This window comes from Rhodococcus sp. NPDC079359 (assembly GCF_040702585.1).
Taxonomy (GTDB): Bacteria; Actinomycetota; Actinomycetes; order Mycobacteriales; family Mycobacteriaceae; genus Rhodococcoides.
Genome location: NZ_JBFBLH010000002.1, coordinates 570,905 through 628,575, shown reverse-complemented (window position 1 = coordinate 628,575; position 57,671 = coordinate 570,905). Strand labels below are relative to the sequence as shown.

At 65.3% G+C, this 57,671-nt stretch carries 48 protein-coding genes, 1 tRNA gene and 1 pseudogene (2 of these 50 running past the window's edge); 17 read left to right on the top strand and 33 right to left on the bottom strand.

The features are described 5' to 3' along the window. The 4 genes from AB0362_RS07590 to AB0362_RS07575 all read left to right on the top strand — a co-directional run. A protein-coding gene (locus AB0362_RS07590) for a hypothetical protein (protein ID WP_366235365.1) crosses the window boundary here: on the top strand, positions 1-28 show its final stretch. Its footprint begins 992 nt before the window's first position; only the last 28 of its 1,020 coding nucleotides appear in the window; the start codon falls outside the window, past its left edge; the stop codon is at positions 26-28. After that, on the top strand, positions 25-1,530 hold the full coding sequence (locus tag AB0362_RS07585) for a hypothetical protein (RefSeq protein ID WP_366235364.1): 1,506 nt from the start codon (positions 25-27) through the stop codon (positions 1,528-1,530). Before AB0362_RS07590 ends, AB0362_RS07585 begins: the two co-directional genes overlap by 4 nt. Before the next feature lie 31 nt (positions 1,531-1,561). Then, positions 1,562-1,867 carry a DUF6802 family protein gene (locus AB0362_RS07580; RefSeq protein WP_366235363.1) on the top strand — a complete coding sequence of 102 codons (306 nt, stop codon included), beginning with the start codon at positions 1,562-1,564 and terminating at the stop codon, positions 1,865-1,867. Between the two features lie 309 nt (positions 1,868-2,176). After that, positions 2,177-4,006, top strand: coding sequence for a phosphoenolpyruvate carboxykinase (GTP) (locus AB0362_RS07575; protein WP_269594485.1), 1,830 nt, complete (start codon positions 2,177-2,179; stop codon positions 4,004-4,006). 67 nt (positions 4,007-4,073) lie between these two features. On the opposite strand, the gene AB0362_RS07570 is transcribed toward AB0362_RS07575, so the two are convergent. Together AB0362_RS07570 and AB0362_RS07565 are read right to left on the bottom strand one after the other, a co-directional pair. Next, positions 4,074-4,952, bottom strand: coding sequence for an ROK family protein (locus AB0362_RS07570; protein WP_366235362.1), 879 nt, complete (start codon positions 4,950-4,952; stop codon positions 4,074-4,076). A 9-nt stretch (positions 4,953-4,961) separates the two neighbouring features. Next, positions 4,962-5,732, bottom strand: coding sequence for a class I SAM-dependent methyltransferase (locus tag AB0362_RS07565; protein WP_231893765.1), 771 nt, complete (start codon positions 5,730-5,732; stop codon positions 4,962-4,964). 84 nt (positions 5,733-5,816) lie between these two features. Between AB0362_RS07565 and AB0362_RS07560 the strand changes: the two genes are divergently transcribed. Continuing rightward, positions 5,817-7,037 carry a glycosyltransferase family 4 protein gene (locus tag AB0362_RS07560; RefSeq protein ID WP_366235438.1) on the top strand — a complete coding sequence of 407 codons (1,221 nt, stop codon included), beginning with the start codon at positions 5,817-5,819 and terminating at the stop codon, positions 7,035-7,037. On the opposite strand, the gene AB0362_RS07555 is transcribed toward AB0362_RS07560, so the two are convergent. Beyond that, positions 6,984-8,747 carry a hypothetical protein gene (locus AB0362_RS07555; RefSeq protein ID WP_366235361.1) on the bottom strand — a complete coding sequence of 588 codons (1,764 nt, stop codon included), beginning with the start codon at positions 8,745-8,747 and terminating at the stop codon, positions 6,984-6,986. The genes AB0362_RS07560 and AB0362_RS07555 overlap by 54 nt on opposite strands. On the opposite strand from AB0362_RS07555, the gene AB0362_RS07550 reads away from it, so the two are divergent. Next, on the top strand, positions 8,746-9,960 hold the full coding sequence (locus AB0362_RS07550) for a polysaccharide biosynthesis protein (RefSeq protein ID WP_366235360.1): 1,215 nt from the start codon (positions 8,746-8,748) through the stop codon (positions 9,958-9,960). The two genes, AB0362_RS07555 and AB0362_RS07550, sit on opposite strands and share 2 nt — an antisense overlap. Positions 9,961-10,208: 248 nt before the next feature. On the opposite strand, the gene AB0362_RS07545 is transcribed toward AB0362_RS07550, so the two are convergent. Continuing rightward, positions 10,209-11,345 carry a DUF3068 domain-containing protein gene (locus tag AB0362_RS07545; protein ID WP_149406979.1) on the bottom strand — a complete coding sequence of 379 codons (1,137 nt, stop codon included), beginning with the start codon at positions 11,343-11,345 and terminating at the stop codon, positions 10,209-10,211. Between the two features lie 166 nt (positions 11,346-11,511). Here AB0362_RS07545 and AB0362_RS07540 point away from each other — a divergent pair, with 166 nt between their 5' ends. Continuing rightward, positions 11,512-12,660, top strand: coding sequence for an acyltransferase (locus tag AB0362_RS07540; protein ID WP_283347246.1), 1,149 nt, complete (start codon positions 11,512-11,514; stop codon positions 12,658-12,660). Positions 12,661-12,667: 7 nt separating this feature from the next. Here the strand turns inward: AB0362_RS07540 and AB0362_RS07535 are convergent. The 3 genes and pseudogenes from AB0362_RS07535 to AB0362_RS07525 form a co-directional block, all read right to left on the bottom strand. Continuing rightward, positions 12,668-16,885 (bottom strand): annotated as a pseudogene (locus tag AB0362_RS07535) (alpha-(1->3)-arabinofuranosyltransferase); the annotation flags it as partial. Between the two features lie 22 nt (positions 16,886-16,907). Next, complete coding sequence (locus tag AB0362_RS07530; RefSeq protein ID WP_082073827.1) at positions 16,908-17,078, bottom strand: DUF2613 domain-containing protein; 171 nt, start codon at positions 17,076-17,078, stop codon at positions 16,908-16,910. A 103-nt stretch (positions 17,079-17,181) separates the two neighbouring features. Beyond that, positions 17,182-17,649: a universal stress protein gene (locus AB0362_RS07525; RefSeq protein ID WP_027495380.1), complete on the bottom strand. Its 468-nt coding sequence runs from the start codon at positions 17,647-17,649 to the stop codon at positions 17,182-17,184. Positions 17,650-17,804: 155 nt separating this feature from the next. Here AB0362_RS07525 and AB0362_RS07520 point away from each other — a divergent pair, with 155 nt between their 5' ends. After that, positions 17,805-18,980, top strand: coding sequence for a glycoside hydrolase family 3 N-terminal domain-containing protein (locus tag AB0362_RS07520; protein WP_366235359.1), 1,176 nt, complete (start codon positions 17,805-17,807; stop codon positions 18,978-18,980). A gap of 62 nt (positions 18,981-19,042) precedes the next feature. Then, positions 19,043-19,645: a TetR/AcrR family transcriptional regulator gene (locus tag AB0362_RS07515; protein ID WP_032377568.1), complete on the top strand. Its 603-nt coding sequence runs from the start codon at positions 19,043-19,045 to the stop codon at positions 19,643-19,645. 101 nt (positions 19,646-19,746) lie between these two features. Here AB0362_RS07515 and AB0362_RS07510 read toward each other — a convergent pair whose 3' ends face one another. Both AB0362_RS07510 and AB0362_RS07505 read right to left on the bottom strand, forming a co-directional pair. After that, positions 19,747-20,604 carry a MaoC/PaaZ C-terminal domain-containing protein gene (locus AB0362_RS07510; protein ID WP_094639226.1) on the bottom strand — a complete coding sequence of 286 codons (858 nt, stop codon included), beginning with the start codon at positions 20,602-20,604 and terminating at the stop codon, positions 19,747-19,749. Beyond that, complete coding sequence (locus AB0362_RS07505; protein WP_366235358.1) at positions 20,601-21,947, bottom strand: 3-oxoacyl-ACP reductase; 1,347 nt, start codon at positions 21,945-21,947, stop codon at positions 20,601-20,603. Before AB0362_RS07505 ends, AB0362_RS07510 begins: the two co-directional genes overlap by 4 nt. 128 nt (positions 21,948-22,075) lie before the next feature. Between AB0362_RS07505 and AB0362_RS07500 the strand changes: the two genes are divergently transcribed. Next, complete coding sequence (locus AB0362_RS07500) at positions 22,076-23,374, top strand: acetyl-CoA C-acetyltransferase (protein WP_206489675.1); 1,299 nt, start codon at positions 22,076-22,078, stop codon at positions 23,372-23,374. Between the two features lie 130 nt (positions 23,375-23,504). Here AB0362_RS07500 and AB0362_RS07495 read toward each other — a convergent pair whose 3' ends face one another. Genes AB0362_RS07495 through AB0362_RS07475 form a run of 5 tightly spaced genes read right to left on the bottom strand, consistent with a single transcriptional unit; the run spans position 23,505 to position 28,300 of the window. Further along, positions 23,505-24,824, bottom strand: coding sequence for an ABC transporter substrate-binding protein (locus AB0362_RS07495; protein WP_094639204.1), 1,320 nt, complete (start codon positions 24,822-24,824; stop codon positions 23,505-23,507). Then, positions 24,821-25,864 carry a branched-chain amino acid ABC transporter permease gene (locus AB0362_RS07490; RefSeq protein WP_366235357.1) on the bottom strand — a complete coding sequence of 348 codons (1,044 nt, stop codon included), beginning with the start codon at positions 25,862-25,864 and terminating at the stop codon, positions 24,821-24,823. The genes AB0362_RS07495 and AB0362_RS07490 overlap by 4 nt, the downstream gene beginning before the upstream one ends. Before the next feature lies 1 nt (position 25,865). After that, complete coding sequence (locus AB0362_RS07485; protein WP_094639203.1) at positions 25,866-26,744, bottom strand: branched-chain amino acid ABC transporter permease; 879 nt, start codon at positions 26,742-26,744, stop codon at positions 25,866-25,868. A 22-nt stretch (positions 26,745-26,766) separates the two neighbouring features. Beyond that, complete coding sequence (locus AB0362_RS07480) at positions 26,767-27,489, bottom strand: ABC transporter ATP-binding protein (protein ID WP_068049166.1); 723 nt, start codon at positions 27,487-27,489, stop codon at positions 26,767-26,769. Beyond that, positions 27,479-28,300 carry an ABC transporter ATP-binding protein gene (locus tag AB0362_RS07475; RefSeq protein WP_300524356.1) on the bottom strand — a complete coding sequence of 274 codons (822 nt, stop codon included), beginning with the start codon at positions 28,298-28,300 and terminating at the stop codon, positions 27,479-27,481. The genes AB0362_RS07480 and AB0362_RS07475 overlap by 11 nt, the downstream gene beginning before the upstream one ends. A 148-nt stretch (positions 28,301-28,448) precedes the next feature. On the opposite strand from AB0362_RS07475, the gene AB0362_RS07470 reads away from it, so the two are divergent. The 4 genes from AB0362_RS07470 (at position 28,449) to AB0362_RS07455 (ending at position 34,349) form a co-directional block, all read left to right on the top strand. Then, the gene (locus AB0362_RS07470; RefSeq protein WP_366235356.1) at positions 28,449-29,753 is read left to right on the top strand and encodes a helix-turn-helix domain-containing protein; all 1,305 of its coding nucleotides are present in this window, start codon (positions 28,449-28,451) and stop codon (positions 29,751-29,753) included. A gap of 229 nt (positions 29,754-29,982) precedes the next feature. After that, positions 29,983-32,196 carry a VanW family protein gene (locus AB0362_RS07465; RefSeq protein ID WP_366235355.1) on the top strand — a complete coding sequence of 738 codons (2,214 nt, stop codon included), beginning with the start codon at positions 29,983-29,985 and terminating at the stop codon, positions 32,194-32,196. A gap of 148 nt (positions 32,197-32,344) precedes the next feature. Next, entirely contained in the window at positions 32,345-32,836 is a 492-nt protein-coding gene (locus AB0362_RS07460; RefSeq protein WP_068049175.1) for a flavin reductase family protein, read from the top strand. A 901-nt stretch (positions 32,837-33,737) separates the two neighbouring features. Next, positions 33,738-34,349, top strand: coding sequence for a hypothetical protein (locus AB0362_RS07455; RefSeq protein WP_366235354.1), 612 nt, complete (start codon positions 33,738-33,740; stop codon positions 34,347-34,349). A 247-nt stretch (positions 34,350-34,596) separates the two neighbouring features. Here the strand turns inward: AB0362_RS07455 and AB0362_RS07450 are convergent, their stop codons facing one another. The 3 genes from AB0362_RS07450 to AB0362_RS07440 form a co-directional block, all read right to left on the bottom strand. Next, on the bottom strand, positions 34,597-36,432 hold the full coding sequence (locus tag AB0362_RS07450) for an acyl-CoA dehydrogenase (protein ID WP_366235353.1): 1,836 nt from the start codon (positions 36,430-36,432) through the stop codon (positions 34,597-34,599). Positions 36,433-36,511: 79 nt separating this feature from the next. Continuing rightward, positions 36,512-37,135 (bottom strand): class I SAM-dependent methyltransferase, encoded by a 624-nt coding sequence (locus AB0362_RS07445; protein ID WP_366235352.1) that lies wholly within the window; start codon positions 37,133-37,135, stop codon positions 36,512-36,514. A 23-nt stretch (positions 37,136-37,158) separates the two neighbouring features. Continuing rightward, positions 37,159-38,244, bottom strand: coding sequence for a DUF4185 domain-containing protein (locus AB0362_RS07440; RefSeq protein WP_366235351.1), 1,086 nt, complete (start codon positions 38,242-38,244; stop codon positions 37,159-37,161). Between the two features lie 164 nt (positions 38,245-38,408). Here AB0362_RS07440 and AB0362_RS07435 point away from each other — a divergent pair, with 164 nt between their 5' ends. Then, positions 38,409-38,843: a MarR family transcriptional regulator gene (locus AB0362_RS07435; RefSeq protein WP_269594504.1), complete on the top strand. Its 435-nt coding sequence runs from the start codon at positions 38,409-38,411 to the stop codon at positions 38,841-38,843. 6 nt (positions 38,844-38,849) lie between these two features. On the opposite strand, the gene AB0362_RS07430 is transcribed toward AB0362_RS07435, so the two are convergent. From AB0362_RS07430 to AB0362_RS07410, 5 genes are all read right to left on the bottom strand, one after another. Beyond that, complete coding sequence (locus AB0362_RS07430; protein WP_317549543.1) at positions 38,850-39,011, bottom strand: hypothetical protein; 162 nt, start codon at positions 39,009-39,011, stop codon at positions 38,850-38,852. Between the two features lie 196 nt (positions 39,012-39,207). Further along, on the bottom strand, positions 39,208-39,858 hold the full coding sequence (locus AB0362_RS07425; RefSeq protein WP_366235350.1) for a DUF2064 domain-containing protein: 651 nt from the start codon (positions 39,856-39,858) through the stop codon (positions 39,208-39,210). Further along, the gene (locus tag AB0362_RS07420; RefSeq protein WP_366235349.1) at positions 39,855-40,508 is read right to left on the bottom strand and encodes a glycosyltransferase; all 654 of its coding nucleotides are present in this window, start codon (positions 40,506-40,508) and stop codon (positions 39,855-39,857) included. The genes AB0362_RS07425 and AB0362_RS07420 overlap by 4 nt, the downstream gene beginning before the upstream one ends. Next, positions 40,501-41,559, bottom strand: a complete 1,059-nt coding sequence (locus AB0362_RS07415) for an NAD-dependent epimerase/dehydratase family protein (protein WP_149406991.1) — start codon at positions 41,557-41,559, stop codon at positions 40,501-40,503. Before AB0362_RS07415 ends, AB0362_RS07420 begins: the two co-directional genes overlap by 8 nt. After that, on the bottom strand, positions 41,556-42,353 hold the full coding sequence (locus tag AB0362_RS07410) for an S-methyl-5'-thioadenosine phosphorylase (protein WP_094640604.1): 798 nt from the start codon (positions 42,351-42,353) through the stop codon (positions 41,556-41,558). Before AB0362_RS07410 ends, AB0362_RS07415 begins: the two co-directional genes overlap by 4 nt. A gap of 78 nt (positions 42,354-42,431) precedes the next feature. On the opposite strand from AB0362_RS07410, the gene AB0362_RS07405 reads away from it, so the two are divergent. Beyond that, entirely contained in the window at positions 42,432-43,748 is a 1,317-nt protein-coding gene (locus AB0362_RS07405; protein WP_366235437.1) for a hypothetical protein, read from the top strand. Here AB0362_RS07405 and AB0362_RS07400 read toward each other — a convergent pair. From AB0362_RS07400 to AB0362_RS07380, 5 genes are all read right to left on the bottom strand, one after another. Then, positions 43,735-44,400 (bottom strand): methyltransferase domain-containing protein, encoded by a 666-nt coding sequence (locus AB0362_RS07400; protein WP_188078743.1) that lies wholly within the window; start codon positions 44,398-44,400, stop codon positions 43,735-43,737. The two genes, AB0362_RS07405 and AB0362_RS07400, sit on opposite strands and share 14 nt — an antisense overlap. Continuing rightward, the gene (locus AB0362_RS07395; protein WP_366235348.1) at positions 44,397-44,867 is read right to left on the bottom strand and encodes a hypothetical protein; all 471 of its coding nucleotides are present in this window, start codon (positions 44,865-44,867) and stop codon (positions 44,397-44,399) included. Before AB0362_RS07395 ends, AB0362_RS07400 begins: the two co-directional genes overlap by 4 nt. Positions 44,868-44,959: 92 nt before the next feature. Beyond that, the gene (locus tag AB0362_RS07390) at positions 44,960-45,655 is read right to left on the bottom strand and encodes a hypothetical protein (RefSeq protein WP_366235347.1); all 696 of its coding nucleotides are present in this window, start codon (positions 45,653-45,655) and stop codon (positions 44,960-44,962) included. A gap of 164 nt (positions 45,656-45,819) precedes the next feature. Continuing rightward, positions 45,820-47,406, bottom strand: a complete 1,587-nt coding sequence (locus tag AB0362_RS07385) for a GMC family oxidoreductase N-terminal domain-containing protein (RefSeq protein WP_366235346.1) — start codon at positions 47,404-47,406, stop codon at positions 45,820-45,822. 34 nt (positions 47,407-47,440) lie between these two features. Beyond that, on the bottom strand, positions 47,441-49,183 hold the full coding sequence (locus AB0362_RS07380; protein WP_366235345.1) for an aldehyde dehydrogenase family protein: 1,743 nt from the start codon (positions 49,181-49,183) through the stop codon (positions 47,441-47,443). A 163-nt stretch (positions 49,184-49,346) separates the two neighbouring features. Between AB0362_RS07380 and AB0362_RS07375 the strand changes: the two genes are divergently transcribed. Further along, positions 49,347-50,534 carry a helix-turn-helix domain-containing protein gene (locus AB0362_RS07375; protein ID WP_366235344.1) on the top strand — a complete coding sequence of 396 codons (1,188 nt, stop codon included), beginning with the start codon at positions 49,347-49,349 and terminating at the stop codon, positions 50,532-50,534. A 3-nt stretch (positions 50,535-50,537) separates the two neighbouring features. Here AB0362_RS07375 and AB0362_RS07370 read toward each other — a convergent pair whose 3' ends face one another. The 6 genes from AB0362_RS07370 to AB0362_RS07345 all read right to left on the bottom strand — a co-directional run. After that, positions 50,538-51,494, bottom strand: a complete 957-nt coding sequence (locus tag AB0362_RS07370) for an alpha/beta fold hydrolase (protein WP_366235343.1) — start codon at positions 51,492-51,494, stop codon at positions 50,538-50,540. A 165-nt stretch (positions 51,495-51,659) separates the two neighbouring features. Beyond that, the gene (locus AB0362_RS07365) at positions 51,660-52,511 is read right to left on the bottom strand and encodes a glycoside hydrolase family 16 protein (protein ID WP_082898707.1); all 852 of its coding nucleotides are present in this window, start codon (positions 52,509-52,511) and stop codon (positions 51,660-51,662) included. Positions 52,512-52,851: 340 nt separating this feature from the next. Beyond that, positions 52,852-52,925: transfer RNA gene (locus tag AB0362_RS07360), tRNA-Gly, on the bottom strand. A gap of 32 nt (positions 52,926-52,957) precedes the next feature. Further along, positions 52,958-54,739 carry a bifunctional diguanylate cyclase/phosphodiesterase gene (locus tag AB0362_RS07355; protein ID WP_366235342.1) on the bottom strand — a complete coding sequence of 594 codons (1,782 nt, stop codon included), beginning with the start codon at positions 54,737-54,739 and terminating at the stop codon, positions 52,958-52,960. Between the two features lie 116 nt (positions 54,740-54,855). Further along, positions 54,856-56,985, bottom strand: coding sequence for an Rv1355c family protein (locus AB0362_RS07350; protein ID WP_366235341.1), 2,130 nt, complete (start codon positions 56,983-56,985; stop codon positions 54,856-54,858). Further along, a protein-coding gene (locus AB0362_RS07345; protein ID WP_300522796.1) for a hypothetical protein crosses the window boundary here: on the bottom strand, positions 56,982-57,671 show its 3' portion. 24 nt of this gene lie beyond the right edge of the window; the window shows 690 of its 714 coding nt (coding positions 25-714); its start codon lies beyond the right edge, outside the window — the gene reads right to left on this strand; it ends in the stop codon at positions 56,982-56,984. Before AB0362_RS07345 ends, AB0362_RS07350 begins: the two co-directional genes overlap by 4 nt.

Genomic DNA, 57,671 nt, shown 5'->3' with positions numbered 1-57,671 from the left:
AGGCCACGTACGAATGCTGCGCCGATGACCCCGCTGTCGGAGGACATGAAAAGCGTTCTGCGACGCTGGAATTCCGGTGCCCTGGACGAGATCGAGCGCGCCAGGGTCAGTCGACCTGCCGGGGTTCACCTCACCGGTACTGCAGGGTCGGGCAAGTCCGAACTGCGCCGTGAGCTGTCCCGGCTCGTCGGTTCCGCCATCGAATTCACGGATTCGGTGGCCGATGCGGCGGTCGTGATGATCGTCGTCGACGCGTCGGCTCCGGTGGGTCGCGTCGAGGTCGAGCAGTGGCGAGCAGCCCTCGAATCCACACCGGTCGTGTTCGTGGTGAACAAGATCGACGTGCATCGGCACTGGCGTGAGGTGGTTTCTGCTGACACCGATGTCGTTGCCGAGTGCGTCCCACGGGCGGTGGAGTGCACGTTCCATCCGATCTCGATTCGGTTGGCGCGGATGGGCAGGGAGAGTGGTGACACTGCGATGTCCGCGGAGTCGGGTCTCGAAGCGGTGGCGGACCGGCTCGGCGCGTTACTGCTGCAGACCGCGGCTCTCGGAACCGAGCGTAAATATGCTGCGGCAGTGCAGGACTGCGCATCCGGAGCCAGAGCGTCGATCGTGGCGAGAGCGCGCGCGGTGACCGGCGGTAGTGATACGGCCGAACTCCGTGCGCGGCGAGCCGAGCTCGTCCGCGAACGGGACAATCTCGGAGGCGACCGGCGGGCGCTGCTGCACAACCGAATTCAACGAGTACGCGTGGAGTCCGTCCATACCGCCGCCGAAGACTTTCGAGCTCTGATTGCAGAGGTCAAGCGCACGATCGACGGAGCCGGGCGTGCCGAACTCACTCACCTTCCAGCGCACGTCGCCGAGTCCGCGCGCGGTGCTCGGAATCGAGCCGACGCGGCGCTCACGGCCCGATTGCGGGCGGTGGAGACCGAGCTCGGGCTCACGCCGCTGCAGACGGAGTCGAGGGTCGCGGACGCCCCGCTCGACATCGGGGAGCCGTCCCGGCGTCGGGGCGTCGAGGATGTCGTCATGATCGTGGTCGGCGCGTCGGCGGGGGTGGGACTCGGGCGGCTCGTGGTGTCGCCGATGGCGCTGGTGCCGGCCTGGGCGGTTGCCAACACCGTGATCACTCTCGTTCTCGGTGGTGCGCTCGCCTGGTGGATCACGCGCTCGCGGTCGTTGGTGGCCGACCGCGCCCACCTGCGCGGCTGGACGCAGGAAACCGTGGCTCGGGTGAAATCGTCGGTGGAGCAGCGATTGCTCTCGCGGATTCTCGACGCCGAGTCGATGCTCGCGGCCGCTGTCGCGAGTGCGGACCGGGACGCAGTGGCCCGCATCGATGTCGCACTCGCCGAGGTGGACGCCGAGTTGCGCCGGCTCGCCGACAATCGATCGGCGCTGCTGTCTGCCTGCGATCGCGATCTGTCTGCGCTGGAGCGGGGGCTCGAGAGATTCCGCGGATCCGTCCCTTTCTCTCCCGAGCACGTGGAACCGTTCGACGAGCCGGTGCGTCGGAGTCAGTAGGTGCAGTGTCGGTTCGTAGTGAGGGGCGTCGATGATCGCGGTGGATGGCTTCGCAGCAGGGGATTTCCTCACCGAGGAGGTCGAGCCCCACGATGTCGACGATCCGGGCGCGCCCACGGTCTCGACGGACCTGTTCGATCTCGACGGCGACGGCCACTACGAGACCACCGTGCGGCATACCGACGCCGGGATGACGGTGGCGACGGACATCGACGGAGACGGTGTGACAGACAAGTTCACCGCCTTCGCACGTGACGGGCAATACCGAACTTGGGAGATTTTTCGAGAAGCGAACGGTATCGGCCGGGGTGAAATGACCGAATCGGGCGAGCTGTAGCTCGTGTGCACGGGCCTGGCATCGTTGCTGGTAGAGGCCTTCTTGCACGGAACTTTCCCTATCTGAATCGGTCTTGTGACCAATCGGACAACACCCTGTTTCTGGATTCACGTCGCTCGGCGTTAACCTGATGAACAGGACATCCGGCGCTCGGTCCTCGGCTTGCTGTACGCGGTAACATGGTGTACTGCAGCTCGAACGGCCGAGCAGCGCCCCGCCGAGAGGGGAAAACCGAGATTCATTCGCGCGTAGTCGCCCACAGCGATCGTGCGGATTCTTCCCGGTTCCGGCTAACCCCAGGAGAGTTAGATGACCTCAGCGACCATTCCCGGTTTGAGCGGCACCGACAATGTGCCGACTCGACACAAAGAACTGCTTGCCTGGGTTGCTCAGGTAGCCGAACTGACCGAACCGGACTCCGTGGTGTTCGCTGACGGATCCGACGCCGAATGGGAGCGCCTGACCGGCAAGCTGGTCGAGGCAGGCACCTTCACTCGTCTCAACGACGAGAAGAAGCCCAACTCGTTCCTCGGCAACTCCGATCCGTCGGACGTCGCTCGCGTCGAGTCACGTACCTACATCTGTTCCAAGGAAGAGATCGACGCCGGTCCCACCAACAACTGGATGGACCCGGCCGAGATGCGGTCGCTCATGACAGAGCTCTACCGCGGCTGCATGCGCGGACGCACCATGTACGTCGTCCCGTTCTGCATGGGCCCACTCGGCGCAGCCGACCCGAAGCTGGGCGTCGAGCTCACCGATTCGGAGTACGTCGTCGTGTCCATGCGCGTGATGACCCGCATGGGCAAAGCTGCGCTCGACAAGATCGGCGACGACGGATTCTTCGTCAAGGCACTGCACTCGCTCGGCGCTCCGCTCGCCGAGGGCCAGGCCGATGTGCCGTGGCCGTGCAACGACACCAAGTACATCACTCAGTTCCCCGAGGACCGCGAGATCTGGAGCTACGGATCCGGTTACGGCGGCAACGCGCTGCTCGGCAAGAAGTGCTACTCACTGCGTATCGCGTCGGCGATGGCCCGCGACGAGGGCTGGCTCGCCGAGCACATGCTGATCCTCAAGCTGATCTCCCCGGAGGACAAGGCGTACTACATCGCCGCGGCGTTCCCGTCCGCGTGCGGCAAGACCAACCTCGCAATGATTCAGCCGACCATCCCGGGCTGGCGCGCCGAGACCATCGGTGACGACATCGCATGGATGCGCTTCGGCGAGGACGGCCGTCTCTACGCCGTCAACCCCGAGTTCGGCTTCTTCGGCGTCGCACCCGGCACCAACTGGGACTCGAACCCCAACGCGATGAAGACCATCGACCAGGGCAACTCTGTGTTCACCAACGTCGGCATGACCGACGACGGCGACGTGTGGTGGGAGGGCCTCGAAGGCAAGCCCGATCACCTGATCGACTGGAAGGGCAACGACTGGACCCCCGAGTCCGGAACCGATGCCGCGCACCCGAACTCGCGCTACTGCGTGCCGATGGCCCAGTGCCCGTCGATGGCTCCCGAGTGGGACGACCCGCAGGGCGTGCCGATCTCGGCGATCCTGTTCGGTGGACGTCGCAAGACCACCGTTCCGCTGGTGACCGAGGCTCGCGACTGGCAGCACGGCGTGTTCATGGGAGCCACCGTCGGCTCCGAGCAGACCGCTGCCGCCGAGGGCACCGTCGGAACCGTCCGACGCGACCCGATGGCGATGTTGCCGTTCCTCGGCTACAACGTGGGCGACTACTTCCAGCACTGGATCGACCTGGGCAAGAACGCCGACGAGTCGAAGCTGCCGAAGGTGTTCTACGTCAACTGGTTCCGCCGCGGCGACGACAAGCGCTTCCTGTGGCCCGGATTCGGTGAGAACTCGCGCGTGCTCAAGTGGATCGTCGAGCGCATCGAGCACAAGGCCGCAGGCGTCGAGACACCGATCGGCGTGGTCCCCACCGCCGAGGCACTCGACATCGACGGACTCGACACCACCGTCGAGGACGTGGCCGAGGCACTCGCGGTGAACTCCGACGAGTGGAAGGCCGAAATCCCGCTGATCCAGGAGTGGTTCGACTTCGTGGGCGAGAAACTGCCCACCGGAATTCAGGACGAATTCGACGCCCTCAAGCAGCGCCTGGGCGCGTAGTATTCACGACACAGAACGGGGCTCACCGAGGGGTGGGCCCCGTTCTGGCTGTGTGGGTATGCCCCGGTCAGACGGTGAGCGCGGCTGCCCCGGCCAGCGTTCCGAGTCCACCCAGCGCGGCCGGGACCACCTGCAGGCCATCGAGGAATTTCAGACGCGCATGTAGCGCGATCGACTCCTGAATCGGATTCCACAGCGGCGGGCCGGCCTGGGCGAAGCCACCACCGATCACCACCATGCGTACGTCCACCAGGGCGACGGCCGACGCGATCGCCTGACCCAGTGCCACTCCGGCGCGCTGCAACGAGGTGATGGCGACCGGCTCCCCGGCGGCCGCATCGGCGGCCAGTTCGGTTCCGGTGCTGCCGGTCCACCCCAGCTCGCGCGCCCACCGCACCGCCGATGGTCCACTCGACACGGTTTCCACGCATCCGATTCCGCCGCACGCGCAGGGCGTCGTAGAACCGGGAACGACGATGTGTCCGATGTGCCCGGCGTTGCCGCTGGCACCGGCGACGATCTTCCCGCCCAGTACCAACCCACCGCCGATGCCGGTCGACACCACCAGACTCAGCATGTCCGGAACTCCTACGGCGGCACCGAAGCGGTGCTCACCGAGTGCCGCTGCGCTGCCGTCCATCGCGAGGCGGATGTCGGCCTCGGGGAAGACCTCGGCGAGGTGATCGCGAAGCCCGAAGCCGTTCTTCCATTCGTCGACGTTGATCGGTGCAACCGACCCGGTCTCGAGATCCACCGGACCGGAGCAGGCGACGCCGATCCGGGTGACAGCGGCGGGTTCGGCCGTGTTCCGAAGCAGCTCGGCACAGGCGTCCCAGACATCGGACTCGGGAGTCGGCACCGTGACCGGATTCTTCGGCCGCCCGTCATCGCCGACGAGTGCCGCCGTCATCTTGGTGCCGCCGATGTCGAGTGCGAGTGCCGTCATCGTTCCAGGCTAGGTGTTCGGTTTCAGAACGAGGACGAGGTTGCTGCCGAGGAATTCTCGTAGTACTGGAACGCGCATCATCCACCATGCCCAGCGGGGATGGTAGCGCGGGAATGCAGCCAGCAGTGTCGCGTTGGGAGTGCTTCGTGCCCAACGTAATCCGTCTGCGGCGCTGATGTCGAACAGGGATTCGCCGAATCGATTCTTCGGTTCGTGACCGGTGGTACGGGCGTAGCGGCGAGCTGCGTATTCGCCGCCGAGGTAATGCCAGGGCCGGGTTTCGTGGCCGCCGAAAGGGCCGAACCAGATGGTGTACGAGAGCACGGTCAACCCGCCGGGCCTGGTGACCCGCAGCATCTCCTCGGCCATGGTCCACGGCTCGCGGACGTGCTCGGCGACGTTCGACGAGAAGCAGATGTCGACACTGTTGTCGCGGAACGGCAGTGCCATCCCGGAGCCTCGCACCGAACCGGGTATCTGCAGTCCCGCCGCATGCATCTCGGACGCGTCGGGCTCGACGGGCAGGTAGCGCGCGCAGCTCGCACCGAAGACCTCGGCGAAGTATCCAGGTCCGCCGCCCACGTCCAACACGGTCGCGGCGGACATGTCGGTGCCGGTCAGGCCCCGATACAGATCGCCGATCAGCTCCACGGAATCGCGGGCCAGTGCGCCGTAGAAGATGTCGGGAGCGCTCTGCTCATGTCCGAAGTCCTTCAGCAGACTCACCGAGCGACGCAGTGTCGCGCGAGAGGCGAACAAACGTGTCACGGCGGAAGTCACGAAGACGAACCCTAGCGGTTAGTGTGGCAACGGTAATCGACGGCGGTCGTGAAACGAACATGCGGAAATTGGGTGAAGCGGGCTGTGCGCGAGGTTCTGTTGCTGTGCTGGCGCGATACCGGGCACCCGCAGGGCGGCGGCAGCGAGCGATACCTCGAGCAGGTGGGCGCAGGTCTGGCTCGACGCGGCGTCCGCGTCACGCTGAGGACGGCGTCGTACCCCGGGGCTCCCGCCGAGGAGATCGTCGACGGCATTCGCATCAGTCGCGGTGGTGGACGCCTGTCGGTGTATCCCCGAGCACTGGCCGCCATCGCGGCCGGGCGGCTGGGTTTCGGTCCGCTCAAGGGCATCGCACCCGACGCGGTGATCGACACCCAGAACGGCATTCCCTTCTTCTCCCGTGCTGCTTTCGGAGTTCCGGTGACGCTGCTGGTGCACCACTGCCATCGCGAGCAGTGGCCGGTCGCGGGGCCGATGATGGCCAAGCTCGGCTGGTGGCTCGAATCGACTGTGTCTCCGCGGGTACACCGTCGCAATCAGTACCTGACGGTGTCGTTGCCGTCCGCGGACGAGTTGGTCGCACTGGGCGTCGACCGCGAGCGCATCGCCGTGGTGCGCAACGGAGCCGACGAGATTCCCACGTCTGTGCCCGAGGGTGACGAGAGCACCCGCACCGCGCACCCGTCGCTGACCGTGCTGTCCCGGTTGGTTCCGCACAAGCAGATCGAGGACGCGCTCGACGCCGTTGCTGCGCTGCGCGGACGGATCCCCGATATCCACCTCGACGTCATCGGCGGAGGCTGGTGGGAGCAGAACCTCCGCGATTACGTGAGCGAACTGGGCATCGAGCAGTACGTCACCTTCCACGGGCACGTGGACGAGGCCCGCAAGCACGCGCTGCTCGGTCGCTCATGGGTGCACGTGATGCCTTCGCGTAAAGAAGGCTGGGGCCTCGCGGTCGTCGAGGCAGCGCAGCACGGCGTGCCGACCGTCGGCTACCGAAGTTCCAAGGGCCTCACCGATTCCATCATCGACGGCGTCACCGGTGTTCTGGTGGGCGGGCTTTCGGATGGTGAAGAGGACCGGGACGTCTCCGGTCTGACCGCTGCCGTCTCGGAGCTGCTGCAGGACGCCGAAGCCCGAACTCGCCTGGGCGAGAAGGCGCGAGTGCGCGCGGGGGAGTTCTCCTGGGAGCAGTGCGCCGACGGTGTGTACTCGGTGCTCGCCGCCACGACGCGTGGCACGTGGTCGTCAGGTCTGGTGGGTGCGCAGCACTCGGACTCGGCTCAGCAGTCCTATCGCTAGTCCGCCGAGAAGTAGCAGTGCCCATGCGAGGTGGGCAACGACGACGGCTGCCGCTGGACTGCTTTCGGTGAGCACGGGATCGGGTACTCGGTAGAGCGTGAGTTGGTCGTCGGAGTACGCAATGTCCAGTCGATTCAATGTTTGCTCGGATCTGCCGAGTTCGCCGGGGGTGGTGTTCTCCACCAGTACCCAGCCGACACCCAGCTCTGCGACGACGTCCACGGGTTCGCCTGCGAGCAGCGCATTCTGGACCTCCGTCGCGCGCACCCCCTCACCCCGCACCGTGCCGCCGGCGACGATGAGCTCGCCGGTCTGCAACACGTCCAGTGGCAGCATGCGCGGCGCGGGATCGAGAACGGGAGCACTGCCGCTGTAGGGAAAGAGGCGGAACATCCCGGCCGGTAGCACCGCGACATCGCCGTCGCCGCCCTGCAATTCGGCTGCCACCGCCTGCCAGGACTCCGGGTACACCACGGGCCGCATCGAGTTCCCGACGCCCCAGCCCAGGTCGGGTAGTGCGATCAGCAGGGCCGCTATTGCCACGGCACTGCCGAATCGGGTGCGTTGGACCGCGCTCAGCGCGGCTGGCTGCACCCGATTCGGTCGACGCCGGGGAGAAAACGCGGCCGCCGCGGCCAGCGCATAGATCGGCATCGCCAGCGCGACCCACTTCTGTGAGTCCCTGAGCAGACCGGCGCCGGGCACCGTCTCGCCCAGCGCCCGGGCGACTGCCAGCCCCGGTCCCGTCGCTGCCAGCGCAGGGGCTGCGATGGCAAGCAACGCGACTACAGCGAGTCCCAGGATCACCGGATTTCTTCGACGCCTGATCAGCGGGCGCACTCCGAACGCGACCACGGTCAGCAGCAGCGCCGTGCCTAGGAAGGCGAAAGCCCCTGTGCGAGAGGCGGGTACCGCATTGGAGTTCCAGATTCCGCCCAGACCGGCGAGGCTGCCGAGGGTACCCAGGCCCGGCTCGGCGCGCGCCGCGAACGCCGCCCAACCCGCCGGATCTGCCTGCTCGACGCCACCGCCGGACACCGCCGTCGCCACCAGCCACGGCGCCGACGCCACCGCCGCCAGTCCGAGGGCCCCGACCACGCGCAGGCCGCGTCGTGCACCCCCGGGGACGGCGAGGACGACCAGCGCAATGGTCGCGGCGAGCAACGCGCCGGTGGGGGTGAGCCCGGCGGCGGCGAGACAGACTGCGAGTGCCCACCAGGAACGCCCCTCTCTGACTGCGAGTGCCGCGACCACGGTCCACGGCAGAGCGGCGTAGCCGACGAGCAGGCTCCAGTGGCCCTGCAGCAGTCGCTCGGCGACGTACGGGTTCCACACGGCCACCGTCGATGCGACGAGCAGCGCGGGCAGTGGGGCTGTCGGCAGTACCGTTCGTGCCATGACCGCCGCACCCCACCCGGTGAGCCACAGGGCGAGCAGCAGAATGGTCTTGACCACGAGTCCGCCGTCGAACACCGTCGACAGCGCGGCGATTGCGGCGTCCTGCGGGACGGCCCGCGCGGCCGCGTCGGCGATTCCCCAGGCGGAGTCGGTGAAGTAGGAACGGGGAGTGCTGACGGCGTCGCGCAGCAGGAGGTAGCCGGGGCCGAGCAGCGGGCCGACAATCACCACGGCGAGCAGCAGGCTGTAGAGCGGCGGTGTCCACCTCGACCTCGACCACGCCATGATCGGCACCCTATACCGTGGGCTCATGTCTTTCCGCGCCTCGTCCGAGGCAGACCACACGGCGGGTGCGTCGGTCGCCGGGATGGGGATGGTGACGGCCGGTTCGATGTTCGCGAACGTTGCGGCGTACCTGCTGCAGGTGCTCGCGAGCCGGATGCTCGGCGTCGAGGGCTACGGGGAATTCGCGAGTCTGCTTGCTGCGCAATTGGTTCTCGCGGTTCCGGCGTTGGCGTTGCAGTCCGTCGTTGCGCGTGAAGTGGTGCGCGGGCGCAGTTCTCGCGAATTGCGAACGGTGGGGTATCGGTGTTCGGCGGTGGTGGGGGTGCTCGCTCTGGCACTGGCACCCGCACTGTCCGCGGCCATGGACGTCTCGATGGCGGCGACCGTGTCAGCGGTCATCGCTGCGCCGGTGTTGGTGCTGCTGGCTGCCGAGCAGGGGTTGCTGCAGGGGCGTGGGCGATTCGGAGCCCTGAGTATCGTGCTGGCCGCAGCAGGATTCGGCAAGGTGGCACCGGCGGTGCTGGTGTTGTTGCTCGGCGGTGGTTCTGGTTCGGTTCTGTTGGCGACGGCTGCGGGTATCGGTGTGGTGGCACTCGGTGCGCGATGGACGGCCGGGGTGCCGGTGAACTCGGTGTCGGAAACCAAGGTCACCGTTCTGGCCGTGCTGCAGGCGTCGCAGGTGCAGTTGGTGTTGATCGCGATGTCCGCGTTGGATCTGGTGCTGGCACGCACGCTGCTCAGCTCCAACGAAGCCGGGCTGTACGCCGTCGGGGCCGTTGCGTCCAAGGCGGCGTTCTGGTTACCGCAGGCCGTCGGCGTGGTGCTGTATCCGCGGATGGCGAACCCGCTGCATTCTGCGTCCGCGGTGCGATCGGCGCTGGCCGTCGTCGCGGGGCTCGGTACCGTTCTGGTGATCGGTGGTGCGCTGGCGTCTCCGCTGTTGCCGTTGGTGGTGGGCGATACGTATTCCGGTGTGCAGGAATATGTCTGGCTGTTCGTGCTGCAGGGTGCATGTCTGGCCGTGCTGCAGAGCGCGTTGCTGTGGGCCATCGCGGGCGAACGCACTCACCTCGCTCTCGTCGCCTGGTTCGCCCTCGCCGTCGAGGTGTTGCTGTTGCTGTTCGTGGCGTCGACGCTCGCGCAGTTCGTGGTCGTCGCGGCCGTCACCGCCGCGGTGACAATGGTGGTGGTGTGTGGGTTGGTGTTGTGGGGAAACCGCATGGATCGCCCGTCGGCCTGAAAACCTGATCGCAGATCCTGCCCCAGCACGAAAGACTATCGGCTACAACGAGGTCAGGCGCACCACCGGACAACGGAACGTCGACTGCGAGACCCGGCCAACATGACCGCACCGATTCGGGGAGCATCGCTGGTTTGGGTCCTGTCTCCACATAGACGAGTGGCGTGGTTGCGTGCCCCCACAGGCACTCAACCACGCCACTGCTCATCTGCGTCGTTCCGCAGGCGCTACTCCTGCGCGTAGCGCACTTACTCCTTGTTGAGGTTCGTCCTCGGGATTTCCTCGGTGCGATCCGTCGTCCAGTCGCGGTTGCTCGCGGGTGCGGGTGCAGTGCCGCCGCCGGGGGTCGGTCGCGGAGTGTTGTCCGTTCGGGCCGGCTGACGATGTCCGCCGTTTCCGCCGCCGCGCAGGAGCAGGAACACTCCGGCGATCAGCGAGATGACACCGAGAATTCCGGCGATGATCGGGACGGTGCGGCCGAAGAGCGAGAGTTGATCCTGGCCGTCCTTGGCCTGCTGGATCTGGTATTCGACGGTGTTCTCGTCGAACGTGATCGGTGCGTTGAGGACGTCGACCTCGGCGTTGCCCGCTTCACGTCCGTAGTACTGGTGAATCTGCTCTTCGCCCTTGACGACGACGCCGGTCTCAGGCTCGACCCACAGGGTGCGGGTGTTCTCGTACCAGCGGGTCATCGTCACCGGCGCGGCTCCACCCTCGACACCCCAGGTGTCGGCGGGCAGGGTGACCTTGTTGGTCGGCAGGTTCACCACGGTCGACAGGTCGACCGGGCCGACGGTCTGCTGGTACTGGTACACCGGCGTGCCGTTGATCTCGGTTGCCTCGACGAAGTCGATGTCCTTGGTCGCACGCGCGTTGACGTCGAAGTACGGGTAGCTCTTCTGCTCCGAGTTGAACGGGAACTTGTACTGCAGACCGGTGTGGGCCACCTCTTCGGCGGGCGCGTTGCCGGCCACCTGGATGGTGCCGATCGGGTTCTCCACGGGCATGGACGTCTTGCGGTCGATGGTGACGCGGTCGACGCTTGCGGTCAGCAGTCCGGTGTCGGCCTGCTTGTCGCTGCGACGCAGCGTCTGGCCCGCTTGCAGCGTCATGATGTCGGCGTCGGAGGGATCCTCGACGGTGACGAATCGCTGCGAGACGAGGGGAACGTTCTGGTCGACGACTGCGCGGCCGGCGGCGAGGGAGGTCGCATCGAGCACGCTGCCCTCACCGGTGGAGACGGTGGTGACCTCGAGATCCAGCGGCGTCTTCTCGAGTGCCGAAATGGTGTACGTGGGAATGAGAATGGCGGCGACCACCAGAAACGCGCCCAAGCCGATGAGTACGAGGGCAAGTATCCGGCTCGGCCCTGAGCGCTCCGCCATGCTGAATCTCCTTAGTTGACCGCTTCATGGAAGACACCGCGAGCGGGAAACATGTTCACCCCGACCCGATGCCCGATTTATTACGACACGTCGCAGGTGACAGTAACAGTCGACAGTGGCACCGGTCTCGTCTGCGCCGGTTCGACACGGCACACTTGAGGCCACCATGAGCACACAGACCCGTTCGGCAAGCGTTGTCCCGCTTCGTGGGTTCGTACCGTCACTCGAGGGAATGCGTGCCGTCGCGTGTATCGGCATCGTTGTCACCCACGTGGCCTTTCAAACCGGTGGCGCGACCTCCCCGATCTTGGGTCATGTGTGGGGACGGTTCGACCTGACTGTGGCGATCTTCTTCTCGCTGTCGGGATTCCTGCTGTGGCGTCCGCACGCTGCGGCAGCTCGCGGTCATGGGACTGCCCAGCCGATCGGCCGCTATTTCCGTTCGCGGTTCGCGAGGATTCTGCCCGGTTACTGGGTCGGCGTGGTGCTGATCCTGCTGTTTCTTCCCGATGCCGGCGGTGACTACCGCGTGTGGCTGGCGAACCTGTCGTTCACTCAGGTGTTCGTGCCGCTGACCCTGACCCAGGGCTTGACGCAGATGTGGTCGCTGTCGGTCGAGATCGCTTTCTATCTTCTGCTGCCGGTGTTCGCCTGGTTGATGGTGCGTATGCGCGGTGCGGCCGCCGCCCGCCGTATCCCGGTCATTCTGGGCGCTGCGGTGCTGACACTGTCGTGGGCGTTCGTTCCGGTGTCGACCCCCGACGGCATTCACCATGACAACTGGCTCCCCGGCTATTTCCCGTGGTTCGCGGCGGGGATGCTGCTCGCCGAGATCTCGGTGGGGCCGACGACCTGGGTGCATCGGTTGGCTCGTCGCCGACGTGTCATGGCGTCCATCGCGGTTGCCGCGTTCGCTCTATCGGCAACTCCTCTGGCGGGTCCGCAGGGTTTGGTGCGTCCGGCGGCCTGGCAGTTCGAGATCAAGATCCTGCTCGGCGCGATACTGGCCTTCGCGATGCTCGCCCCGCTGATTCTCGCCGAGGACGGTAGCCGGCATCGCTTCCTCGAGCATCCGGTGATGCTGACGCTGGGCCGCTGGTCGTACGGATTGTTCATCTGGCATCTGGCTGTGCTTGCCGTCGTGTTCCCGGTGTTCGGCATTGTCCCGTTCTCCGGTGGGATGTGGTTCGTGTTGCCGGTGACTCTCGCACTGTCGATTCCGGTGGCAGCGGCGAGCTACGCCCTGGTGGAAGATCCTGCTCGACGACGCTTCGGCCCCCGCAAGAAAGCGGTCAGGGCTTCCGTATCGCCGTGATCGCCAACGCGACGATTCCGATCAGGGACGCCAGCTGCACCCAGTAGGAACCGCCGACGTAGCCGTCGGGAGATCGCCATGGTCCGAGCGAGAGCAGCGCTGGTGCCAGCAGCGTGAGTCCGCCTGCAGTGCATGCCAATACACGTGAGGACGCCGTGCGGCCGTAACGGCGGTCCAGGAGCATGGCACCGATGCCGATCACGGCCACGGTGACCACACCGGCGATTCCGGCCAACACGATCGTTGCTCCCAGCAGCGCCACAACTGCGACCGGAACGCTCTGCCACGGCCGCGGCGACGGACCGACATCAGGCACTCCTCGCGGCCGACGCAGCGCTACGAACAGCAACGGGATCAGCAGGAGCAACCCACCGAAGATGCCGAGTCGGTACCAGCGGTCGGTGGCGAAATCCAGCGAGATCGTGCCCGACGCCCCCGCCGGAACGATCCAGGCCTGCTGCCACCCGTCGACCACTACCGGGGACAGCTCGAGGCCGCCGGGAGCTGTTGCGCGCCAACCACTGTTGTTGCTTTCCGGGATGACCAGCAGGCGGTCCTCCGTCGCGGAGGTGAGCGTCACCTCGCGGTGATCGGCGCTCCAAGCGGTGGTCCGCGCGGCCTGCGGTGCCGAGCTCGTCGGCCAATCGGCGGGAATGGGCATGGTGCGCAACCGAATACCGTCGACGAAGAACGATGCTCCCGGCTGCACCACCACGTCCTGGCGTCCCTCGGGCAGGGATACCGGGTTGACGAAATTCTCGTTCAGCGGGGTGTCGGCGTCGCACACCGACGCCTTCAGCGGCTCGCCGGAACGGAACTGGTCCGCGGTGGCCGTCACCGACGTGCGCACCGTTTGCCCGGCGATGGAGACGATGGGGCCGTCGAAGCAGTCGACGGTGATCCGGCGATCGCCGTCGTACGGTGCGCCGATCGGTTCACCACCGAACAGCGGTGTCACTTCGGCGAAGCCGGGAGGCTGAGACTGGATGAAGCCCAACGAGTTTCGGTCCAGTACCCCGTCCCAGTCGACGATCGACAGCACGATCCTGTCCGTCACGAAGGGTGCCAGCTCGAGGGTCGTCGAGCCGTCGGTGTCGACGTCGCGCACCATCGGGCCGTTGCCGAGGTTGACGGCGACCCGGGTGGGGTGTGCCGGAAGTTCGCCGAGGCTGGGGGTGAGTTCAAGCCCGTCCACCAGTGTGGGAGCAGGCAATTCGATGGTCAGGGTGGGGTTGGTTCCGGCTCGATCGGTGATCGACTTCTCCGGCGCGGTCCAGGACGTGCGCGGATCACCGTCGGTCGCGGCGAATGCCGAACCGTGCAGATCGGCGACGTCCGACGCCCCGCTGGCCAACGGCCGCCCGGGCTGCGCCAGCAGTGCTTCGAGTTCGGGGGACTGACGCGTGCGCACCGTCAGGTCCGGAATGACCGCGGTGCCCATCGGTACGTCGATCGTGCGCGAGAAGCGGCCCAGTTCCTCGGGTGACTTGGACAGTCCACTGCTGCAACGGATTCGATCCTCGGTGTTGAGGCACCCGGAACGGCCGGGGAATTCCTGGCCCAGTTCCCAGGCGTCGACGCTCGCCCCGGCGGGAGTCGCGGGCAGCACCGCGCGGTGCACGATCGGTACCTGCGTCGGGTTGTCCCGGTCGGAGTAGTCGTCCACCGACACCTCACTGATGCCGAACTGGCTGCCCCGGGTTCCGTCGACCGTCGACTTCGCGGTGATGCGCAGCCACGGGGTCTCACCGCCCGGCAGTGACACCGTCATCGGCTCACCCGGTTCGTCGACGCGCGCGGCCGTCGAGCCGTTCGGGGTGGTGATCTCCACCCACTTCACCGGGTCGCCGATCGTCCCAGGGCTGGTACGCATGCGCAGCAGCCCGCCGCGCACCGGAGTATCGAAGTCCAATTGAAGCCATTGCCCCACAGCACGTTCGATACCGTTGCTGATCCAGCTGGTGGCCAGATCGCCGTCCACCGCCGCGGCGACACCGCTGCCCGGCGCGCTGCCGCCGATCTGCGTTGCGTCCGACGCCGAGCTCGACGCCGTCAGGGTCGCGCCCTCCCACTCGGCGTCCACGGTCTCGGCCCCGTACACCGGGTAATCGGAGACCTCGTTGAGCGAACGGCGCGGCTCGTCGGCGGCCCGCAGGGCAGAACTGTGATTGTCGACCTGACCGAAGTCCGTCTCGCGATTCATCGGGGTGTCGGTCACCGTCACCGAGTTCACGGCGATGCCCGCAGCCGCTGCATCCGAGGCCAGCAGAGTGGGGCCCGACGGCACAGGATTGCGAATCCCGTTGTTCCGCAGTTCGTTCGAGCGCAGGATGGACTCAGGGCCGCCCTGGACCACCGGGACGCGATCGAGATCGACGGTGTAGGGACCGGACGCGGGAATGCCTGCCGAATCATCTACCGCGTAGATCTCCACAGCCGGATACGGCGGTCGCAGATCACCGTCGAGTACGACGCCGTCGACCTGCCCCGGAGCCACGTCGTCACCGAACTCGGCCACCTTCTCGAGGCCCGGCGAACCGTCGAGCACCTGGTGCACCGATGCGGGACGGGTGGATCGGGAGTCCTCGGGATCGAGGTCGTTGCGCACGACGACGTAGCTGATGCCCTGGCCCAGAAGGGTATCGGCCAACCCGGCCGACGGCCGACCGTCGGCGAACAGTCGTTGCACGGAGTCCAGTGCGCGGATGGCACCGGGCGGGGTGAGCGGTACCGCGTCGCGGACGGCCCAGGGCGTGGTGGCCAGCGCCTGCAGTGGTTCGTCTCGGGTCAATCCCCAGGTCTGCAGAGCGAACGGTGCGCCGGGCACGATCAAGGCCCGCTGCGCGTCGGAACCGTCCTGGCTCGATCCCGAGGCATTCTCAGAGAGCCAGTCCGCGGCGTCGTGCCAGTACTGCGGAACGGCCTCGTACGCTCCTCGGGGCGCGAGCTTGCCCGTCCATGCCAACGACGTGGACAGCGTCAGGGCCACGAGGATCAACGCGGTCACTGCCATCATCGGATTTTTCTCGGGATGCGCGACGGCCGATCGCCACTGCGTCCGCGGCGCGGAACCCGGCAGCGGAACTCGGGCCAACAGGTGAGCCAGGCCCAGCACCAACGGAATTCGAATGACCGGCTCGAGCTTGTGGATGTTGCGCAGCGGTGCGCCTGCTGAATCGAGGAACACCCGGACGGCAGCCGCGAACGGACCGTCCAGCTCGCCGACGAACCCGGCACCGAGCCCGACCAGACCGACGAACAACATGATCGTCAATCGGCCGCGGGCGGGCATCGAGCGCATCGCCAGGCCCGCGATTCCAGCAGCCGCGATCAGACCCGTCGCGATGACTGCCGCCGGCTGAGTCACCAGAACTGCACCGGCCACTCGCTCGGGAGAGACGAACGGCGTCCAACTGCCGGTGCCGCGCAGTACCTCCGTCAGTGACGTCCACTGCGTGGTGGTGCCGGACGATTCGATGTAATCGAGAAACGGTGGAGAGACCTTGCCCAGCAACAGCAGTGGAACGATCCACCACAGCGTCGCGAGTACGAGAAAGCCCGACCACCACGCACCGAAGACGACCCAACGCTTGTTCGGCCGATGCGACAACATCCAGATCACGGCCACCAGAACGGCGGCGGCGGTGGCGACGGCATTGACTGCGCCCATCAACGCGACCGCCAGCGCCGACTGCGCGGCCGCTCGTCTCACCGTGTACTTCCCGGAGTCGGAGTCGAGATACCGCACCATCGGAATCAGCACCCACGGTGCCAGCATCATCGGCATCGTCTCCGAGGAGATCGACGCGAGGGTGGTGATCACTCGCGGAGAGAGAACGAAGGCCGTCGCCGCGATCAGACGGGAACTGCGGCTGCCGATACCGAGGGCTTCGGCGAGTCGGACGATTCCCCAGAAGCCGGCGATGAGCAGCAGCGCCCACCAGATGCGCTGAGTGATCCACGGCGGGATCGACAGCAGGTCGCCGCCGGCGAAGAACGCCCCGTGCGGAAAGAAATAGCCGTAGGCCTGGTTCTGCACCTGGCCGAGCGGAGCCGCGCTGTTCCACTGATGGGAGGCGCGTTCGAGAAATCCGAGAGGGTTCTGAGCCAGGTCGAACTTGGTGTCGGCGACGGTGAAGCCGGGGACCTGAAGAAAAGTGAGGATGAACGCCAGAATCGAGACGCCGAAAAGCCATTTACGGCCGAGCGGTTCGGCCGAGATCATCGATTCACGAAAGCGACCAGCGTCAGCGGCTGCCGTACTCAACCTGGTTCAGCAAGGACGAGTCGGCGTTTCCGGAGCGATCGATATCCGGACGAGAGTTGTCGGCTGCAGCTGCGGTGACTCCGAAGACGACGCCCGCACCCAGTACGGCTCCGACGACGGCGGCAATGACACCCGGGACAGCAAACTTCATCTCGGTTCTCCAGTCAGTCGGCTCAGGAAGGAAGCGGGCGAGGTGGACCCTCGCGCGGGCATCACGGTATCACTCGTACCTGCAGAACAGGCCGGTGGACGCGTTACTTGCCGGGGGGAACGATAAGGACGGGTCGATGGCTGTGTCGCAGCACGTGCTCGGCCACCGAACTCTGGAGCAGCGCACGAAGACCGGTGGTGCCCCTCGTGCCGGTGACGATGATGTCGACGTTCATCTCGTCGGCCTTCTCCACGATCGCGCTCCAGATGGCGGTGGTGCATTCGGTGCACTGGCCCTCCACCTTCAGGCCCGCGGCCTCGGCCAGCGCGACGCCTTCGCTGTTGGTCACCTTCGCGTCGGTGAGCGCAACGTCCTCGGCCTCGTCGTCGGGCACCCATTCGGGCTGCATGACGCCGGAGAGGCCGGACATTCGAGCGGCCTGACGCACCATCGGCTCCCACGCGGTGACGACGATCGCGCGTGAGGTGGTGAGAAAGCGTCCGGCATAGTCGATGGCGCGTTTGGCATTGTCGGAGCCGTCGTAGGCAATGAGTATGAGGTCTGCGGTCATGGTTCGAGGTCCTCCTCATGTCGCGTTCGTCCAGATTACCCCCACCCCTCCCCGGATCAATGTGGGTTTCAGTCGGTCGGAGTGCAACAAAGCCACATTGATCCGGACCCGGGGCGCGCAAGGAACACCCCCCGTCTCGGCTACCGTCGTATTCCATGCGACTTCGGTTTTCGGTTCGGTCCGCTGCGGTGATGACGGTCGGTGTCGGCTTGTTGGTCTCGTGCTCGAGTGAGTCCACGCAGGTCGCGTCGACGCAGACGGCACCACCTGCCTCGACGACAACTGCAGCCGAGACGACGGTCCCGCAACCGCTCCCACCCGTCGACGAGTGCGTGACGTTCGTCGACGGCCTCACCGAGCGTCAGCGACTGGCGCAGCTGCTCACCGTCGGAGTCACGGGAACTGCGGACGCGGTGCAGATCATGTCCACCGAGCAGGTCGGTGGTCTGTTCGTCGGGAGTTGGACCGACGAGTCGATGCTCGGAAATCGGGAGGTACCGCAGGTGCTCGACGCCTCCGCGGTGGCTCCGATGATCACGATCGACGAGGAGGGTGGGCGGGTCTCGCGCGTCGCGGATCTGTTGGGAGAGGCGCCGTCGGCGCGAGTGTTGGCCCAGACGATGACGGTGGACGAGGCCTATCAGGCGGCGTTGACGCGCGGCCAGGGGTTGAAGGATCTCGGTGTCACCGTCGACTTCGCTCCGGTGGTCGACGTGAGCGCTCAGCCCGATGATTCCGTCATCGGCGATCGGTCGTTCTCCGACGATCCGCAGGTCGTCATCGAGTACGCGGGTGCGTACGCGCGAGGTCTGGAAGACGCGGGCGTCAAGCCCGTCATCAAGCATTTTCCCGGGCACGGTTCGGGATCGGGCGACTCGCACACCGGTGCGGTGACGACGCCGTCGCTCGACGAGTTGAAGGCCAAGGATCTGTTGCCGTTCGCGGCATTGAACAACACCGGCGTCGGCGTCATGGTCGGGCATCTCGATGTGCCGGGACTGACCGAGCCGGGTGTGCCGGCGAGTATCAGCCCGGCGACGATGGCGTTGTTGCGCGACGGCGTCGGATACGGTGCCGCACCGTTCGACGGCCCGATCTTCACCGACGACCTCAGCGGCATGGCGGCGATCACGGCGAGGCTCGGGATCGTCGACGCGGTCGAGGCGGCGTTGGTTGCGGGAGCCGATGTGGCGCTGTGGCTCACCACCGATCAGGTGCCCGCGGTGTTGGACAATCTCGAAGACGCGGTGGCGACGGGACGCCTCGGCGCGGCGCAGGTGGACGAGGCTGCGGCGACGGTTGCCCGGTTCAAGGGGGCGTGCGGGGCCTGATTGTGCGGTACTGGACCTTACTGTGGAGTAACGTCTAGTACTTCGTACGTATTGGAGGGTCCATGGCTGGCGGCACCAAGAGATTGCCCCGCGCCGTCCGCGAGCAGCAGATGCTCGACGCGGCGGTGGATGTGTTCTCCGACAACGGTTTTCACGAGACGTCGATGGATTCGATCGCCAAGAAGGCGGCCATCTCCAAGCCGATGCTCTATCTGTACTACGGGTCGAAGGACGAGTTGTTCGCGGCGTGCATTCACCGTGAGGGCGTCAAATTCGTAGAGGCCCTGACGCCTGCTGCGGACCCGACGCTGACGCCGCGCGAGCAGTTGCGCAAAGCGCTGATCGGCTTCCTGGGATTCGTCGGCGAGAACCGGAAATCGTGGATGGTGCTCTACCGTCAGGCGATCGGCCAGCAGGCGTTCGCCTCGCAGGTGCAGAGCAGTCGGGATCGGCTGATCGAGCTGACGGCCGGTTTGCTCGCCATGAGCACAAGAGATCCGGAGCAGTCGCAGAATTTCGGGCTGATGGCAGTCGCCCTGGTCGGGGCAGGCGAGGCCGTGGCCGACCGAGTGGCGGGCGGCGAAATCGAGGTCGACGCCGCAGCGGACCTACTGGAGAATCTGGCCTGGCGCGGCCTGGCGGGAAAGAAGACCGCCGCAACCTAGACCTGCCCGGGTCGTTCCGCAGGCTCCACTCCTGCCCCGTCGAACTCGAAGTTATGGACGAAAATCCGGGGAAATCCGTCCATAACCTCGAGTTCGAGTAGTCAGCGCAGGGTTCCCGTCAGATGCGGGTAGCCCTTCTTCGGGTTCTTCAGCGACAGGTCCCAACCGGTGCCGACGGCATCGGCGTAGGCGTTGATCGTCGCGGGCAGGACGATCGGCTTGCCGAAGCGGATGCTGTAGTTCACAGCTTCCGGGATTCGACCCTCGACCGTCTGCAGGACGGCTGCCGCGCTCCACATTCCGTGCGCGATGGTCTTCGGGAACCCGAATGCCTTTGCGCCGAGCGAGGATACGTGAATCGGGTTGCGGTCTCCGGAGATGGCCGCGTACCGGCTGATGATCCGCTGATCGACGCGCAGGGTGCGGGTCGGGGGCGGCGGAACCTCGTCGGCGGGCGGTGCCTCACGAGGTCCACCGGACAGCGACGTCTTCTGCAGGCTCAGGAAGCTCGAGGTCTGCTTCCAGACCAGTTCCCGTCCTACTTTGACCTCGCTGATCAGGTCCACCAACAAACCCTTGCGATGCTCGCGCAGGTTCTCCGCGTGCACTCGGATGTCCAGCGGTTCGGAAGCGGAGATGCCACGGAACTGCTCGATGACGTTCTCGGCGTGTACCGAACCGATGGCGGCGAACGGAAAGCCTTTGGACACCATCAACTTCATCACCGTCGGGAAGACGAGGGTGAAGGGGTAGGTCACCGGGAGCTGATCGCCGAATCGCAGCCCCGTCGCCCGGCAGTACCCGGCGAGGTTGTCGGGGTCCACCCGCAGGCCCTTGAGTTCGTACACCGTGTTCGGCACCGACGACGACCGGGATCCGAGGAACGGCAGCGCGCCGAGCGCAGCCGAAGTGTAGATGTCGGAGGTCTTCGGCTGCGCGGTGAGCGTGACGGTGCTCATGCGCCGAGCAGGCTCTGGCCGCACACGCGCACGACCTGGCCGGTGACGGCGTTCGATGCGGGAGAAGCGAAGTAGGAGACCAACTCCGCGACGTCCACGGTCTCGCCGCCCTGCAGCAGCGAGCTCATGCGGCGTCCGGCCTCACGAGTGGCGAACGGGATTGCCGCGGTCATCGCGGTCTCGATGAAGCCGGGGGCGACGGCGTTGATGGTGATGTTCTTCTTCGCCAGCACCGGCGCGGACGCGTGCACCAGGCCGATGACGCCTGCCTTGGAGGTGCCGTAGTTGGTCTGGCCGCGGTTGCCTGCGATGCCGGCGATGGAGGAGACGTCGACGACGCGGCCGCCCTCCTTGAGTGCGCCGGATGCGACCAGCTCGTCGGTGATGCGCTGCGGGGCAGCAAGATTGACGCCGATGACCGAGCTCCAGCGGGCGTCGTCCATGTTGGCGAGGGTCTTGTCGCGAGTGATGCCTGCGTTGTGCACGATGATGTCGGCTCCGCCGTGGCGCTCGAGCAGGTGCTTCGAGAGGACCTCTCCGGCGTCGGGGGAGGTGACGTCGAGTGCGAGCGAAGTGCCGCCGACCTTGTTGGCCGTCTGCGACAGTGCTTCTCCGGCAGCGGGAATGTCGGCTGCGATGACGGTGGCTCCGTCGCGGGCGAGGACCTCGGCGATGGTGGCACCGATGCCGCGGGCCGCTCCGGTGACGACGGCTACCTTGCCTGCGAGCGGCTTATCCCACGAAGCCGGTGCCTGCGAGTCGGCGTCTCCGACGGTGATGACCTGGCCGTCGACGAAAGCGGACTTGGCCGAGAGCAGGAAGCGGAGGGTGGACTCGAGGCCGGACAGGCCGGTCGACGCCTTGGGGGAGATGTAGACGAGCTGCGCCGTGGCACCGCGCTTGACCTCTTTGCCGACGCTGCGGGTGAAGCCTTCGAGGGCGCGCTGAGCGATGTGCTCGTCGACGCTCGAGGTCTCCTCCGGCGTCGTGCCGATGACGACGACGCGAGCGGACGGTGCCAGGTTGCGGATGACCGGCTGGAAGAACTTGAAGAGCTGCTCGAGCTCGGCGACATTGCCGATGCCGGTGGCGTCGAACACCAGTCCGCCGTGCTTGTCGTCGTGCGGCTGCGACTGCGGGTAGTCCGACAGCAGCTCACGCAGCGGCTCGACGAGGCGGCCACTGCCACCGATCAGGACCGGTCCGGCCAGCGGCGGCTCGCCTGCCTTGTAGCGGCGCAGCTTCTCGGGCTGCGGCAGGCCTGCCTGCTTGGCGATGAAGGCTCCCGGCGCGGACGCGAGGAACGTTGAGTAGAGATCTGGGGCTCCCTTGGAGGCTGCCACTGTCGTACCTTTCATTCAGCGCTGCTCGCTCGAGGAGCGAGGCGCACGACCGGGTGTCGACAACCAACTTACTCGCCAGTAAGATGAAACTCCACCAGGGCCTTTTTCGACGATGTTTGGAGACGTCAGTGACAAGCAAGCAGCTACGACCGGTCGCAATCGTCGGTGGCAACCGCATTCCTTTCGCGCGCTCGGACAAGAAGTACGCGCTGGCGTCCAACCAGGACATGCTCACCGCGACGATCGACGGGCTGGTCTCGCGATTCGGTCTGCAGGGCGAGCGCCTCGGTCTCGTCGCCGCCGGTGCCGTGCTCAAGCATTCACGCGATTTCAACCTCACTCGCGAGGTCGTACTGGGCAGTGCATTGAGCCCGTACACCCCGGCCTTCGACATCCAGCAGGCCTGCGGCACCGGCCTTCAGTCGATCATCGCCGTCGGCGACGCGATCGCGTCGGGTCGTATCGATGCCGGTATCGGCGGCGGTGTCGACACGACCTCCGACGCTCCGATCGGCGTCAACGACGAACTGCGCGAGTTCCTGCTCTCCCTGAACCGGGCCAAGAGCACCACCGACCGCATCAAGCTTCTCGGCAACGTCCGTCCCGGCATGCTCGGCATCGAGATCCCACGCAACGGTGAGCCACGTACCGGTCTGTCGATGGGCGACCACGCCGCCATCACCGCCAAGGAATTCGGCGTCCGCCGCGAGGACCAGGACGAACTGGCCGCAGCGAGCCACAAGAACATGGCTGCCGCCTACGACCGCGGCTTCTTCGACGATCTGGTGACGCCGTTCCTCGGCCTGACCCGAGACGACAACCTGCGTCCGGGATCGACCGTGGAGAAGCTCGCGACGCTCAAGCCGGTCTTCGGAACCAAGCTGGGCGACGCCACCATGACGGCCGGAAACTCCACGCCGCTGACCGACGGTGCGTCAGCTGCCCTGCTGTCGAGTGACGAGTGGGCCGCCGAGCGCAACCTGCCGGTGCTCGCGCATCTGGTCGATTCCGAAACCGCTGCAGTCGATTACGTCCACGGCAACGGATCGTTCAAGGACGGCCTGCTGATGGCTCCGACCTACGCGATTCCGCGCCTGCTCGCGCGCAACGGCCTGACGCTGCAGGATTTCGACTACTACGAGATCCACGAGGCGTTCGCCTCGGTCGTGCTCGCAACACTGCAGGCATTCGAGAGCGACGAGTACTGCAAGGAGCGGCTCGGCCTGGACAGCGCGCTCGGTTCCATCGACCGCAGCAAGCTCAACGTCAACGGCTCCTCGCTCGCCGCGGGTCACCCGTTCGCCGCGACCGGCGGACGCATCGTGGCCTCGCTGGCGAAGATGTTGGCCGAGAAGGGCTCGGGCCGTGGCCTGATCTCGATCTGCGCGGCCGGTGGCCAGGGCGTCACGGCGATCATCGAGCGCTGATCACTGCAGCTTCGGCTGCTCACGAATCGGGGGACACAGGGTCGGCGGATCCGGTAATCGAGGGGTTTTCGGATCTGCCGACCACGACATGAAAAAGGGGCACGCATACGCGTGCCCCTTTCTCGTGTGATCAGCCGGGTATGCCGCTTTCCGGCGGGGTCGATTCTTCGCCGGTGTATTCCTCCACAGCCGAATCGCCGATGTCCGTCTGCAGTACCGGAGTCAGGTACTCGGGCACTCCGCCGCGGATCTGGAAGACACTGGCACCGGAGATACCGAGGTGACTGTCTTCCGAGTACCGGAACGGAGCCAGCTGCGGTCCCTCGAAGTCCATTCCGCCGTCCTGGATGGCTGCGACTATGCCCTCGCGGGTGGGATTCTCGCCTGCCGCCTCGAGCGCCTGCACGAAGGCGTAGGCCTGGCTCAGACCGTAGATGCGGTAGTTGGTCAGCGGGTCGCCGGTTCCGTTCTCCGCCCACACCTTCTGCCACAGTTGGGTCCACGGGTTCTCCGGAGAGTCGACGCCCGGGATGTACTCCAGCGAGATCATCCCTTCGAGCGACTGTGCACCGTCGGTGACCGCACCCTGCGAGAAGCGGCCGAGCAGTGAGCCGACGAGGTCGACGTCGGAGCCGATCGAGCTGTAGAACCACTCGGGGTCGTAGTTGAGCCGCATGGCGGTCAGCTGGCTCAGCGCGGTGTACGAGGGCACGTTGAAGCCGAGGATCAGATCGGCTCCGGCACCTTGCAGGGCTGCGATCTGAGGTGCGACATCGGTGTTGCCCGAGGTGTAGCGCACGACCTCGACGATCTGGTCGTCGAGATACTGGCGAACCGCTTCCTCACTGTCTCGGCCGAGGTCGTCGTCCTGGAGGAACAGTCCGACCTTGGCGTCGGGCCGGTTCTTGGTCACCCAGTCGCCGATGATCTTGCCCTCGACCTGGTAGTCGGGCTGCCAGCCGAAGGTGTTGGGGTACTTCTCGGGATCGTTGCCCCACATGATCGCGCCGGAGGAGACGAACAGATCCGGCACACCCTCCTCGTTGAGGAAGTCGATGACAGCGCTGTGGGTCGCGGTGCCGAGTCCGCCGACGACGGCGAACACCTCGTCCTGCAGGACGAGTTCGTTGACGACCTGGGTGGTGGTGGTCGGATCGTACGAGTCGTCTCGAACCACGTACTCGATCTGCCTGCCGTTGATGCCGCCCGCGGCATTGACGTAATCGAAGTAGGCCTGTGCGCCCGTGGGGATTTCGCTGTAGCCGGGAGCCGCGACCCCGGTCAACGGGAAGTGGGCACCGATCTTCACCGACGTGTCGGTGATGCCGACCGTCGACCCTTCCGAGGACTCCGTCGCCTCGTCTCGGCCACCTGCACCGCACGCCGCGGCCAACGAGACGACGGCGACGAGCGCGGTCGTTCTGAACGCCACCGATCCGAACTTTTTCATTTCATTCCTTTTCTGGTTGTACGTAACTTGCGATACGTGCCCACCAAACCCAGTGGGGCGAACAGGATGACGAGGACGGTGAAGATTCCGGTCACCAGTGGTGCGAGTTCGGCCGATTGCAGACTGCTCAGCCCCAGATCGAGTCCGAGGTTGGTCACCACCGGCGGGATGTAGGTCAGCAGAACGGCCCCGATCAATGCGCCGGACAGGGTTCCCAGTCCACCGATGACGACGGCGGAGAGCAGGGTCAGCGAGAGAGTCAGTGTGAAGCCGCTCGGTGCCGCGATTCGGGCCGACATCGCCAGCACTGCACCGCCCGCGCCGGCACAGGCCGCACTGACCACGAATGCGAGGATGCGTGCGCGGCCCAGGTCGATACCGGACAACTCTGCGGCGACCTCGTCGTCCCGGACGGCCCGCCAGCGACGCCCGATGCGGCTCGACGAGACGTTGGCCAACAGGAAGAACACCAGCACGAGCAGTATCCAGCTGACGTACGCGACGAATTTCGTTCCGCTGAGCTCGTTTCCGGTGACGAAGAACATCATGTCGTCGATCAGCTCCGGCACTTTCGGCGCCGGGACGACGAGCCCCTGTTCGCCGCCGAGGTAGTCCGAGAAGTACAGGGCCAGGCCCGGTACGGCGACGGCGAGCGCCAGCGTCGCACCGGCCAGATACGGCCCGTGCAGTCGGGCGGCGGCCACTCCGACCACGATGCCCACCACCGCCGAGATCACGGTGGCGGCGAGCAGGACGAGGGGTACCGACCATCCCGAATCGTTGGCGCGCAACATCAATGCCGCGGTGTACGCACCGACCGCCATGAACGCGCCGTGCCCAAGCGACAGCTGGCCGCTCAACCCGGTCAGCACCGTCAGTCCGCCTGCAGCGATCGCCAGGTAGGCGACGGAGGTGAGTTGGCTCTGACGGAAGGTGCTCAGAGATTCGAGGGCGAGCACGATGACGACGAGTCCGATGACAGCGCCCAGGAAGTGGCGTCGAACCGGTGTTGCGGTGAGGCGAGTGAGAGTTGCGTTCATGTCATACCCTCCTGGCCGCGGAGCCGGCGAAGAGCCCGCTCGGTCGCAGCAGAAGCACGACGATCAGGATCACCAATGCCGCGCTGGAGACCAGATCCTGACCGAGATAGCCGCTGACGAAACTGAGCCCGATGCCCATCAGCAGTCCGCCGACCACTGCGCCCGCCGGGCTGTCCAGTCCGCCGAGAACTGCTGCGACGAAACCGAATACGACGATCGAGTCCATGTAGCCCGGATGTACCAGCGAGCCACCTGCGATGAGCAGCCCCGCCAGCGAACCGACCACTGCGGCCAGGGCCCAACCGAGAGTGAGCATTCGGCTCACGCGGACTCCGAGGAGTTTCGCGACCTCCTGCTCGAAGGCGCTCGCGCGCATCTTCAGTCCCAGATCGGTGAACCGGAACAGCAGGATCAGCAGTCCCAGGACCACGAGGACGGCGATGATCTTGAAGATGTCGTAGCCGGTCAGCGCCACGTTCATGTCGCCGATCCGCTGCCCGGTGAGGCCGAACGGTGCGGGGAAGGAACGGAATTGGTTGCCGAAGATGATGGCGGCCACGGCGTGGATGATGATGAACAACCCGAGCGTGAGAATGACCGGGTTGATGTGCGACGAGCTGTCGACGAACCGGATGACGAGTCGCTCCGTCAAGGCTCCCAGCAGCAGGCCGCACAGCAGCGCGACTGCGAATCCGATCCAGTACGAGTAGCCGGCATCGATGACGACCAGTGCGACGTACGTGGTGATCATGGCCATCGGGGCCTGGGCGAAGTTGACGATGCGGGTCGATCGCCAGATGAGGACGAGGGCGAGCGCGAACGCGGCGTAGATCATGCCTGTCGTCACGCCGTTGATGAGGATGGTGAGCAGTTGTTGCACTGTGGCAGGCGTCCTTTCGGCTCTAGAACCCGAGGTAGGCGTGTCGGAGGGCGTCGTCCCCGGCCAAGGTGTCGGCGGGACCTTCCACCGCGACCTTGCCCAGATCCAGGACGACGGCGTGTTCGGCGATCGACAGCGCGCTGCGAGCGTTCTGTTCGACGAGAACGACGGTCATCGACTCGGAGTCGACGAGCCCGCGCAACGTCTCGAATATCTGTGCGGCGACTTTCGGTGCGAGTCCGAGAGAGGGCTCGTCGAGCAGAAGCACCGACGGTGTCGCCATCAGTGCTCGGCCGATCACCAGCATCTGCCGCTCTCCACCGGACAGGGTGTGTGCGGAGGACGTTCGACGACCGGTCAAGGGCGGAAACATGTCGTAGATGCGGTCGAGGGTGACGGCGTCGTGACTTCGGTTGCGTCCCATCGCGCCGAGTCGAAGATTCTCGTCGACGGTCAGCTCGGCTATGACGCCACGTCCCTCGGGAACGTGCGCAAGACCTTTGCGGGACATGCGATCCGGTGCCACGCCGACGATGTCGGCCCCGGCGAGTTCGATCCTCCCCGATACCGGTTTCAGCAATCCCGAGATGGTTCGCAGCAGAGTCGTCTTCCCTGCTCCGTTCGCGCCGAGTACGGCGGTGACAGCTCCGGCCGCGACGGTCATCGACACCGAGTCGAGGGCGGTGACCGGGCCGTAGCGAACGGTCAGATCCGTGATTTTCAGGTGTGCCGCGTCAGTCTTCATGTGCCACTTCGTTTCCGAGATATGCCGCCAGTACGGCAGGGTCCTCGCGGATCTGATCGGGCGTTCCCTGTGCGATGACCTTGCCGAAATCCAGCACGTAGATTCGGTCGCACACACTCATCACGAGATCCATGTGGTGTTCGACGAGCATCACCGATGTTGCGGGTCTTTCCGGTTCGGAATCGGTCGGTGTTGTTGCGAGAGACCTGATCTCGTCGCCGAGCTCGCTCATTTCGTCACTGGACAGACCCGAGGCGGGTTCGTCCAGCAGGAGCAATGTCGGGGCGCTCACCAAGGCGCGTGCGAGCGCAACGCGTTTGCGCACCGCGTACGGCAGGCTCGGTGGCAATCGGTGCGCATAGCCGTCGATGCGCAGGCGTTCGAGAGTGGCCATCGCGGTGGAACGGACCGCGGCATCGTCGGAGGCACTCGACGGTAGGCCGAGGAGGCCGGCGAGGATCCCGGTGTGCGCTGTCCGGTCGGCACCGACCATGACGTTGTCCAGCACGGTCATCCGATCGAACAGTCCCAAGCCTTGGAGAGTTCGGCTCATGCCGAGCCGGGGAAGGTCGTGCGGGCGTAGCCGGGTCAACGGTTCGCCGAGTCGTCCGAGTGTTCCCGATCGGGGACGAACGAGTCCGCACGCGACGTTGAACAGAGTCGTCTTACCCGCACCGTTGGGCCCGATGACGCCGAGAACTTCGCCGGGTCGCACCTCGAGACTGACTCCGGACAGCGCGACGATGCCGCCGAAGGACACCTCGATGTCCGCCATGGTGAGGACCGGGTCCTTCGTTTGGAGAGAGTTCAAGTGATCCACCTCACAATCTGTTGCGTTCACTATGGTGCGTTTCGCACAACGGGCGATATGGGCGCTGCGCACAGAATATTTGGGTCCCTGGGCACCAGTAACGGTCAAATCGACCTGTCATGTGGGCTCAGTGCGCAAAACTGTCCAGGTGGGTGCTCCCGATGGTCGACGCGCATCGGCGCGTTCGGCTGCCCGCGGAGCGGTGACGGACTCCGACCAGGAGAAAATTCGGAGTGCGTGGGCCGCGTTGACTCCCCGGGCCGACGCGATCGCAGACTCCATCACGCTGGCGCTGATAGAGCAGGAACCCGCCTACCTCGCCAGTTCAACTCCGGACATCGCCGGCGAGATCAGGCGCAGTACCCGCGAGCACATCAATCAGGGCCTTCGCACGTTGTCGGGGCTACGTACCGCGAACGACAACACCCGTGAGGTGTGGCGTCGTACCGGCAGAGAGCGTGCACGCCAGGGCATTCCGATGGAGTTGGTACTCAAGGCGTACACGCTCGGGAGTCGGACGCTGTGGGAGGAGTTGATGCTCGAGCGCGAGCAGCGTCGAACCAGAATCGACGAGCATCTGCTTCTGGTGGCCGGTCAACAGTTGTGGCGTGCGCTCGACAGTCAGTACGAGACTCTCGTCGAGGCATACCGCCAGGAAAGCGCCCGGATGCAGCAGCGGGACATCGCCAACGTTCTGGTGATGCTCGACGGCCTCCGATCGGGGCGAGGTGGCGATCCGGCATTCGTCATGGAAGCTCGTGCCACTCTTGGGCTTTCGGCATCGCAACAAATCGCGTGTGTGGTCGGACCGCTGGACGATCAAGGGTCGCCGCCGCTCCCGGCACCCGAGGACGCATTGGATCAGATCGGTGCGGTCTCGCATTGGAACACCAGGGACGGCCACCAGTTCGCGCTCGTCGCACTCGGAACCGGATCGTGGAACTCCGTCGTCGACGCCCTCGCTGCTCGGGCCGTCGGGCCGGTGGGGGTCGCGCATTCTCCGGAGGGGCTGTCGTCGTTCGCGGCGGCGTATCGCCTCGCAGCATTGACGGCCGAGACCATCACCGAAGACAGCGGCGTTGCCTTGGCGACGGACCGACTGCCCCGCGTGATCATGGCGGCCGACGACCAGTCGTCGGAGTTGCTGGTTCGCCACGCTCTCGGAAAGTTGTGGACGCACCCGGAGCCGCATCGAGGAACGCTGCTCGACACTCTGGCGCACATGCTCGCCTCGGACGGCTCGCCCACCAACGCCGCCAAGGCGCTCTACTGCCATCGAAACACCGTCATCTACCGGGTCCACCGGATCGAGGAGTTGACCGGGCACGATCTGACCGATCCGCGAGATCGGCTCTTGCTCACCCTCGCGCTGGTCAGGACGGGACATTGGGCCCGAGCCGTCGGGCAAGGGGACAGTTCGACGACCCGTGGATCATTCAACCGAATGAATTGACGAGACAATTTCGCAGTCGTTGTAACGAGGTGGCACAGCCTGCATATATTCCAGTTGGCTCCGTGCTGCTGCCTGACCCCCGACCCGGCAGCAGCGCGGAGCCTTTGTCGTTCCTGCGCCGATGGTCTCCGAGTGAGCGTCACCGTTCGGTTTGCGTAAGCTCGTGCAGGGGGTACGCCGTGCAGAAGGGCGGAACAAACAACCAACGGTGGTCCTGGAAGGGTCGAACGTGAGCGAGGGCAACAGTAGGTCGGGTGACGCGCCCAACGGTGCCGAACCGAAACCCGACGTACCGCCGTACGACGCTCCCACCGAGGTCTTCGGTGCGATCGGCGACGAGGCGGCCGGTACCGAACATGCATCCGACGCCGAGCAGACGCCGGAAACGGAGCCCGAGCAGGCATCCGAGGTGGAAGCCGACACCGCTGAGCCAGAGTCTGACGACAAGGAATCCGCTGTCGCAGACCCGGCCGTCGACGATGTCGAGACCACCGAAACCGCCGCCGCTGCGGCTGGGGACGCGAGGCCCGAGGCGGTCCCGGCCCCTCCACAGTCGCCCGCAGCCGACGAATCGCCGACGATCGCGCAACCCGTTGTTCCCGCAGAGGCCGATGTTCCTGCTGAGACCGTTGTTTCTCCCCAGGCCGAGCCGCCGGTCCAACCACAGGTGATTCCGCCGGAGGACGGAGCGCCGCAGGCCGCCGACGGGTCCGGGTTCGTGCCGCCGTGGCGGAAGATCGCGATCGGGACCGGCGCGGTGGTCGCGGTTCTCACGCTGCTGTACGCGGCGGATTGGATCACCTCCAGCGACCGAGTACCTCGCGGTGTGACCGTCGCCGGGATCGAGGTCGGTGGCAAGAGCCACTCCGACGCCGAAGAACTCCTGCGCTCGGAGCTCGGTGCGCGCGCCGAGCAGCCCGTGTCGGTCGACGTCGGCGACCGACAGGTCGAGGTACTGCCTGCTGCTGCCGGTCTCGGTGTGGACTGGAACGCAACGCTCGACCGCGCCGGATCGCAACCGATCAATCCGATAACTCGACTGACATCGTTCTTCGGCAGCCGCGAGATCGGCGTCGTGTCGACCACGGACGAGCAAGCGCTCACCGCTGCGGTCGATGGCCTGCGGTTCGAAACCGACCGCGACCCCGTCGAAGGCGACGTCGTGTTCGACGGCAGCACACCAATTGCCGTCGCGCCGCTGGCCGGTCGGATACTCGACGCCGACGGGACGCGTCGCAACCTGCAGACCGAATGGGCCTCGGGCGCAACGGAAGCGGTGTACGAGTCCACACCCGTCACGGTGACCCAGGAAGCCGTCGACCAGGCGCTGGAGAACATCGCCGCACCTGCGGTGGAGGCACCGGTGATTGTCGCCGGTCGCGAGAACGTCGACGCGACGCTGCCTACCGATCGGGTGGGCGAGGTTCTCCGCTTCGATCCCGACGGTCAGGGCGGACTGACCCCGATCTACGACACCGACGTCGCCACAGGCATTCTCGCGCCGCAACTCGTGCGCACCGAGGTACCGCCGAGGGACGCGTCGTTCACCTTCTCCGGCGGTGCGCCGACCGTCGTCCCCGGAGAGATGGGCGAGCTGGTCGAGTGGCGCAAGACCCTCGAGCAGTTGCCTGCCCTGCTGTCCGCTGACGGACCCCGCACCACCGAGGCGATCTACGAGCCCGCCCCGCCCGCCCTCACCACCGAAGCCGCGCAGAATCTCGGTGTGCGAGAAGTGATTGCCGAGTACACCACCGGCGGGTTCGAGTACGCGTCGGGCGTCAATATCGGGCTGACGGCGCAGATCGTGAACGGTGCGCTCGTGAAGCCGAAAGAAACGTTCTCGCTCAACGAGTACACCGGTCCGCGAGGCACCGCGCAGGGCTTCGTCGAGTCGGGAATCATCGACAACGGTCGACCCGATCGCGCCGTCGGCGGCGGCATCAGCCAGTTCGCGACGACGCTCTACAACGCGTCCTACTTCGCCGGTATGGAAGACACCGACCACACCGAGCACAGCTACTACATCAGTCGATACCCCGAGGCGCGCGAAGCGACGGTCTTCGAGGGGGCCATCGACCTGCAGTTCACCAACCCGAACGACACCGGTGTGGTCATCCAATCGTTCGCCGATTCGTCCAGCGTCACCGTCCGACTGTGGGGAACCAAGACGGTCGACGTCGAATCGATCACCGGTTCGCGAACCAACTTCACCTCACCCGACACGGTGACACTGCCCGCAGGCGCAGGCTGCGTCGCGTCCGGTGGAGGCCAAGGATTCACCGCCAGCGACACCAGGGTGATCAGTGATGCCGCGTCGGGCAGGGAAATTTCGCGGAACACCAGAACGGTGAAATACGACCCGATCCCCATCGTTCGATGCGTTCAGCCCGATCGCCCGGCACCCGCGGCGGACCCGGCTCCGGAACCGGGCGAAGACGAGTGATGCTGCAACCGCGAGAGGGCCGTTCGAATCACGTCGATTCGGACTGTGGCGTTGCCGCCCGATCGGGTGTTTGCTTGCAATAGGTGTTCGCTCGTCAGAACTGTGCCCACGCGGGGTTGCATCACAAGATCGAAAGGGAGCTTCGTCCATGACGCTCACACGTACCGTCCTCGATCAGCAGACGCTTCGTGAGGCGTACGCGCAGTTCCCGAGCGGAGTCGTCGCGATCGCCGCGAAGATCGACGGCGTCCTGGTGGGCTTGGCGGCCAGCAGCTTCGTCTCGGTGTCCATCGACCCGCCCCTCGTCGCGGTGTGCATCCAGAACACGTCGACGACATGGCCGAAACTCGAGTTGGCACCCAACATCGGCGTCAGCGTTCTCGGGGAGGCACACAACGACGCCGTCCGTACCCTGGCAGCCAAGACCGGTGACCGATTCGCCGGCCTCGACCTCACCGTCACCGACGGGGGAGCAGCCTTCATCGTGGGGGCCACCGCGTGGCTCGACACCACCATCGAGCAGCAAATCCCCGCGGGCGACCACGCAATAGTGTTGCTGCGCATACATTCCCTGGACGTCCAGAGTGAAGTGAACCCAATCGTGTTCCACGGCAGCAAATTCCGCAAACTGCAGCAGTAGCGGCTCGACTCCCCAGGTCCCCCCGGCTCCTTCGGCTCCCCAGGTCCCCGCCTCCCCAGTCTTCGTCGGTTCCCTAGGTCCCCCGCCTCCCCAGTCTTCGCAAAAGCGCGCGCGTTTGTTGAATGCGCGCGAATTGGTGGCCTGATCATGGGCAATTCTGCGCGCATCTGACGAGTGCGCACGCATTTGTGAGGTCCGGCGTTGGTTTCGGCCTTCGACGCTTCGTCGGGTCGGCCCGCGTGACGATGCGCCGTCGGCCTGTTCCCGTGTTTCCCGTGTTCCCTGTTCCCGTTCGCCTGCTTCGGTTCCCCAGTTTTCGCAAAAGCGCGCGCGTTTGTTGAATGCGCGCGAATTGGTGGCCTGATCGGGGGCAATTCTGCGCGCACCTGACGAACGCGCGCGCCTTTGCGGCTCGATGGCACAGCGAACTGGTACCCCCGTACCTGTATTCATCCACAGGTCCGAAGTTGTACACAGGCAGCTACTTTCGTCCCGGATCGGTGCGCGCATGGTCGAGACTCGAAGGATGAGGGATGACCGAATGGTGCGACGCTCCGAGGCTCTTGCCGATGGCAATGCCGATCACGAGCTGCGAGCAATGTACGAACGCGGGGGTTGGGAACGTTTGGTGAATGGCGTCTACGTTCCGACGTCGAGGCTGGCCGGCCTTTCGGAGCAGGAGCGGCATCGGCTGTTGATCGACGCCGTATTTCCGATGATTGCGGACGGCAGCACAGTGAGTCACCGTTCGGCGGCGCTTCTCCACGAATTACCCCTGCCCACGGGAAGATTCGACAAAGTTCACGTCACCCGACACCGCCGCGGCGGAGGTCGAACTAATGCAGCAGTGATCGTGCACTGTGCGCCGTGGGTACCCAGCACCACCGTCGACGGAATTCCCGTGACCTCTTTGGCGCGAACGGTTGTCGACCTTGCCCGTACCGAGCCGCTTCTGTCGGCGGTGATCGCAGGTGACTCAGCTCTGAGGCGCTGCGATCCGCAGGAGCTCGACGCGGAGTTGCAGCGTGCTCGGGGATGGAAAGGCGTGGCGCAGGCGCGACGAGCCGTTTCCCTCATGGACGGGCGGAGCGAAAACCCCGGCGAGTCTCAGAGTCGAGTCATTCTGCGTGAGAACGGATTCGACGTGGAGTCGCAGGTGGAGATCCTGGATCCGGACGGGCAGACGGTGGCGCGGATCGATTGGCTGGTCAATGGCGTCGTGGTATGCGAGTTCGATGGTAAAGCCAAGTACACCAAGTACCTACGGCAGGATGAGCACCCCGGCGACGTGGTGTTCAGGGAGAAGGTGAGGGAGGACGCGGTGCGCGATCTCGGCTATCCCGTCGTGCGCTGGACGTGGGCAGATTTGGCGAATCCGGCGGAGCTGGTGGCGCGCGTGGCCCGAGCTGTGGAGAGGGCTGCTGCACTGCCTCCACCACGAGGGACGGTGCGGAGTACTTCGTGCGGCGCGCAAATGCGCGCGCATTCGCCGAATGCACGCGAAATTGTCTGAGTATTCGGCAGAATTCGCGCGCATCTGACAAACGCGCGCGCTTTTGCGGCGGCTGGGGGCTCGCGATTCGCGCTCACCTGACAAACGCGCGCGCTTTTGCGACGGCTGGGGGCTCGCAACCGGCCTTCCAATCAAATGCGCGCGCTTTTGCGGCAAACCCGGGCCTCGCCGCACCACCACCGCCCCGGCGCACATACGACAACGGCCGCACTCGAGAACGAGTGCGGCCGCCGAAGAGTTCAGGGAATCAGAATGCTGCTTCGTCCAGTTCCATGATGTCGTTGTCGATGTTGGTGAGGATTGCGCGGGTCGCGGTGAGCTGCGGCAGGATGTTCTTGGCGAAGAACGAGGCCACTGCGATCTTGCCCTCGTAGAACGCCTTGTCCTTGCCCTCTGCGCCGTTGTCGAGTGCGGCGATGGCGATCTCGGACTGACGCAGCAGCAGCCAGCCGATGAGCAGGTCGCCGAAGCCCATGAGGAAGCGCACCGATGCCAGGCCGACCTTGTACAGCTCGGTGGGCTGGTCCTGTGCGCCCATGAGGTGCTGGGTCATCGAGGTGACGATGGCCTGCACGTCTTCGAGTGCGGTGGCGAGCAGTGCGCGCTCGGCCTTGAGGCGACCGTTTCCTGCTTCGCTGTCGATGAACGACTTGATCTGTCCGGCAACGTGAGCCAGTGCTACGCCGCGGTCGCGGGCGATCTTGCGGAAGAAGAAGTCCTGCGCCTGGATGGCGGTGGTTCCTTCGTACAGCGAGTCGATCTTGGCGTCGCGGATGTACTGCTCGAGGGGGTAGTCCTGCAGGAATCCGGAGCCGCCGAGGGTCTGCAGGGATTCTGCGAGTACCTGGTAGGCGATTTCGGAGCCGACACCCTTGACGATGGGCAGCAGGAGGTCGTTGACGCGGTATGCGATGTCGGCGTCAGCGTCCGAGACCTGCTTGGCGGTGACCGGATCCTGGTGTGCGGCGGTGTAGAGGTACACCGCACGCAGGCCTTCGGAGTACGCCTTCTGCATCATGAGGCTGCGCCGCACGTCGGGGTGGTGGGTGATGGTGACGCGGGGAGCGGTCTTGTCGGTCATCTGCGTCAGGTCTGCGCCCTGGACGCGCTCCTTGGCGTACTCGAGTGCGTTGAGGTAGCCGGTGGAGAGGGTGCCGATTGCCTTGGTGCCGACCATCATTCGAGCGTGCTCGATGACGTCGAACATCTGCGCGATGCCCTTGTGGACCTCGCCGACGAGCCAGCCCTTGGCGGGAATGCCGTTGCCACCGAAGGTGAGTTCACAGGTGGCGGAGGCCTTGAGGCCCATCTTGTGCTCGACGCCGGTGACGAAGGCTCCGTTGCGCTCGCCCAGTTCGCCCTTCTCGAAGTCGAAGAGGATGGACGGCACGAAGAACAGGCTCAGGCCCTTGGTTCCGGGTCCGGCACCTTCGGGGCGGGCGAGAACGAGGTGGAAGATGTTCTCGAAGAGGTCGTCGGACACTGCCGAGGTGATGAAGCGCTTGACGCCTTCGATGTGCCACGAGCCGTCGTCCTGCTTGATCGCCTTGGTGCGACCTGCGCCGACGTCGGATCCGGCATCGGGCTCGGTCAGGACCATCGTGGCACCCCAGCCGCGCTCGACGGCTACCTTGGCCCATTCCTTCTGCTCGTCGGTTCCGTTGTGGTACAAGATGTTTGCGAATCCGGGGCCTGCGGAGTACATGAACGCGGCCGGCTGCGATCCGAGGAGCATCTCGTTGATGCCCCAGAGCAGGTTGCGGGGTGCTGCCATGCCACCGACTTCTTCGTCGAGGCCGACGCGCCACCACTCGCCGTCGTAGAGCGCCTTGAACGACTTCTTGAAGGAGTCGGGCAGCTTCAGGCTGTGGGTTTCGGGATCGAAGACCGGCGGGTTGCGGTCGGCTTCCGCGAAGGACTCGGCCAGCGGTCCCTCGGCTAGGCGTACGACCTCACGCAGCATGTCGCGGGCTACTTCACCGTCCATGTCGCCGAAGTTGTCGCCTTCGAGTGTCTCGTCGAGTCCGAAAAGCTCGAAGAGGTTGAACTCGAGATCCCGGAGGTTGCTCTTGTAATGGCCCATTGCTCGTTCGCTCTCCAGTCGGTGGTGCGGTCTCGTGAGTACCGCCCAAGTTAGCTACTCGTCGGTAACTTAACGGATATTACCCCCGATCCGGTTCGCTGCCAAGGGGAGGCCTACTCGCCAGTAGCAATGCGTCGATCGCTGTGCCGCCGGTCACGTCGCGATAGCGGTTCTCGGCAGTGAGGATGGTCAGCCGAGTACCGATGTCCGACGCCAAATCCTCTGGTGTGTAGAGGATCTCGGCTTCCTGTGGACCGCCGACGCCGGAGTCGATGTTCGCGGAGTGGTGTCCGAGAATCATGAGGATTCCATCAGGTTTCAGCGCGGAGACGGCGACCGAAACGGCCTTCTGTCGTTCGTTCGGGGGCAGGTGGAGATAGAACATGAGAACCAGGTCATAGTTCGGTTCGGTTGACAACTGCGTCACATCGGCGTGGACCCAGGTCAGTCGCTCGCGCACCGATCGCGGTGCCGAAGACGCCACGTCGTTCGCCCTCGTCAGCGCCACCGAGGAGAAATCGACGGCGTCGACGGTCCAGCCGCGGGTTGCCAGCCAGATCGCGTTGCGACCCTGGCCGGACGCGAGATCCAGTGCGCGACCTCGCTCGAGCGCCGTCGCGACTTCGACGAGCGTCGCGTTCGGTGCCTCGCCGTAGACGAGTTCTCGGCCTTCGTACTTGCGATCCCAGTCTGCGGCGTCCACCTTCGGAAGCCTAGTGGCGGTTCCTACAGCGTCGCGCGCAGCAGCAGCACGTTGTAGTTCTGGTAGACCGTCGCCAGGAAATACAGGTCGCGGCCGGTCGAGTTGGGATGGATGTACGGAGCGTAGATGGAGCTGACCTCGCGGGTGTCGACCAGAACTTCTGGTGGGCTCCACGGCCCGACTGGCGACGGCGAGCGTCGCAGGACGATCGAGTTGGCGTTGTCGGTCGTCATCATCAGGTACTGACCGAGGGTCGCGTTGTATGCGACGGAGAGTTCGCCGACGCCGCCGACGATGGGTGCGGCCGCGGCCGGGTCGCCCTTCTTCCAGTCCTGGCCGGTCCAGTACTCGTATTCGCCGAGCCTGGCGATGTCCTGTTCCTTGACGCGAGCGACGTGGCCGAGGTTGAAGCGGCCGGGCGGGGTGCCGTACTGGTAAACGTAGCCGCCGTCCTTCAGGTAGGCGCTCTGCTGGAAGTTGCGGTCGCCCCCGACGCTGGGCCGCTGGGTGTCCGGTAGTGCTGCCCAGTTCTCTCCGTTGTCGTTCGACACGGCCAGGCCGGAGAAGTTGGTCTCCCAGGTTCCAGGCGGTCCCCAGTTCTTCACGGACATCAGGTTGAGGTACTGACTGTCGCCGACGGCCACGCCTGCCGTCGGGATTCGGCTGATCTCGACGAACGGGATCTTGGGGCTGGGGACGACCTCTTTGGTCTGGCCGATCGGGTCGAGTACGACGCTGTCGAATTTCATGCCGTCGGCGAGGTTCCGGTCGTTGCTTCGCACGATGGCGTTGCTGCGCCACGACCACAGGCTGCCCTGCAGCAGGTTGGGTACGCCGAGGCCGGCGGTATCGCCGAATGCCGTCAGCACCTCGCCGCGGCCGTTGTCCCACATGATGCCGAGATCGGTGCCGATCATGTTGACGTTCTGTGTGTTGTTGGGACTCGAGATACCGGTCACCTGAGCGACGGCTTGTGCGCGCCCCTGAAGCTGAGGCAGCCCGAACGTGCCGTTGAGTCCGGCAATGGGATTGACCGCGTTGGGATTGGCGAGGGCGTTGGGCCCGGTGACCAGCAGCGACGTGGCTACGGCCAGGGTGGCAATGGTCAAGACTCTGGAACCAACGCGACGCACGACGATCTCCCCCAATTCGATTTCACTCCCCGGCAACCGACGAGAACCATATCAGCGGTTTGTTCGAGGCGGAATAAATCGAGGGATCCGCTGTTTCTGGAAATCGGGCGAATGCACCTCGGTGTCGTAATCTGGACAGCGTGAGTGATCTGCCCGATTCCCGGCTGGCGAGGGATTTGTCCGTCAGTGCAATGCGATTGAATCGGAGACTCCGACTGCGCCATTCCAGCGACAGATTGCCCGTCGCTCAGCTGTCGATTCTGACGACGTTGCTTCGTGAGGGGCCGATGACGACGGGGGAGTTGGCGGCGCGGGAGCGGATCAAGCCGCCGTCGGTGTCCAGGTCTTCCCACGCCTTGGTCGAGTTGGGGTTGATGAGCCGGGAGCCGCATCCGACGGACGGCAGGCAGGTGGTTCTTCTGCTGACCGATGCGGGAACGGCGACTGCGCGGCAGGAGGTTGCCGCTCGGGAAATCGCGCTGGCGGAACAACTGGACGAATTGACGCCGCAGCAGCGGGAGACTCTGGCCGCAGCGGCTCGAATTCTGACCGAGATCGTCGAGCGGGTCGACTGAACGCAGTCAGTTCTCGTGGTGAAGTTCGTGCTCGAGAGCTTCGACGTCCCACTCGATCGTCGACCCCAATTCCTCGGAGTCACCCCGGTGCGCGACGCGGCCGAGGACGGTGGCGACGACTGTCGCGAACACCATCCAGACGGCTACGCCTATCAACAACCCGGTCATGTCACACTTTCTAGCACCTGTGTCTGTGAAATAGCCGTGAAACGGTGGTTCGGCTTTGTTGCGATTCGATATTGGTCGCGTGCGGTCCGGCAATTCGGGCAGATCGAAGGTGCTGTTCCACAACGGATGTGGAGGTTGCGGCCTCGATGCGGCATTTCGGTCGAAACAGACCTGTCGGAACGGACCGAGGCCCTATTCAATTTCCGACTTTTCCGACGGCAATATGGAACCGACTGTTCGGTGCGCACAATTGCGCCACCGCTTCGAGATCGGACTCGAAATCGACATCGCGCATTTCCGGGAGCATCGTGATCGACGCCCCGGCCGCGGTCAACGCATCGAGCGTGTCGGAGCCCGTCGACGGGGCGGACATGGGCACGTCGAGCAAGAACCGAGCGAGTTCGGGGTTGCGAAGGCCGAGCGCCCACCATCCGCCGTCCTCGGCGAATCCGAGTACGTCGCTGCTGCCGAGTTGCGCGGCCGCGTCGGACAGCAATTGCGCCGTGACCTGAGGGGTGTCCATGCCGATCTGCAGTACGGAACCGGTGGTGGCCGCGTCGGCGTGGGCATTGGCCAGTCGTTCGCCCAGTCCGTCGCCGCGCTGAGCTACGACCGTGAACGACGCCAGCGCGCGGGTCAGTTCGTCTGAGCGGGCCGCGTCGGCGAGGTTGCCGGTGAGGGCCACGACACGGCGGTCGACGTCGGCGGCCGAGACGGCGTCGAGGGTGTCGAGCAGCGAGGCCGCCGCCAGTTCGGCTGCGGCGGCGTCGCCGATCGTGGCGGCGAGTCGTGTCTTGGCCAGCCCGGGTACGGGGGCTTTGGCGACGACGAGAGCGGTGACGGTCACGAGAGCACCTTCCAGAAATCCCGGACGGCCACGATGGTTCCCTTCACCGATCCCGAGACCTTCGATGTTCCGGCTGTCCGTGGTCGGTAGACCACGTCGTGTTCGACGACGGTCCAGCCGGCTTCGGCCGCCAGTACGAGCAGCTGCAGTGGATAGCCCGAGCGGCGGTCGGTGACGCCGAGGTCGAGCAGTGCCTGACGGCGTACCGCGCGAATGGCTCCCAGGTCGTGCACGGGCAGCTTGTACTTGGTGCGAAGTCGAAGTGAGAGAACGGCATTGCCGATCCTGGCGTGCAGGGGTGAGCTTCCCTTCGCCGGTCGACGGCGACCGACGGCGAGGTCCGCGTGATCGAGGGCCGTCACGAGGGTCGGCAGGTCGCGTGGATCCATGGAGCCGTCTCCGTCGAGGACGCAGACGATCTCGGTGTCGGCTGCGACGACGCCTGCGTGGACTGCTGCGCCGTAGCCGGGCACGGTTTCGGAGATCACCGTGGCTCCGTGGGCTGCGGCGACGGCGGCGGTGTTGTCGGTGGAGTTGTTGTCCACCACGATCGTGGAGTAGCCCGCCGGTACCGAATCGAGTACTGCTGGAAGCGATTCGGCCTCGTTCATGCAGGGGATGACGACGGTCACCGATTGCTGTTCAGACACGGGGTGGTCCCGTGCCCTCGGCGTCGCGCAACGGTGCGTCGGCGAATGCGGTGAGACCGTCCCTCGGCATGATCTTCGCCCGGAATCCCAGGGTCTGTTCGGCCAGTCGGGAACTGGCGACGATGTGCCGTACGTCGCCGGCTCGGTAGCGTCCGGTGATCTCGGGTGTGGGCCCGCCGCGTGCTTCGGCGAGGATGGTGGCGACCTCACCGATGGTGATCGGTTGTCCCGAGCAGACGTTGAGGGCGGTGAAGCCTTCGGTCTCGGCGTCGATCGACGCGATGTTGGCCGCTGCGACGTCGTGAACGTGCACGAAATCGCGGGCCTGCTTGCCGTCCTCGTACACGGTCGGGGCCTGGCCGAGTTCCAGCGAGGAGCGGAACATCGCTGCCACACCGGAATACGGGGTGTTGCGGGGCATGTTCGGTCCGTAGACGTTGTGGTAACGCAGTGCGATCACCGAGCCGCCCGTCGATACCGCCCACGCGGAGGCGTAGTTCTCCTGTGCCAGTTTGCTCGCCGCGTAGATGCTCCTGGGTTCGAGTATCGAATCTTCCTCCACCAGAAGCCAATCGAGGGGCTCACCGGACCTCGGATCGCGATTGTCGAACAGTCCGGCATCGAGATCGGCGCGGGTGCGGGGCGGCGGAACTACGGTCTCGCCCGATGAATTGAGATACCGCCCTTCGCCGTAGACGACCATCGACGAGGCGAGAACCAGCCGCGAACAGCCTGCCTCGTACATCGCGGCGAGCAGAACTGCCGTCCCGTAATCGTTGTGGCTGGCGTAGGCGGGGGCATCCGCGGCATCGACGCCGGCTCCGACGACGGCGGCCTGGTGACACACGACATCCACCCCGCGCAATGCGTCGACGAGCGAGTCCTTGTCGCGCACATCGAGATCGATGATTCCGTCGGCTCGCGCTCCTGGGCCGTGAGCCGATTCCAGCATGGCGTCGACGGCAACGATCTCGTGGCCGGAGGCGGCTGCCGCATCGCGAATGTGACCGCCGATGAATCCGGCTGCGCCGGTGAGCAGCACCCGGGTCATGGCAGCTCGATCGGCAGCGTGAGGCCGGTGTGCACCCGACACGTCGGGCAGTCGCCGGTGGGAGCGTCGGAGATGGCCGAGCGCACCAGTGCCTTGAGTGGCTCGATGTTCTTCTGGAACTCGGCGAACACGTCCACCGCCTTGACGCCCTGACCGGACTCGATGCCGGCATCGAGGTCGGTCACCAATGCGATCGGTGCGTAGCAGAGTTCGAGTTCGCGAGCCAGAACTGCCTCGGGGTGGCCGGTCATGTTCACCAGCGTCCAACCCTGGCGGGCGAACCACTGGCTCTCGGCACGAGTGGAGAACCGAGGGCCTTCGACGACGACCATGACACCGCCGTCGATCGCCGAGTCCTGGACCGCGGACTTGCGGAGCGTCGGGCAGTACGGGTCTGCGAATTCGACGTGAATCCCGCCCTCGTCGAAGTAGGTCTGTGCTCGCCCGGACGTTCGGTCGACCAGTTGATCGGGAATCACGACGGTGCCCGGGCCGTACTCGGACACCAGAGATCCGACCGCGCAGGGGGCGAACACTCGGCTCACCCCGAGCATCCGCAGCGCCCACATGTTGGCGCGATACGGCAACGTGTGCGGTGAGTACTCGTGATTTCGGCCGTGTCGGGGCAGAAACGCCACTCGCCGACCTTCCACCTCGCCCAACGTGATCGGGGCGCTCGGAGCGCCGTAGGGGGTGTCGAGCACTACCTCCTGGGCGTCGGCTCCGAAGAACGAATAGAAGCCGCTGCCGCCGATGACGGCTATCTCGGCCCGCCCCGTCGCGTCGTTGTCCATCTGCTCATCCTCCATCACCGTCGGTCGATATGCTGGTCCGAAGTCGTGTTCGTCTCGAGTCCGCAGGGAGAAAAGACTATCCGTTACTGGAGAGAAGCCGTCGCAGGCACGTTGGCCGTCGTGCTCGTCGTGGTCGCATTCGTCGTTCCGTACCTGGGAAACGAACTCGTCACCCCCATCATCAACAGAACTCCGCAGCAGGTACGTGACTTCGCCGATGCGGCACCGCTGTTCGGCTTCCGCGAGATTCACGTGGGATGGGGAACTCCCGTCGCCGTTCTGATCGCCGTCGCCACCGTGCTGTGGGGGCCGACGGTCGCACGCCGACTGTCGTGGACGCGACTGTTGTTCGTGGTGTGGGGCGCGTCGGCGGCCTGGACGATGTCGCTGGCGATGGTGGACGGTTGGAAGCGCGGCTTCGTGAACCGGCTGGCATCGACGGACGAGTACTTGCACGAAGTGCCCGGCATCACCGACATTCCCGCCACGCTCCGCGGATTCTCCGAACGCATTCTGGACTACCAGGCCGATTCGTGGACGACGCATGTGTCGGGTCATCCCCCCGGCGCACTGCTCACCTTCGTGTGGCTCGACCGTCTCGGCCTCGGCGGTGGAGCCTGGGCGGCGACACTCTGTGTGCTGGTCGGCACGAGTGCCGCTGTGGCGCTGGTACTCACGCTCCGGGTGCTCGGCGACGAGAACATCGCACGGCGTGCAGCACCGTTCGTGGCCATCGCCCCGGCCGCGATCTGGATCGCCGTCTCCGCCGATGCGTTCTACGCCGGTGTCGCCGCGTGGGGAATTGCGCTGCTGGCGATCTCGACGAAGCGCTACCTGTGGCCCGCGTCGATCGGTGCGGGAGTGTTGCTCGGTTTCGGCGTCTACCTCAACTACGGGTTGGTGTTGATGGGCCTGCCTGCGGTCGCGGTGCTGATCGCCGGGCGAAGAATTCTGCCGTTCCTCGGCGCGCTGATCGGTGCGCTGATCGTTGCCGGGATCTTCACCGCGTACGGATTCTGGTGGTACGACGGCTACTTGCTGGTGCAGGAGCGCTACTACCAGGGCATCGCCAAGGACCGGCCGTTCGAGTACTGGGGCTGGGCGAACTTCGCGGCGCTGTTCTGCGCCTTGGGTGTGGCTGTGCCCGCGGCGTTCCCACGGATACTCACTCGGCTGGAGCCGATCAACCTGTTGGTGATCGCGGCGATCGCTGCTGTGGTCATGGCTGATCTGAGCCAGTTGAGCAAAGCCGAGACCGAGAGGATCTGGTTGCCCTTCGCGATGTGGATGCTGATCGCGCCTGCTGTGTTGCCGATCCGCACGCATCGTTTCTGGCTGGCGCTGCAGGTGATCGGTGCGCTGGCGATCAATCATCTACTGTTCACGAATTGGTGAACGGGGCCAGCGTCATCTGAGCGAACCAGCGCCCGTGGATCGGTGCCACGTCCACCACTCGCAGGCCTGCGGCACCGGCGAGATCTGCGGTGGCGTCGGCGCTGACACTGGACCAGGCGAACCAGTCGCCGACCATGGTGTCGGTTTCCCATCGAACGGTGCGGTGGCGAATTCCCGTGTCGCTGGGCGCATCCACTTCGGCGATGACGGCCCCGTGGGGGGCGAGCAGGTCGGCGGCCCGGCGAAGCAGACGCACCGGGTCTCCGCCGATGCCGATGTTTCCGTCCGCGAGGAGGACACACGACCAGTTGCCGGTGTCGGGCAGTGGCTCGAAGAGATCGCGCAGAACGGCGTTTCCGCCGCGGCCGATGGTCAGATCGACTGCTGCTCGGGAGGTGTCGACGCCGAGTGCCGAAACACCGCGTCGAGCAAGCGCCTCGGTGAGCCGACCCGGCCCGCAGCCGAGATCGATCGTGGGTCCGGTACAGCGGCTGAGCATGGCGTGGTCCGCGCGGCGGTCCTCGGCCGACGAGGCGCTGCCCCCCATCCACCGTGCGGTGGGGAGTTGCTGCCTGCTGCCGTCGGAATCGCCTATCCAGCAGGGTAGTCCGGCTGCTGCGCGGTTGAAGAGTGTATCGGCGGTAACGCTCATGCTCGGCTCCGTACGAGGGTCCATCGGATGAAGTAGGCGGCGGCGCTCGCGGTGAACAACACCGCGGTCAGCGCGAGCCAACGTCCGAGAAAGGGTTCCTGAGTCAAACCGGTTGCGGCCCGGTACGACTCCGCGCCCTGGGAGATTATCCCGGGGAAGAACATCAGAAACGTCAGTGCAGTCCCGAGAGCGGGAACTCGAACGAAATTGACCGGTGACACGGTCAGGTGGCGGCGTGGAATGCTGGTGATCAGCCGATCGGCCAGCGAGTAGAGCGGAAACAGTACGGCATCGTGCAGCAGTACCGATCCGAAGAACCACACGAGAACGGATTTCCACCACACGTCGCTGTTCCACAGAGTCTGGGGCCCTGCGAGTGTGACGACGTAGCCGACGAGCGCGAACGAGAGCAGCAGTCCGACCGCATGCAGCGGGTGTCCGCCGTAGATCCTCGTGAACGCTCTCATCTGTCGGCTCCTGGTCGTGCGATGCAAACACCCGTGCGCGAGGGCCACCGTCTTTCACGGTGACGCCTCGCGCACGGGGTGTACGGGAGTGATTAGGCAGTGCTGACCGTGATGGTCGCAACGCCCACGAGCAGTCCCGGGGTCACAGCATCGGTGTTGAAGGTGCTGTTGAGCAGACCGGCAGCGGTCTCCGAGATCTTCACCTCGGTGCCCTGCAGGATTGCGGTGTTGTCGGGTCCGGTCGCGAGCGGCTGCAGGGTGCGGCCGTCGAGATCGAACAGCACTGCATCTGCTGCAGCCTCTTCGCCGTTGACCATGACGTCACCGGTGAGGATCGACGTGCCCGGGTCGATGTCGAAGTTGATGAGCTCGACCACGGTCTCGCCGGCGGTCAGCGACAAGCCGCTGCCGTCGTGCATGATCATGCCCTGGACGTAGGGATCGACGGTGCCGGGCTCCCAGTAGCTGACGTCTCCGCCGGTGATCGGGAAGCGGATGGATCCGTCTGCCAGAGTGGCGGTTCCGACGACGCCCGGGGTGAGGCCCAGGGTGGTCAGTGCGCCGGTGAAGCCGGCATCGAGAGCGACTGCGGTGTCGACACCGTTGCTGAGGTCGGGGACCTCGGCTGCGGGCTCGGGCATTGCCTCGGTGGTCTCCATGGCCGACGACTCCGAGGATGTGGCTGCATCGGTGGTGTCGGACGCCTCGTCGCTGGAGCATGCGGCGAGCGGGACGATGGTCAGTGCACCGATTGCGGTGGCGGCCAAAGCTTTACGAACAGTGAACATGTCGGTCAACCTTCCGTGCTCGTCTCTCGAGCGTTGTGGGTCATTCGGCGCTGCTTGCCGAGCGGATGGGTTCCATCTCGATCCCCTGCAAGGGAGCGTGCCCACCTGTTACCCGACAAACCGGACGTCCAAACCGGAAATTTTCCGAAAGGTTCACTTGCGGATCAACGAAGGATCAAGTCCGCTGCTCGTTCACCGATCACCACCGACGGCGCGTGAGTGTGCCCGCGGATGATGCTCGGCATGATCGACGCGTCGGCGACGCGAAGGCGGTCGACGCCCCGCACCCGCAGCTCGGCATCGACGACACTGTCGGCGTCGTTGCCCATACGGGCAGTGCCCACGGGGTGGTACAGAGTGTGCGCATTCTGCTCGAGGGCCTCGGTGAGCAGGTCCGCCGGGGAGATGTTCGACGCCACCCTGGGGCGGACGATGTCGCCGAGCTCGCCCTTCATCGATGGGGTTTCGGAGATTGCAACGCAGGCCCGTAACCCTTCGATCATCGCCTTACGGTCCAGTCCGCCGGGGTCGCTGAGGTAGCGCGGTTCCACGATGGGCTTGGCCAACGGGTCGGCCGAGCGGAGGGTGATCTCGCCGCGGCTTTCGGGTTTGACGAGTACCGCGCCGATGACGGCGGCGTGCGAATCCTGGCCGACGAGTCCCTCGTCGAAGAACGGTGCCGGTCCGAAGATCAGTTCGACGTCGGGCAGGGCCAGCTCTTCTCGGCTCTTGATGAAGCCGTACGCCTCGGCGACGTTGGAGGTGAGCATGCCGCGTCGGCGCGTGAGGTAGTTGACCAGTTCCGGGATCTTCTCGGCGTGAAAGAGGGAGTCTCTCTCGGTTTTCCAGCCGATGAGGGCGGCCAGGTGGTCGAGGAGGTTCTGCCCGACGCCGGGCGCGTGGTGTTGGACGGTGATGCCGTGGGATTTCAGTTGTTCCTGGTCGCCGATGCCCGAGAGCATCAGCAGCTGCGGAGTGTTGATGGCTCCGCCGGAGAGGATCACTTCCTTGTGTGCGCGCACGGTGTGTACCTCACCACCGGAGGTGTACTCGACGCCCACTGCTGCGGTGCCCTCGAACAGGACGCGAGTGGCATAGGCCTCGGTGAGGATGGTGAGGTTCTTGCGCTTCTTCGCCGGTCGGAGGTAGGCGTCGGCCGTGCTCCAGCGTGCTCCGCGCTTCTGGTTGACCATCGTGCGGGTGAAGCCCTTGGGCTCGGGCAGGTTGGCCGTTTCCAGCGGATAGCCTGCTTCTTCGACGCCGTCGAGGAACGACGACGTCAGGTCTCGGGGGCTGCGCTGGTGGGAGACGATGAGTGGGCCGTCGGTGCCTGCGTCGACTGCTGTTGTGCCCTCTATGTTCTCGATCTTGCGAAAGTAGCCGACGAGGTTGCGGAACGACCAGGAGTCGTCGGACACTGCCGCCCAGTCGTCGTAATCGGCGGCGAATCCGCGAACCCACATCATGGCGTTCATCGACGACGAGCCACCGAGCATCTTGCCGCGCGGCCAGTAGATGCTGCGATCACGCAGCTCCGGTTGCGGCTCGGTGAGGTAGTCCCAATCGACCTCGCTACGAAAGAGTTTGGAGAACGCAGCCGGGATGTGAGCGAACTTGTTCTTGTCCTCGGGGCCGGCCTCGAGCAGGATCACCTCGTTGCGTGGGTCTGCGCTGAGGCGATTGGCCACCACTGCGCCTGCGGAACCTGCGCCCACCACGATGTAGTCGGCAGTCTTGTGCTGTGAGCTCATCTTTGTCCTTGAAGTCGGTGCGGGCGCAGAGGTGTCAGCCGCGCAGGGCAGAGGCGAAAATTGCCGGCAGCTTGGACCATGACGGTGCGCCCGCGAATGCGGTGAGCAGCTTGCCTGTCGACGCTGCGGTCTTGTTGGTGACGAACCACGGTGGCTTCGGGGAGATGGAGAGTTCGCCGTTGACCAGCGAGCGCGGCAGCGGCCGGAACGGCCCGCGCACCACTGTTCGCTCGGCCCCGTCGATCAGTAATGCGTTGTGCACGATGCCGATTCCGCTCTGCACGTCGTCGACGGTGTGGCCGGGGAATGCGCCCCAGGTGGCCGCTGCGGTGAGGAAGCCGATGGCCGTCCAGGCGTTGACGGCGATGGTGCCGTAGCGCAGGTCGGCGAGCATGGTGTCGAACTTCTCGCCGAGTCCCTTGATGGTGCCTGGGGTGCCGATGATGTTGATGCCGAGGGTGCCGGTGAATTCCTCGTTCGCGGCCTGAACCGCCTTGGCTGCGAATGCTGCTCCGCTGTAGGGCAACTCGATGATGCCCATGACCGGTGCGAAGTACTCGGTCTGCAGCAGCGGTGCGTATTCACCGGGGTTCAGGTCGGTGATGAGTACGCGGCCACCGCGCTCGCCGAGGCGCTCGGCGGACGGGTAGGTGGCGGTGGCGTCGGACACTCGCTTGTCGCTGCCGGGGTAGTAGGGCGCTCGGGCAGGCGCGCGGTCGAGGGCGGCGCGCAGGGCGGCGACGAACTCGTCGCGCTGCTTCCATTCCGAGGACAGCACGACGACCTGCGAAGCGACACAGTTGTATCCACCGTTGTGCAGGCGTTGGGTGGCGATGTGCTCGGCCTGGAATTCGATGTCGGGCCGGCTCCACTCGCCGGGAAGAACGATGGTGGGCGAGACGCCACCGAGTTCGCTGGAGATCTCCTTGGTGAGGATCGGCTCGTTGGCCGCCTTGCGGGCAGCTCCGTCCGGGCCCGGACCGAAGACGATCGCGTCGTGCGTGATGGCGCTGCCGGTCATGTGGACGTGGTCGACACGATCGTGCTGGACCAGGTAGGTGCCCACGTCGGCTCCGCCGGTGAGCAGGCGCAGTGCACCGATGTCGACGAGCGGCGCGAGGACTTTCTCGAACACCGGCAGCAGCGGATCCATGATGGGGTTGAGCTTGAGTGCGACGACGCGGTTGAACGCGATCAGTTCGTACAGCGCGTCCAGCGGCGCGATCGAGGTGATGTTGCCTGCGCCGAGTACCACTCCGATGCCCGCGGTGCGGGTGGGATCGAGCTGGGCCAGGCCTGCGGTCCGCTGTGCGGTTGCACGGTCGATTCCGGGCTTCAGCCACACCTCGGCGCTGAACCCGTTGAGCAGGAGCCGCTCGAAGATGTTGAGAGGCAGCACCGAGACCGTCGTGCGCCCACCGGGTGCCGTTCCGAACGTGGCACCGGCCAGCGGGCTGCTACCGGCTTCTAGCGCCGCAAGTGTGTGCGCCACGGTGCCGAGTCCGTTCAAGAACGAGTACGGACCCGACAACCATTCCTCGCCGACGAGGGTGGAGGAGGCGTCGAGCCCCTTGATCGACGCTGCCGCCGTCACCCACTCCTGCGCGTGAGCTGTGGTCAGTGCGTGCACGCGTTCGAGCAGGGCACGCCGCTCGGCCAGGGTGAGGCGTCCCCAGTTCTTCTCTCCCTCGGACAGATCGGCGAGTGCGGAGTCGACTGCCTCGGTGGGTTCCGGCGTCGGTACGGGCTTCAGGTGTGGGGTGACGTCGCTGGTCAACTTCTCGGCTCCACTCGTCGTTCGGGTACACGCTTCCACTGTGATTGTGGTCGCACTCGGACGTGGGACGCTATGGGCCACGGCTCTCAATCGGATGCAGCGGCTTGTGCAGCCGCACAATATGGCTGTGGCGTGGCTTACACGGTGAGGTTAGAGTTCGGTCATGACCGCCACCGAGTTCGACGTGCATCCGTCACCGACCGATCTGGCCGCGACGATGCTCGACGGCGTCGACGATCTGGCCACAGAACTTGTGCGACGGATCCTGGGAGCCGAGCACGCCTACCTCGAATCGACGCTGCTCACCACCGAGCAGCTCTACGAGGCGTCGCGGAGCAATCTGGCGTCGATGCTGGGCAAGCTGTCCGGTCGTGCTCCCATGCGACTCGAGTCGGCTCGGGACGCGGGCCGACTCAAGGCGGAGCAGGGGGTACCGCTGGCTGCCCTGCTTCACGCTTTTCGGTTGGGCGGCAGGTTGGTCTGGGACGAGTTGATGGAACGTTCGGACGGCCGGGCGAGTCATGCGCTGCTGGACATGGCCGCCCAGGTCTGGGCTCTGGTCGACGTGTACTCCGACGAGGCAGCGGAGGCCTATCGAGAGAGTGCCGACATGCGTGCGCGGGAGAGCGCCGAAGCCCGTGGACGCCTCATCCGTGTGCTCTTCGCCGATCACGGCGCGAATCCCACTGCAGCAGCGGACGCGTTGCGCACGTTTCGCATTCCCGACCACGGCTACTTCGCGGTGGTCTCGCAGGAGCCGTTGACCGCAGCGATGGGAATCGACGGGTTGATCTCCCGCCTCCGTACCGCGGGTGCCGAGTCGGTGTGGGACGCCGAGGTGGACGGCAGCGTCGGGCTGATCTGTGCCGCAACGGAATCGGAGATCGATTGTGCGTTGATCACGCTGAGCGAGCTGTGTCCGGGACGGGTGGGGGTGAGTTCGGTCTTCCGGTCCCCGTCGGGTATCGGTGATGCCGTCGGTCAGGCCCGGTTGGCGAGGTCGTGCACCCCGAACGCGGCCTCACCGTCCGCGCCGGTGCGCTACGACTCCGTGCCGGTACCGCTGCTGCTGGTCCGCGATCCCTCGTCGGGCCGCATCGCCTCGCGTCAGATACTCGGTGATCTGCTGGCGCTGCCGCGAGCCGAACGGCAGAGCCTGCTGGACACTCTCGACGCCTGGTTCTCGTTCGGCGGTTCCACCCGCGACGCCGCCGAATCGCTGCACTACCACCGCAATACGGTGTTGTATCGGCTGCGCCGCATCGCCGAGCTCACCGGACGCGACTTCCGTGATCCGATTCAAGCCGCGGAACTCTATGTCGGGCTCAGGGCGTATCAGCTGCTGACGTGAGGGTCAGTGGCTGGCGAGGACGACGTCCAGAATTCCGGCTCCCAGCGGCACCGGTACGCAGGTCGGGGGACGCGCGTTCGCCGGGTCGAGTGCGTTGAGCGCCAGCCGAAGCGCGGTGGGATCGTAGGTGAACGTGAAGTGCGCTACCTCGGTATCGGGGCACACGTCCTGCACCACGATGTTGTGCGCTCCCGGATCCCGCAGCAGCGCATTGGTGTACGGCTGGATCACCTCGTCGACCCTCGTCGCGATGGAGGTGTACTCCACTCCGGGCACGGTGTCGCCACCTGCATTGAGGCGTTCGAGAAAATCGGATCCGGCCATCAGTTGGGCTAGCCCTGGGCCGAATTCGCCCGCTACGACCCCGGTTGCACCCGGCACTGCCTGTACGACGGGCGCGACCCCGTACATGGTGCCGCCGTAGGTCGGTGATGCGATCCCCACCCACCTGTCGACCACGTAGGAACCGCCGAGCCTGTTGACGAAGTATCGAGCGACCGCAGCACCCTGCGAGTAGCCGACCACGTCGACTGCGCCGGCACCGGTTGCCTGGAGTATCGACAGTGTCATCGACTTCAGTTGCGCTGCACTGTCTTCGATGACGCCGTACCCGTTGGACTTGCCGTCCGGCGAGGTGCCGTAGTTGATGGCGAAGACGCAGAATCCGGCTGCTTTCAGGATGGGTGCGAAGCTGGCCCAGTCGGAGTACGCAGTGGCGTCGGTGCCGTGTACCAGGACGACGGGATTCGGGTGCGCCGCAGTGGGCTTGCAGCCCATGTCGTTGGCTCCGGGAGGTGCGGCGTCGCGATTGGATGCGGCGTAACGGATGGCATCGGCGTGATCGGGTTGCTCGGGGGCAGCGGCGATGGGCATCAGCGGCCCCGCGTGTGCGGAGGGTGCCAGCAGCGCAGCGGCAGCGACGAGTACGAGAGTGATCAGACTTCGCCGTGGCCCGCGCATGAATAGACCGTATTCCTAGAACTGTGGAATGTCCCTATGAGTGGGGGTGCGGACTGAGAAAAGTCACAAGAATTGTTCTGCAGTCGAAACCGTGCCCAGCGCGTACCGCACGGGACCCAGCCGTGGTGGCTGGGCCCCGTGCGGAAAGAAGGATTGCTCTGCAGTTCAGAGGCGACTCACACGCAGCCAGTCGACGCTCATCGTCTGCGGGTACGGCGTGCTGTTCAGCGTCTTGCCGGTCCAGTTGTTGCCCACGGCCACGTTGAACAGGATGTAGTGCGGCCATGCGCCCGAGAACGCCTTCCAGTTGCCGCCCTTCGCCTCGTACTGGGCCTGAGTGAAGGAATATCGAGCGACTCCGTCGACGAACCAGGTGATGCTGTTCGGTAGCCAGTCGATGCGGTATGTGTGGAATCCGTTGCCGACCGGATTCATACTGCCGCCGGTCTTCACATCTTGATTGGAGTTCCACTTCGAGGGACCGTGCAAATTGAATGACGGTCCGTACAGTCCGGGAATTTCGACGATGTCCACTTCCCCTTGGCTGGGCCATGAATATTCGCCACCGGGTTGTAGACCGAGGGTCCAGAATGCGGGCAGCAGGCCCTGGGCGCTCGGCATCTTGATCGATGCTTCGATGCGCACCGGCGGCGTAACCGATTGCTTGCCCATGCTGACCACGCGGGCGCTGGTGAAGTTGTACGGTGCCCGCTTGCGGTCCGGTGGTGTCTCTCGACGCGCGGTGATGTTCAGTGAGCCGTTGAACTGGTTGGCGTTGTTCCAGGAGTCCGTATAGTACTGCTGCTCACCGGAACTCGCGCCCCAGCGGCCGGTCTGAAACCCCCATTTGGAGGGGTCGGGTCCGCCGTACCCGTTGAATTGGTCTTCCCACAGCACGGTTCCTGCTCCGCCCTGGGTTCTCGGGGGCGCGGCGAGTGACGGGGCTGCGGTCGCCGACGAGACGGCCACGGCCATCGTCGTCAGGGCGACCGCGACAATTGTGAATAGTGATCGCATGAGGGGGATTCCTGTCAGGGTCATATGTCGGTGAACAAATGTCGACATTTGATTTCTAGCACGGCAAACTAGGCGACAGAAGTTTCTTTTGAAATGCAGGAATTCTTGCGAATACAATGAATGAATTAGCCTATGTTACTGGTCGGTAGCAAGGGTATCGACCAATGGTCTGCGGTGGTCGGTTTGTTTCAGGAGTGACCGCAGTGACTCGGGAGGGTTAGCGAAATCAGCGGTGTGGGCGAGGTGGAAGCGACTCGGAGGGGGCAGGAGTGGAGCCTGCAGGAACGACTCGGAGGGGCAGGAGTGGAGCCTGCAGGAATGACTCGAGGGGGAGCCAGCGTGGAGCCGGTGACGGGAATCGAACCCGCCTCTCAACCTTGGGAAGGTCGCGTTCTACCAATGAACTACACCGGCGTGTGGTGCGGTTCAAAAGGTTACCAGGGCGTTCAGATGTCGATTCGCACGCCGTGCAGCAGGGTGAGGGCGTCGTGTGCTGGTACCGGCTTGGAGAACAGGTATCCCTGTGCGCGGGTGCAGCCCAGTTCGATCAGGGTGTTTCTGGCGGTCTGTGTTTCGACGCCTTCGGCGATGATGTTCAGTCCGAATGCGTCGGCGAGTCCGATGATGGATTGGACGATGGCGAGGTCGCCGGTGTTCGTGGCTCCGAGGTCGGTGACGAAGGCGCGGTCGATCTTGAGTGCGTCGACGGGGAGTTCCTTGAGGTGCGACAGCGAGCTGTATCCGGTGCCGAAGTCGTCTATGGCCACTTGCACGCCGAGTTCGCGGAGTTCGCGCAGTGTCACGCGGGTGCGGGAAAGGTCCTGTACCACTGCCACTTCGGTGATCTCGAGGCAGAGATCAGGCCCGGCTATCGAGAACTCTGTGAGTGCTCTGGCAACTGCACCGACGAACCCGTTGGTGACCAGTTGGACGGGGGATATGTTGACGCGCATCGCGATGTCGAGGTGGGGGATCTCGCGTTGCCAGTCGGCGAGGGTGCGGCAGGCGTGGTCGAGCACCCAGCGGCCGAGTTCTCCGGCGAGGTTCGTCTCCTCGGCCACCGGAATGAACGCGGACGGAGGGAGTAGGCCTCGGGTGGGGTGTTGCCATCGGACCAGTGCTTCGACTGCGGTGATGCGTCCGGTCACGAGGTCCACCTCGGGCTGGAAGTGCAGGGTGAGGGAGTCGCCTGCGATGGCGTCGCGCAGATGGATCTCGACGTCGTTGCGGAGTTCGGCTTCGGCGTGCATCTCTTCGGTGAACAAGGCGATGTCGTGGCCGCCTCCGCGTTTGGCTACCAGGGCGGCTTGATCTGCCTGCCGCAGAAGCGACTCCGCGGTGTGCTTGCCCGGTTGGCCGAAGGCGATTCCGATGCTCGCGCTTCTGCTGATGCGTTCGACTCCGAGGGTGACGGGGGCGTACATGGCGTCGGCGATCATCTCGGCGTGGTGTGCTGCGACGCGGGCCGAGCACGGCCCGGCCAGTACCACCAGGAATTCGTCGCCGCCCAGGCGTGCGACGAGACCGGCCGACTTGCCGACGAAGCTCTGCAGTCGGTCGGCGATGGTCTGGAGGTAGTGGTCTCCGGCGAGGTGTCCCAGAAAGTCGTTCAGTGCTTTGAGTCGATCGAGGTCGATGTGCATCACGGCGACCGGACCGGGCATGGCCGGGTCGAGTCGTTCGCGGAGGTGTTGTGTGAGCGCTGTGCGGTTCGGCAGTTTGGTCAGGTGGTCGTGCAGCGCCGAGAACCGGAGTTGCTCCTCGGCGCTCACTCGCGCCTGCAGTTGAGAGAGCAGTGCCGCAATCGCTTTGAGCGCGTTGAGTTCTGCCTCGGACCACGTTCGGTCGCCGATCTTGATGAAGCCGAGGATGCCGGTGGTGCGTTCCGAGTGCAGCAGCGGCACGACGGCCATCGAGGTCGCGGAGAATCCCGACGCGTCCTCGACGCGTCGGCGGTAGTCCTCCTGCTCCGGGTCCGGCCGAAACACTGCCGGTTCGGTCAGTGTTTCGGCCAGGCGGAACACCGAGTCTGCTTCGTCGAAGTAGACCACTGCCAGTGGGTCGGGATCGGGCACGCTCAGTCGCGGTGGCCACTCTGCGCTGAGTCTGGTGGCCCTGGCCTCGAAATCGTTGTGCCGGAGGAAGCTGAAGTCGATGCCCAAGTAGTCCACGAGTTGCCGCAGCACGGAGTCGTAGGCCTCGCGCACCGTCGCCGCATCGACTCCCATGAGTTCGGTTGCGACGCCGGTGACGAGGACCTCGAGCGTCTGGTTGTGCTCCAGGGCCCCACTCCCGCCTCTCGTAGACGCAGTGCAGGACTGTTCCCCCTGGTCTCCGCCGGACTCTACCCCGATACAGACGCTGAAACAGGAAGTCTGCGACTATGTATCGCGTTTCTCGGGGCGCTACCGAGCCGCAACACCAGCGCGACGGACTCTGTGTTTTCGATTTCAAGCAGTGCGCGGAACTCGAAACTCAACTGCTGCAGCGTTTCTGCGTGGTGCGGTGCCAGTTGTCGATATTCCTCTGCGGTGCGCGCGTAGAGGAACGCAGGGGAAACCGGCTGCACTGCCAATCCGCGCAAATGCGCAGTTACCCAAACGTTCTCCGTTGCACATCCCCCGATGATGTAATCTGCTGCGGTCGATCCGGGTACGACGACCACTGCGAGTGCCGAACTCGACAGCACACGGTCGCGCATGTCGGTCCCGAGCGCTGCACCGGCGTCCCACGCATGCACGAGCTCCATGACGTCCGGCCGTTTGACGATCTCGAGCTTGGACAGGTCCGCGTCGTCGATCCCCAGAGTCGACACCTCGATTCCCCGGTCGGGATCGAGATCTCCCGGCCAGCGCAACTCGGAGAACATGTCTCGATGCAGGTGCGGTGTGAGATACCGGATTCGATCGGCGGCGGCGAGGATATCCGCGGCCGCCGCGATCGATTCGGGTGCCGTCAGCAGCACCGCCCGGCCACCCTCTGCCTCTGCCGCAGCGGCGATGTCGGCGGCGATCCCGGTGTCCAGGGGTGCGCCGGTGCCCATTTCCCGATTGGTGCACCGCTCGAGAACGCCGTCGAGCAGGCGTCGATCGGTGATGGGTTGTGGATCGCCCGCACTCAGGGTGATCTCGACTCCGTGGTCGGTGACCTCGCTGCGGTCGAGCCTGCCCTGCGCGGTGGCCACCACGCGCGCGTTGAAGGCGGCCGCACCCACTGCCACGCAGCTGCCCCGGAAGGCGACGTCGAGGGTCGACGTGCGGGAACGATCCACCCCGATCCGCACGGTGCGTCCTTCACGGGTGAACGTCCACGGCTGACTGTTTCCACCGGACGGTGCTCGGCGGGCAGCGTCGAGAACGAGCGCGTCGGGATCGACGGATGCATTGTGAGCGTCGACGGCGGTGTCGACCGAAGACTGCTGCGCCCTCGGCGTCGGGTTCGGGGCCGCGAGCGCGTCGAGATGGGTCTCGAGATCGACGCGGATTCGTCCGGAGGGCAGGTGTGCTCCGGTGCCGAAGCGTCGAACGGCTGCTGCGATGGTTGCGCCGCCGAGTTGAACGTCGCCGCCCAATTGTGGCCAGGTCTCGATCGTTTCGCTCACTTCCACCATCGAGGCGGCCATCCGGGCCGAGAGCAGTGAGGCGTCGAGCTGATCGAGCACGATGGGAATCTTGTCGCGCGTGCCCAGCCCCCGCAGGCTCGTCGAGTCGATCTCGCCGAGCACGCCGTGGAACACCGGACGGTCGGGTTCGAGGTCGAAGCGCTCGACGTCGAGCAGTCCTCGGTCGGAGGTCTCCATCAGTACCGGGATCCCTCTCGAGCGGGCTGCCTCGCGGGCGCGGACCTTGACATCGAGGGAGTCGCATTCCTCGACGAGCAGATCGAGTCCGTCGAAGAACTCGTCGATGGTGTTCTCGGTGATTCCGTCCTCGGCGATCTCGACGCGCAGATACGGGTCGATTTCGGCAATGCGTCGGGCCGCGACGACCGCTTTGTTGACCCCGAGATCGAGGATGGACGCGGGAATTCTGTTGAGGTTGGACAGTTCGATCTCGTCGAAATCTGCGAGTCGAAGCGTCCCGCAGATTCCTTCGAGTGCGAGAGTGTGGGCAATGGCGTGCCCGACGCTGAGGCCGATGATTCCTATCGTGAGATCTCCCAAGGAATTCTGTTCCTCGAGGGTTATCTTGTTTCTGTTCCTGTCCAGCCGAAGGTGTCGAAACGAGCGGGGTCCGAGTACCGCGACAACCGTCTTTCGCCACGGAAAGAAAACCCACCTGTCGTTTTCGTCGAGAAGGCTCTGCTCAGGGCTGGGGAGCAGTGAGCGCAGGCCTTTTCTCTGCGTCTTTCGCTCGTCCAGGAAAGTGAGGGTGGGGTCGGCTCTGAGTTCGTCGAGTGCGTCGCGCTGTGTGGCGTCCGTCTCGTCGAATATCACAGGCTTCCAGTGGTGGCCGGGCGTGGTTCGATCGTTCATGATGCGACTGCTTCCGGGAGTTCGACGGCTGCGCGGCGGTGTGCGAGCAGGGTGACCGTGTTGTGCCGCATCCGGCGCCAGGTGGCCAGGTCGGCGTTGAATGCGAGTGTTGTTCTGTCCCACCAGAACACCTCGGTTCGATAGCGATCGTCAGGATAGGGGATCGGCGCGATCTGGGTGGCGATGACGGCACCGGTGTCGAGCCATGCGGTACGGACGTGGGAGGCCGCGGTGGCAAGGGCGTAGCGCGCACCGAGAAGTGCCGTGCTGTAGGCGGGGGATTCGGCGATCATCGCGGTGACGGCGCGGCCGTGGGGTGCGTGCTGAGCGACCCACGCGGATTTGAGTTCGACGACTCCGTGGCCGATGCGTTCGTCGAGCATGGTGTGCACGTGCCGCAGGCCTTCTGGATGGTCGGCGAATTCGATCAGTGCGTGCGATTGATCGACCGAGGAATACGGTCCTTGCACCCGCACCCCGCCGACTATTTGTCCGGTTCGGTCGAGTGCGGCGAAGAACAGCGCCGTGGTGCTGCCGTCACGAATGGCCGATATTTCGAGAGCGGTGGTGACACCGTGTCGCATATAGCTTTCCTCTGCGCCATCAAGGAATTGTTTCCACAACGCCGGATTTTCTGCGGGAGTGGTGGCCAGAACGAAGCATTGGGATCGCTGATCCCAGTACGA

Bases quoted from the DNA above. Each gene is read 5' to 3' on its own strand.
- AB0362_RS07585 (WP_366235364.1), top strand. From the start codon at position 25: ATGACCCCGCTGTCGGAGGACATGAAAAGCGTTCTGCGACGCTGGAAT.
- AB0362_RS07580 (WP_366235363.1), top strand. From the start codon at position 1,562: ATGATCGCGGTGGATGGCTTCGCAGCAGGGGATTTCCTCACCGAGGAG.
- AB0362_RS07575 (WP_269594485.1), top strand. From the start codon at position 2,177: ATGACCTCAGCGACCATTCCCGGTTTGAGCGGCACCGACAATGTGCCG.
- AB0362_RS07570 (WP_366235362.1), bottom strand. From the start codon at position 4,952: ATGACGGCACTCGCACTCGACATCGGCGGCACCAAGATGACGGCGGCA.
- AB0362_RS07550 (WP_366235360.1), top strand. From the start codon at position 8,746: ATGTCTTTCCGCGCCTCGTCCGAGGCAGACCACACGGCGGGTGCGTCG.
- AB0362_RS07555 (WP_366235361.1), bottom strand. From the start codon at position 8,747: ATGAGCCCACGGTATAGGGTGCCGATCATGGCGTGGTCGAGGTCGAGG.
- AB0362_RS07545 (WP_149406979.1), bottom strand. From the start codon at position 11,345: ATGGCGGAGCGCTCAGGGCCGAGCCGGATACTTGCCCTCGTACTCATC.
- AB0362_RS07540 (WP_283347246.1), top strand. From the start codon at position 11,512: ATGAGCACACAGACCCGTTCGGCAAGCGTTGTCCCGCTTCGTGGGTTC.
- AB0362_RS07530 (WP_082073827.1), bottom strand. From the start codon at position 17,078: ATGAAGTTTGCTGTCCCGGGTGTCATTGCCGCCGTCGTCGGAGCCGTA.
- AB0362_RS07525 (WP_027495380.1), bottom strand. From the start codon at position 17,649: ATGACCGCAGACCTCATACTCATTGCCTACGACGGCTCCGACAATGCC.
- AB0362_RS07520 (WP_366235359.1), top strand. From the start codon at position 17,805: ATGCGACTTCGGTTTTCGGTTCGGTCCGCTGCGGTGATGACGGTCGGT.
- AB0362_RS07515 (WP_032377568.1), top strand. From the start codon at position 19,043: ATGGCTGGCGGCACCAAGAGATTGCCCCGCGCCGTCCGCGAGCAGCAG.
- AB0362_RS07510 (WP_094639226.1), bottom strand. From the start codon at position 20,604: ATGAGCACCGTCACGCTCACCGCGCAGCCGAAGACCTCCGACATCTAC.
- AB0362_RS07495 (WP_094639204.1), bottom strand. From the start codon at position 24,824: ATGAAAAAGTTCGGATCGGTGGCGTTCAGAACGACCGCGCTCGTCGCC.
- AB0362_RS07490 (WP_366235357.1), bottom strand. From the start codon at position 25,864: ATGAACGCAACTCTCACTCGCCTCACCGCAACACCGGTTCGACGCCAC.
- AB0362_RS07480 (WP_068049166.1), bottom strand. From the start codon at position 27,489: ATGAAGACTGACGCGGCACACCTGAAAATCACGGATCTGACCGTTCGC.
- AB0362_RS07460 (WP_068049175.1), top strand. From the start codon at position 32,345: ATGACGCTCACACGTACCGTCCTCGATCAGCAGACGCTTCGTGAGGCG.
- AB0362_RS07450 (WP_366235353.1), bottom strand. From the start codon at position 36,432: ATGGGCCATTACAAGAGCAACCTCCGGGATCTCGAGTTCAACCTCTTC.
- AB0362_RS07430 (WP_317549543.1), bottom strand. From the start codon at position 39,011: ATGACCGGGTTGTTGATAGGCGTAGCCGTCTGGATGGTGTTCGCGACA.
- AB0362_RS07415 (WP_149406991.1), bottom strand. From the start codon at position 41,559: ATGACCCGGGTGCTGCTCACCGGCGCAGCCGGATTCATCGGCGGTCAC.
- AB0362_RS07410 (WP_094640604.1), bottom strand. From the start codon at position 42,353: ATGGACAACGACGCGACGGGGCGGGCCGAGATAGCCGTCATCGGCGGC.
- AB0362_RS07400 (WP_188078743.1), bottom strand. From the start codon at position 44,400: ATGAGCGTTACCGCCGATACACTCTTCAACCGCGCAGCAGCCGGACTA.
- AB0362_RS07395 (WP_366235348.1), bottom strand. From the start codon at position 44,867: ATGAGAGCGTTCACGAGGATCTACGGCGGACACCCGCTGCATGCGGTC.
- AB0362_RS07390 (WP_366235347.1), bottom strand. From the start codon at position 45,655: ATGTTCACTGTTCGTAAAGCTTTGGCCGCCACCGCAATCGGTGCACTG.
- AB0362_RS07385 (WP_366235346.1), bottom strand. From the start codon at position 47,406: ATGAGCTCACAGCACAAGACTGCCGACTACATCGTGGTGGGCGCAGGT.
- AB0362_RS07375 (WP_366235344.1), top strand. From the start codon at position 49,347: ATGACCGCCACCGAGTTCGACGTGCATCCGTCACCGACCGATCTGGCC.
- AB0362_RS07370 (WP_366235343.1), bottom strand. From the start codon at position 51,494: ATGCGCGGGCCACGGCGAAGTCTGATCACTCTCGTACTCGTCGCTGCC.
- AB0362_RS07365 (WP_082898707.1), bottom strand. From the start codon at position 52,511: ATGCGATCACTATTCACAATTGTCGCGGTCGCCCTGACGACGATGGCC.
- AB0362_RS07355 (WP_366235342.1), bottom strand. From the start codon at position 54,739: ATGGGAGTCGATGCGGCGACGGTGCGCGAGGCCTACGACTCCGTGCTG.
- AB0362_RS07350 (WP_366235341.1), bottom strand. From the start codon at position 56,985: ATGAACGATCGAACCACGCCCGGCCACCACTGGAAGCCTGTGATATTC.